Raw genomic sequence first — 51575 nt, forward strand, 5'->3', positions numbered from 1 at the left:
TCTGCGCGGTGATCATCTCCTTCTACGGAGGCGGATTCGCCACGGTGCCGGCGTACCTCCGCGATCTGTTCGGCACGTACCAGGTGGGCGCGATCCACGGTCGGCTACTGACGGCGTGGTCGACGGCGGGCGTACTCGGCCCGCTCATCGTCAACCGGGTACTGGACTCGAAGAAGGACCGCGTCGACGAAGCGGGGAAAGCAGTCCCGCTCGAGGCGGCGGATTACCATCTCGCCCTGTACATCATGGTCGCCGTGCTCGTCGTGGGCTTCCTCGCCAACCTGGCCATCCGTCCCGTCTCGGATCGGTGGCACGAGAAGGGCACCGTCGTCGACGCCGTCGACGCGGCGCACGGACCGAAGGGAGCATCGTGACCGAGGCCGAATCCGATGGACGGCACCCCGTCCAGCTCGTGGTCACCTGGACCCTCGTGACCGTCCCGCTGCTGTACGGGCTCTACCACGCCGTCGACGCGGCGCTCCAGCTCTTCCAGGGCTGACTCTGCGCCCTCAGCGGGTCCTGCGGAAGAAGGCCCGTCGGGGGTTCCGAGGTTCCGGCGGGATGAGCACCTCGCGGAAACGATCGGAGAAACCCGCGATCGCCCGCCGCTCGTCGTCGAGGAGGCGTCGGTTCCCACTGGTCACCTCGACCGCGATCGGCGTCCCCGGGCCCACGCCGAGATCCGCCCAGCAGAGCGGGAGGTTCTGAGCGAGCAAACGTCGGCCACCCACGACGAGGTAGATCCGGGAGACGTACCGCGCAGTCTCCCAGCTCAGCCTCGCGGCACGGTCCCCGTCCAGGTAGCCGTGCGCGACGAATCGCTCCAGGTACACGGCTTCGACGGTACGCCGGTCAGGCGCGCTCCGGGCCCGTGTCGGCGGCCTTGACGGGCGGTGTGAGCGAGAAGATCGTGAGGTAGGCGAGCCCGAAGAACGCCGCGACTGCGACCGCGACACCCGTGGATTGGACGTAGGAGAACGGCGAGGTCACCCAATCGAGTGTCGCGACGACCACCGCATCGGGCCGGGTCACCAGATCCCACGAGTTCCACCGCTGGAAGCGGCCGATCACGACGCCGATCGCGCACAGCGCGATCGACAGTACGACGGCGAGCCACCCCCACCGCGCCCCGAACTCGCGCTGCAACCGTCGGTGCACCAACAGCATCGAGACGACGCCCAACAGAATCCCCGTCCACGCGGCAAACCCGTACTGCAGGACGTGACGCCACATGTTCTCACCGTCGCCGAGATGGACCAGATCGGTGACGAGGTACGGGGAGTTGGGCAGGAACGCCAGCCAGCCGGCGCCGAGCGGGACCAGCGCCCAGCGGCGGCGGACCGTCGCGAAGCCGACAGCGAACAGCATCGGGATCCACGCCAGGAAGAGGTTCCAGATGAGGAACCGGCTCGGATAAGTCAGTGGCGCCGCAGGATCCGTAGTCCCGAGCACCACGGTGAGCGCAGTCGTGGCGAGCAGGGAGGCCAACAGCATCGCGCCGCGCGTTCTGGTCATCAGATCAGTTTGCCAGCCTGCACGAGTTCGTTAGGTTCGGTCAGGTCCGCCGGGGTGGCACCGCTCACTGCGCCACTCTGCGGCGTCGACGGTGTGTGCCAGCAGCATTGCGATCGTCATCGGCCCGACACCGCCCGGCACCGGCGACACGGCACTCGCCACCTCGGAGACCTCGGGAGCCACGTCGCCCGGGGTGAATCCCGCGTCCACGACGGCAGCCCCCGAGCGGACCATCTCGCCCGTGATGAGGCCTGGCCGCCCCGCCGCAGCGACGAGCACGTCGGCGCGCCGCGTGTGAGCGGCGAGGTCGGTGGTCCGGCTGTGACACAACGTCACCGTGGCATCGCGTTCAGTGAGCATCGCGGCCAAGGGCTTTCCGAGGATCGCCGATCGTCCCACGACGACGACATCAGCTCCTGCGAGGGGCACGCCGTAATGGTCGAGCAACGCGATGATGCCTGCGGGCGTACAGCTGCGGTGGCCGGGGCGCCCGAGCGCCGCTGCGGCGAAAGCGGCTGAACTCGTGCCGTCCACGTCCTTCGTCAGTGGAATCGCGTCGAATGCGGCGCGCCCATCGATGTGGGCCGGAAGTGGGTGCTGGAGGAGGATGCCGTGCACCGACGTGTCGTCCGCCAGCTCGGAGAGCACGGCGAGCAAAGCCGAGGTCGACGTATCCGACAGCAGATGGACGTGCACCGTGCCGAGCCCCCACCGGGCGCTTCTGCGTCGCTTCATCTCGACGTACTTCACAGATCCGGGATCGTCTCCGACCAGCACCGTCGCGAGGGTCGGCACGACCGATAGGTCGGCGGCCCGTGAGGCCGTTTCAGCATTCATCCGGTTCGCGATCTCGATACCGGAAAGGACATTGGACGTGGGCATGCGCTTCTCCTGGGTCGATTGCCCAGGCGCGCGGCACCACTAGCGGTTGGGCCGCTCCCCACTGGTGACCCAGCTGATGCGCCAGTCACGGCCGTCTCCCACGATAGCGCCGGCGAGCGCCGAAATCGATCGCCACCGTCGAACATCCTGTGTAGCGTCTGCGTCGACTCCGCCCAAGTCGCCTCTACCCGGTACGGACGCGACCTGCCCGCGATGGTGAGGGTGGCCGCCCGTTCGAGCCGGGCCGGAGCCGGAGGGCTCACAGCGACGCGGGCGCAGTCGGGGTCCTCACGACAGGTACTCTCTACCTGGTCGCGGAGGCGATCACGGGATGTGGCGCAGCTTGGTAGCGCATTCGCTTTGGGAGCGAAGGGTCGCAGGTTCGAATCCTGTCATCCCGACAGAATTTGCAGGTCAGCAGCATTGAAGCACCGGCGCGACACTCCCCTGATCGCTAGATCCCAACGGAAACCCAACGGAAACGGCTCCGGCGGGACGAGGTCAGACATCTCGTCGTGGCGCACGCGCGCGGCGGATCGCATCAACGATCCGGGCGTCCTGCTCAGGCGCCGGCGGCGCGCCGCTCCCCCGCCCGGCCATCACGAGGGCGTACCAGCCGCGTAGTCGGGCGAGGCCGTATCGGACGAGGTTCACAGGGCTCATACCCATTGGACGCACCAGCGGGGCGATCGGTTCCCGATCAGGTCCGGTCGGTGAACACCGCCTCGACGGGCAGCTCGGGCACGCGCTCGGCGAGGAGGTTCGCGACCATGCGGCGCGCGCCGGCCTCGGTGACGTGTGGCGCGGACCAGCTGCGCTCGCGTCCGAGACGGTCCCGCCTCGTCCAGTCGACGACCCACAAGGGCATCCCTGGGAGAGCGACGTGATCGTCTGAGCCCGCGGTCCGTGTCGTCAGTTCGATCCGCACGATGTCCAGCACCAGTCCCATGGCCGGGACGGTACGCGCGGGGTGCGACAGAGGACTGGACCAAGAAAAGGGTATTGCCTTTCCATCGAAAGGGTATTACACTTAAGGCATGCGGATCACCACGAAGCCCAGCGCCTACCGGCACGGCGTCACCGACGCCGAGATCCGCACCGTGATCTCCTACCCCGGCCTCCGCGTCGCGATCGCGCCCCGCATCCCCGGCAGCGTGCCCGTGCTCCACGTCGGCCCGGGCGCAGAGAACGAGCCCGACCTCGAAATCATCGCGGACCTCGTCGACCCCGCCGTCGCCGTCGTCTTCCACGCGATGCGCCTGCGGCCCGCGCTGGTCGCGGCACTGGGCCTCACGGACTACATTGAGCCGAACTACGGCCCGCAGCGGCGCTGAAAGGAGAACGAGATGACGAAGCGACCCGCACTCACCGACGCCGACTACGAGGCCCTCGCCGACAGCTACGAGGCGACGCCCCCCACCGCGGACGAGATCCTCGGTCCGGTGGAGGTCGCCCCCGGGCGACTGCGCACCGGCCGGCCGACGAAGGGGAACGAACGCGGCGGCAAGACCCCCGCGACCACGGTCCGCCTCCCGGACAACCTGAGGTCCGAACTCAACGAGCGCGCCAAGGCCGGCACCCCGGCGAGCGAGACCATCCGGCTCGCGCTGGTGGAGTACTTCGAGAACCACCCGAAGGCGGGGTAGCCCGCAGACGACGAAAGCGGCCCCTCACCCAGAATGGGTGAGGGGCCGTTCTCGAGGTCTGATCAGTCGAGATCCTCTGGTGGGTCCGGCAGCACGATGTGCGGCGCGTGCAGCCGCAGCAACCCCCGTAGGACCCGGACGTGGTCGAGAGCTGCCCACAGCCGACGCTGCGCCGCATCCAGGGCCCGCTCGAGCGCGTCGACCCGGCCGCGCAGTGCCGGCACGTCGCGGTCGTAGTCCTCACGAAGCGCGTGCAGCTCCGCGCTGAGGCGCGCCAGCTCATCCTGCGAGACCATCGCCACCTTCCGCGCCTGCCACCATCTGCCCGTCACGCCGAGCACACCGGGCAGCTTCGCCGCGATCTTCGACCCGAGCGCTGGCGGCCCGAAGATGAGCATGATCACCAGCCACACCAGCCAGGGCACCCCCGCGGGTGCCTCCCAGCTCACTCGGGCTCCTGACGGGCGTAGCCGAGCGCGATACCCGCCATCGCCGCGCCGAAGATCGTGACGATCGCCGGCCCTCGGACGCCGTCGAACCACGGATGGCCGACAACTTCCCACCACTGCCCCACCGCGAGGGTGAGGTAGGTGGCGGCGCCGAGCCACATCCCGGCGGCGCACACTCTGCGCCAGCGTCCCCAGAACCCGGTCAGCGCAACAATCCCGGCGAGGAGGCAGAGCGCGCCCCAGAACGTCATCGGCGCGGCCGCCTCAACCAGTGTCAGCTGCGGCGCAGTCTCGCCGCCCGGGAGGATGTAGTCGATGCCGCGGACGATCGGCTCGATCGGCACGAGCCCGACCACGACGTTGCGGGCGTGCGGCGGGAGGAGCGGCACCCATGTGCCGCGCCGGATCACCGGTCAGTCCTTCGGGACGTGCGCGATGGCGACGAGGCCGCTGCCACCGACCAGCGCGGCGCCGAGGAGGTCAACCCAGAGGTCGGCCTCCTCGCGGGAGACGAAGCCGCGAAGCACGAGGATCGGGGCGAGTAGGACGAGCACGCCGTACAGCCAGCGGCGGCGGGCCGGGGTGAGCCAGGCGAGCGGCTGCGGGGTCTCGGGCGCGCGGTGCTCGGCCATCACTTCACCGCCTTGAAGCCGTCGATGCCGAGCTTCTCGCCGATCGCCGCCAGGGCGTTGACGACGGTTCGGCCGCCGAGCTGTGGCCAGCCGGGGAAGTTCTCGCCGCGCGCGGTGCCGGGGCCAGCGAGCTGGTCGAGCGTGAGGCCGGCGGCGGTCTGGGTGTCGAGGGGCTGGTTGGGCATGGGGGTACCTCCTGTGTTGGTGGTGAAGCGCTTCACGCGCGCGATGAAGTCGTCCCAGTCGAAGCCGGGACCGGGGTCGGTGTGGCCGCCGCCACGCTGGCCGAAGTCGGCGTGCGCGGCCAGTCCGCGGGTGCCGTTCCAGCCGGAGCCGTTGATGATCTTCGCGACGGGGATGCCGTACTGCTGGCACGCTGCGGCGGCGGCCTTCGCGGCGCGGTCGAGGGCAGCGCCGCGCGCGAGCCACTCGGCGCGGGTCCACGCCGCGCGCGACCCGGCGAAGCAGATGTGCACGCCGATGTCGTTCGCCTCCCCCGCGGCCCACGGGCCCTCGCCCACCGGGACAACCTCGACGGTGTCGGTGCCGTCGACGGTGAGGTTGTAGGACACCGGGTTTGAGCCGGTCGCGCTGTTGTTCAGGTAGTTCGCGAGCGAGACCGCGGTGCCGTCGCCCTCCTGCGTGTGGATGACGACGAAGTCGGTGCGGCGGCGCGGGCCGTTGCTGTTGCCGGTGCAGTCGGGGCCGGTGTTCGGGTTGTAGCCGTGCATGACCTTGGTGATGCCGTAGTCGGGCATGGTGGGACCTCCTGTCGGGAGTAGCGCCGCGCCGAGCTGCTTGACGCGCGCGAGGCGGGCGCACCGGTCGGCGTACCCGTTCGGTTCACGGCCTTCGACCCAGCCGTTGATGCACCGCGACACCGCAAGCGCGTCGTCCGCGTCGGCGAACGCGTTGATCTGGCCGGGGCGGGGCCCGCCGACGAGCCAGTACCAGGCCGCCGCGAGGAATCCCCACCGCGGATGCTCGACGAGCTCGGGCTGGTTCACGAACAGCTCCGGGTCGGTGATGTAGCCGCGGGCGGCGCACCACTGGCCGAACTTGCGGTAGTTGCTCTGCCACGTGAGCTGGATCGGGCCCCGGCCGCGGTAGCGGGTGCGGTCCCAGGACCACGATGGGTTCGATGTCTCGATCTCGGCCATCCAGCGCAGGCCGCCGGATTCGTGTCCGATCTGTGCGCACCAGTGCGCGGCGCGCAGCGGCGTGGTCACGTCGGCGGCGACCATGGCCGCGTTCATGCCGTCGACGAACCGCGCGTACGCGTCGGGGCCGCCGAGGCTGCCGCCCATCGCGGCGGCGAGGGTCTGCGCGTCCATCAGGCCACCGCCTTCTCGCGGCCGATGCGCCAGTTGCACTGCCGCGCGAGGAGGTCGATCCCCGACACTGGACGGCCGTCGGAGCCGCGCCACATCGGCAGGGCGTAGTCGGTGGTGTGCGTGTGCTTCATGAACGCATCGAGGTCACCCGCCCACGTCCACCAACGGGCGTTCGCCCAGTTCGCGACGTTCGCAAGGCTCGCAACGATCTGCTCGATGCCGCCGCCTCGGAGCTGCGCGAACAGCGCACCCGGGTTCGACAGGTCGGCGGCCATGACGGGGCCTGCGAACGCGTTGAGCGGGGACACCTTCGGGCAGGAGGTCATCACGTCGTTCGGGTTCGCGATCTCCACCAGCGGCACCACCGACCCGAGATCGTGCGGGACGGTGCCTGTGCCCTGCGTCGAGTAGATCCCCGCGCGCGGGTCGAGGCTGTGCCGCACCGGGTCACTGTCGAGTCCGTTCGGCAGGCCGTAGCTGGTGCCGCCGCGACGGGACGGGTTCGCGATCATCCCGACCATCAGGCACCGCGCACCACCGAGGCGGTACTGCTTGAGCCAGCGCGTCACGCCGACCGCGCCCAGGCTGTAGCCGAGGACGATGAACACGTCGTCCGGGCCGAGCCGAGCGATGCGCGCGTTGAGCCACGCGACGATCTGGTTCGCGCAGTTGTCGCCCGACGGTGCGAGCGGGTCCCGGGTTGCGTTGTCGACCGAGATCGAGGCGGAATGCACCACGTCCTCGATGACCACGTCGGGATACGCGCGTTGGATGTGGTCGGTGACGTGGCCGAGCATCGACGCTCGACCATACGGTTCAGTGGTCCCGCGGGCGCGGAACACGTAGACGGTCATGCTGCCTCCAGGTGGGCTGGTGGTCGGTGCGCCATTCGCGGACACGGGCGTACGGGCGGAGGACCGCGACGACAGGGATGGCGAGGAGTCGGTAGGCGAATGCGCGCATCGGGTCTCCAGCGGGTACGACGGAGCCCCACGCCGTGGTGCTCGACGCGGGGCTCAGGGATAGGGCTGGGGAGGGTTAGCCCTTGAAACGAAGGCGGGGCGGGAACGTCACCGGCAGCGGCTGCGCGTTCGATGTGAGCGTCGCGTCGAGCGGGTACCCACGCAGGTAAGTGGTGCCGTTGTAGATCCCGTAGTGCGTGGCCGTCGTCGACGCAGGCAGGGTGAAGTCGGTGTTCGATCCGGCGCACACCGCGTACCCGGCGTCGCCGCCGGAACCCATCGCGGACGCGCCCCACGTGGTGGTGGCTGAGACTGGGGTGGTGGCGATCGGGCTCGCGCCCGTGGTGCCCGGGTCTGCGGAGTGCAGGCGGATCGTGTTGCCGCGGCCCTTCATGTAGTCGAGGCCCGCGATGTTGTCGGCGTCGGTTGCGGTCATGGTGTTGTCTCCGTTCAGGATTGACGTGCATAGAAGGATGCTCGGCCGGAGCCGCCCGGGCCGCCGCGGGTGCGGGAGCCGAAGAACCCGCCGTTGCCGCCCGCACCCGCGCCGCCTGGTGCGCTGCCCGCGCCTGCGTTGCCGGTGCCGCCCGCGCCCGCGGGGTAGTTCTGGCCGGCCACCGCCGTAGCGGTCGAGCTGGCGCCGTTCTGCCCGGACGAGACGGTGCCCGACCCGCCAGGCGAGGTGATGCTGCCGCTCCCCCAGTTCGCGGTGGTCGCACCACCAGCATTCGGCGCGGCGTTGTCGGAGTCGGCGGCCTGCGCGCCTCCCGCGCCGACGGTGCCTGTGATCGTCGACTGCGACCATGGGATGTCGACGCCACGCTCGAGGGTGCGCACCACGTACGCGGCTGCGTTGCCGCCCTTGCCCGCGGCGCCGATCGCGCCGCTGCCGGTCTGACCGGATGCGCCGCCACCGATGATCACCTGGTCGATGTACCGGGACCAGCTCGGAATGTCGTAGCTGTACGCGCCGGCGGCGGTGATGTCGGTTCGCTCCGCGGCGTGCGGGGAGAACGCGGGGAGCCCGCCGCCGGACAGGACCAGCGTCCCGGCGCCCGCCAGCCGCACGGTCGGGCTGCCGCCGCCGGAGAGGAGCAGCGGCCCGGTGCCAGAGAGCTGCCCGACCGGCATTCCTCCGCCACCGAGGAGGAGCGAGCCGGTTCCCGTGGCGCGCAGCGCCAGGCGGCCAGCACCCGAGAGCGAGAGTCCGCCGGTTCCGGACAGACGCACAAGCGGCAGAGCGCTGCCGGTGAGGAGCAGTTCCCCGGTGGCGGCCAGGCGCGCGAGGATCGCCCCGTCGCCAGTGAGGACCAGGGTGCCCGCGCCGGACGCACGTGCGCCGATGCGGCCGCCGCCGTCGAGGAGCAGGCTGCCGGTGCCAGCGAGGACGTGCACGACCTGCCAGCCGCCACCGCCAGGGACTGGCGGAGTGACCCGCTCGAGCGGCCACCCAGCTCCGCCTCCGCGTCCCGGTACAGCGCGTTCTGCCGTCCAGGGCATCAGGGCACCAGCCAGGGCATGACCTCGCGCACCAGCGCGGCCGGACTGCGCCACCAGCGGTCGCTGCGGTAAACGCACAGGTCGTAGCCGTTCTCGTGCACGGCGTACATGTCCGGGTGCGAGGCGGGCAGTGGATCGAAGGCACCGACGTAGTAGTACGCGTTGGGATCTCCGGGGACGTCGATGCTCACGCCTCGCTCAACCATTCGGTGAGCCGTGCGACCGCGGTCTCGTGGTCCATCTGATCGTCCCAGCGGACCAGTGCGGTGAGGCCGTTGGTCGGGTCGCCGTCGGCGTCGATCGCGATGCCGTTCTCGTCGGCGAGGAAGACCTCGGTGCCGCTGGCGGTCCAGAAGTCGAGGCAGGTGATCGCGTAGTGCTGGCCGTCGCGGGCTCGGTAGAGCTTGGTGACGGGGCACCACCAGTCAAGATCAGCAACGTGTTCCATGCTCATGCCACCTTCGTGAAGATCCAGGCGACACCCTGCGCGCCCGTTCCGCCTGTGCCGTTGGACCCAGAGCCGTACCCGCCCCATCCGCCGCCACCACCGGCACCGCCACCACCGCCTGGGTAGCCGCCGTTACCGCCGTTGCCGCCGTTGCGTCCCGTGTTGCCGATGCCGGGGCTGCTGCTGTCACCAGCCGAGTTCGAGCCGCCTGCGCCGCCTCCGCCGCCTCCGCCGCCCGACTTCGTGGGCGTGCCGGCGCTGACGGCGCCACCTGCTCCACCGGCGCCGCCCGCGCTGCCAGAGCTGTACCCGCCGGCAGTGCCGCCCGCTCCGAGCGCCGAGGCGCCGCCCACCGTTCCCGCGGATCCGGGGGCCGGCGTGCTGGTGCCCTGGTTGTAGAAGTAGCCACGTCCGCCGTTGCCGCCGTTGCCGGGAAGCGAGCTGGTTGCTGCGTAGCCGAACTCGTTGGCGATGCCGCCATTGCCGGGGGTCGTCGAGACGAGCGATCCGAAGGAGGTCACGGCTCCGTTGGTGCCGACGGTGATCGTCAGAGACGAGGGGATCGAGTTGATGTCGAGGGACTGCGCGATGAATCCGCCGCCGAGGCCGCCGATGGCGATGTCGTTGTAGCTGTTGCCGTTCGCACCGTTCTTCCCTGAACCGACGAGGACCGCGACGCAGTCCGTCAGGCCCGCAGGCCGTGTCCAGGTCGCGGTACTTGTGACTGTCTGCACGGTCCAGCCGTTCAGGACGGCGGTCTTGATCGCCTCGATGGTCTGCTGGGCCTGTGCTGTCGAGCCGGTGCCGCCGGAGCCGAACCAGCCGTTAAAGATGCCCGTGATCACGTCGCCGAGGTCGGACTTTGCGGAGTCTGCGGCGGTCTGGGCAGTGACGGCCTTGGTGCGTACGCCGAGGAACGCGTTGATCATCCCGTCGAGCGCGGGGATACCCGTCGACGGTGCAGTCCCTCCCCCGGCGGCCGTGAACCCGGACAGCAGCTTCGTCCAGTCCGCCTTCGGGAGCAGCGCGGCGAGCGCGCCACCGAGGCCGTCGATGTTTCCCTGCGGGATCGCGCTGTCCGTCCCGAAGACCTTCGCCACCTCGGTCTCGAAGTGCCCCAACGAGAACAGGCTGCCGAGGATGCCTCGGCCGTTCATGAACTTGTCGATGACGCTCTGCACGAAGTTCCAGGCGTCGGTGACGCCCTGCCCGAGGTTCGACAGCGCGCCGGTGAGGCCCTCGACCCACTGCTGCGGCAGCGTCTGGGCGGGCATCCGCAGCCACAGGTCGTCGAAGTGCGCGGTGCCCGCGGTGCCGGCGGCGTAGCCCTCCATTCGGACGTACACGTAGGCGGTGTTCGCGGGCGTGGTCCACTGCGCTGTCATCGCGGTCTCGAAGTTCGACGACGTCGGCCCTGACGGGGTGACGGTGCCGATCACCTGCGACCCGATGAGCTGGTCCCCCGCGTTGTACGCGAGCACGCGCAGACCGACGGCCGCCGCGCCGGTCCCGGTGTAGCCGTCGAACCGGACGTACCCACCGAGGTCCAGCTTCTGGCCGGGCGCGACCTCGATCGGATCGGACGTGCGCACGTGCTCGGCGCCGTCGAACGTGAGCTTCGCAGACCCAAGGCGCGTCCGGCCGACGGTGGCGTCGTGCTCGAACCCGTCGCCGGTCGGCACCGACTCGGGCTTGTCGAACGACTCGAGCCAGTTCTTCTCCTGCCCAGGCTCCGGGCGCTTGAGCTGCCCGAGCTCGATGAGCCCGCCGGTGAACTTCGACACCAGCGCCGAGATGAGGGCGAGCATGTGCTGCGGGAGCTCACCGAACAGCTTCCCGGCGTCGATTTTCCCGTCCGGGCGTAGGAACTGGAACAGCGCCTTGATCTCGATGAGGACCGGGTCGTTACCGGTGTAGGTGCCGAAGATCGCGTCGAGGAGGTCGACGAACTGCCCGACGAGCGGTAGCCCTTCGAAGAAGTCGTGGATCAGGTCGTCGAGGTCCGCGGGGTGGCTGATGTCGTGCGACGTCGAGTTCGACACGACCTTCATGAACTCGCTGAGGATGCCGGTGATGATGCCGACGGGGCTGATCGCGGACAGCGGCGACCCGGCGGGCGTGGCTCCGACGATGCTCGGGAACCGTCCGCCGACGGTGCCGCGGTACTTGCCGGCCGTGTAGTCCTGCAGGACGTGGGCGAGGCTGCCGGGCGTGAACGCGCCCTGCGGGATGTTGCTGCTGCCGATCGGCAGGTTGGGCGAGGTCACTCAGCCACCACCGACGTCGCGCGCGCGGCCTTCGGGATCTTCTTCGGGATCGGCGGAGCCTCCGCCACCCGGGCCTGCAATTCCTCCGTCTCCACCTCGTGGTGGTTCACTTGCTCGGGCACCTCGACGGCGCGGGCCTGCGCCCCCTCACGGAGCCACGACGGTGCGTGCACCGCGTCCGGGTCGACCCGGTCGGTCTGCCGGACCCCGTACGCGAGGAGCTGATCCGCGATGGGCTGCAGCATCGGCGCGAGGGTCATCGTGGGGATCTCGCTCGAGGTGATCAGCGCAGACGACAGCGCGCCGACGAGCGCGGCGCGCTGCCCTTCGGCGTCGTCGAGGTCCGGGATCTTCTGCGCCGACACAGGCGTGGGTTCGGTCATCCGAGTACTCCAATCGTCTGCAGCCCGGACATGGCCTGGCCCACGATCTTCGTGAGCTTGTCCAGGGCGTCCTGCTTGGTGCGGACCTGCCCGAAGTGCCCCTGCCACGACGCGTCCCGCCCGTCTCCCCATGCGAGGTCGAGCTGCCGGCAGCGGGACATGTACACGTTCGCGCCGAGGTGCTTGAGCGTGGCTCCGACGCGGTCGCCGAGCCACCAGTGGCCCTGGCCGCGGTCGCCGATCAGCCATGGGGAGCAGTCCTCGACGGTGAGGGTGAACGCGACGTCGGGGTCGGTCTCGCGTTTGCGTCCGCGGAGCGCCATCACCGCGGACGGCGTGAACGCCTGCATCGACCCGTTCGCGGTGGTCTCGAGGTAGTGGCCCCAGCCCTGGTCCTTCGCGCGGAGCAGCAGCGGTACCTGCATGTACGCGAGGATCGAGTCCTTGTAGATGGGGTTCGCGACCGAGTCGATCAGGCCGCCAAGGGAACCGATGCCGTAGCCCTGCCAGTTGATGTTGTCGCCGAGGACGTCGCCGCTGTAATTAATTGCGGCACTTATGATTTCGTTGACGCCGGGCATCGAGCGGCCGCCGACGGTGATCTGGCAGGCCCCGCCTTGGGTGCGGGTGAAGTCGATGGTCTGCAGGCCGGTGATGATCCCGTCGCGGTAGATCACGTACGGGCGGCTCTTGTGCGTGCCGAGCCATCCGGCGATGTCGTAGCCGGTCGACTCGGTCACCTCACCGGTGAACAAGTCGTAGGAATCCTCAACGTAATTCGACGTGTAGTTCGCGATGCCGCGCACGAGGCCCTTGACGAGGTTCCCACCGAAGCTGGTGCCGGTGAGATACCCGGACTTGTCGACGATGTCGACGAACAGGGTGCCGTTGCGCCAGCCGGTGCCGGCGCCGGGCCACGGCTCAGGGTCGCCCTTGAACCAGCGCCACGTGATGATCTGCTGCTCGGCATCCTCGAGGATCGGCTGCGCGACGGTGAGGAAGTCGGTGAAGGCGCCCATGATCAGCGTCGGCGGGGAGACGTCGGTGAGGAACGCCGACGGCACGACGACGATCTGGCACTCCTGCCACAGCTCGAGGAGCTGCGCGGCGTTCCAGTTCGCGGGATCGAGGAGGTCGAGCCACGCGCCGAGATCGATGTTGGTGAGCTGCAACCGGAGCAGGTTGCACATCAGGGTCAGCTTGAGCCCGTGGATGCTCTTGTCGAAGAGGAACCACACCTTGGGCTGCTGGATCAGCATCGCCGGGAGGAACGGGTTCGGCTGGATCTCGACGTTCTTGAGTTCGTTGATGTCGTCGAAGAACTCGGCGACGACGACGTCGCCCTTCTCGGACCGCTTGCACGTGGCCTTCTGCATTCGGCCGGCGATCCGGCCGCCGTTCTTGTCGATGCTGATGTGCACGTTCCGGGTGCCGCGGGACTCCTCGTCGAGGATCCAGTGCGCGAGGTACGTACGTCGGGGGTTGTCGAAGTCGATCGGCAGCGTGATCACGTGCGCGGCGACGTCGTTGAGCTTGATCGACGCGGTCCCGCCGATCTCGCCGACCGACCGGCCGCGGTACTTCCAGTCGCCGTCGTGGAACCGCACGAGGGGTCGCTCGGCGCGCTCGACGATGCGGGTCTGGCGGACGGTGCGGGACCAGTCCTTGAACTCGGCGAGGGTGCCGCCGGGGAACGGTGCGCGGGTGTCGACCCACGCCTCCTGCAGGAGCGGTGGCATGGTCTACTCCATCCCCGACTCGGCCGACCAGAGGCGACGCAGGGTGAGCATCGCCTTGGCCCCGGCGGGGCCGTTGCAGACGACTGGGACGATCGTCGGCGGTGTGTACGGGGGGACGCCGTACATCGGCATGACGCCGTCGAAATCACCAGCCGCGGTGGACAGGTCCTCGTTGAGGTACGGATCCATCATCGGATCGCTCATCACGCTCAGCCGCTGGGTCATCGGCTTGGTGACGATCATCCGGGCGGCGTCGGCACCGGCCGGCCGCTTCCACATCCGTTCCTGCCCGAAGCTGAAGTCGGGGAACTGCCACTGTGCCGGGTCGAGGTCCCACTCGGGGTATCCGATCTGGTCGGTGGGGTTCTCGATGGTGAAGTAGCCGATGCTCGCGCCCTCGGCCTTCACCGAACCGCGAGTCATCCCAGCACCGTTCGCGGTGAGTGTGCCCGTGACGCCGGTGAACACGAACGTCCACGGGCCGCCCGCCGACCCGGTGACAGTGAGCTGCCCGGCACCGACCGACGAGAGTCCCTCGACGGCGGTCTTGACCGTCGCCGCGGTGGCGGTCACGGCGATGTTGCCTGTGGTCTGCCCGCCGTAGGACAGGGTGAAGTTGCCCTGCGGGCCGCCGAGGAGCCCGTTCTTGAGGGTGACGATGAACCGGTCGTTCGGGTTCGACCAGGTCTGCACATTCTCCTGGCTCTCGTACATCGGCTGCTCGGCGAGGACAGTCACCACGGCGCGCGCGAACCCGTCGATGTTCCAGTCCCGCTGGGGGCTGAACTTGATCTCCGAGGCGAGCTGCACGATCAGCCACCGCGGGCCGGACAACTCGGAGGTGTAGGTCCACTTCACCTTCCGGCGGTCGAGCGGCGACCCGAACAGCTTCCGCAGGTTCGAGATCGTCTTCTCGATGCTCTGACCGGGCATCTCGTAGCAGTTGATCGGGAGGACCATCTGCCGGATCGGCACCGTCTGGCCGGTGACGCGGCCGCCGACCTCGAAGTTCCCCGAGACGGTGCGCGTCGTGAACTCCGTGGAGAACATGCCCGTCGGGGACTGGTCGAGCTCGAGCCCTTCATCGCCGAACTCACCGTTGCGGTCGGAGATCTTCGCGTAGCCGCGCGAGGACTCGATCTCGATCTTCGCCTCGTTCATCTACAGGCTCGCCAACTGCGCGGCGCGCTGCTGATTCGACTTGGTCTGGGCCTGCATGAACGCGTCCTCCACTGTCGCGGTGCGGATGTTGAAGATGGTGTCGCCGCCCTGCCCGCGGCCACCGGAGTCGTTGCCCTGCAGCGCGTACAGCGTCGACGGCGCCGGTGCCGGGGGCAGCGGGGTGGTGACGCGCTGGCCGGCGTTGATCGCCTCGAGGGCGGGCATGTGCAGCGCGGCCTGGGCGGCGTTGACGACGTACTCGCCGTGGCTGAGCAGGGCGGGGATCATGTCGGAGCGACCGCCTCCGGGACCGGAGACGAGCCCTCCGTTGGCGTACCAGTGCGGGGAGCGCGACTGCCAGAGCTCCCAGGCCTTCGACGGGGTGCCGTAGTCGGGCCGGTCACCGATGTACTTGATCATCGCCTTGACCTGCACGTACGGGTCAGAGCTGCTGTCGGGGAGGTACTTCGCCTTCGTCCCGCCGAGCATCTGGCCCAGCCCGAACGCGTCACCGTTCGTCGCGTGGGGATCCCACGAGGCCTCCTCGTTGATGAGGTTGACGAGCGGTGTCCACTCCTCAGCGGCCAGCCCGGACTCGCGGAACGCCTTGTAGGCGGCGTCGTACGTAGCCTGCTTGCCGCCCTTGTAGTTCGCGGGCGGCGCGGACAGGGTGCTGGTGAGGGTCTCCGCCGGGGTCTTCGTCGTCGGGGTGCCCTTCTGCCCGGTGAGCGGCAGCGTCGCCCCGGGGCCCGCGGTGCCCGCGACGTTCGCGGCCGGCGCGACGGTGCTCGACGACAGGCCGGGGAGGTTCGCCAGGCCGGGGATGAACTTGCCGAGCAGGTCGCCGGTCGGGTTCGTCTGCGACCCGCCCGCAGCCGGCGTGGTGAGGTTCCCGAGACCGGGTGCCTTCCAGCTCGCGTCGCGCTTAACGATGTGGCCGGGCAGGTCGAGCGCCGCCGACAGGATCGGAGGCATCTTGTCGGGGATGCCGAACACGCTGAGCAGGGACGACACCTGTCCCTTGACGAGGGCCTGCGCGCCGAGCCCCAGGACGTCGGACCACGACGACGGCGCCGAACCACTCGTGGTGGTGGGAGCAGGGGCCTGGTATTTCTGCGGGTCGTTGCGACCGTCCTGCTGCTCCTGCTTCGCGGGGTCCCACGCGCCGTCGACGTTCTGGCCGTCCACGGTCGTCGGCTTCGCGTCGGAGACGCCTGCGAGAGTCCCCGTCGGAGCAGGGATGGCGGCAGCGCTCGCCCCTCGCCCCTTGCCGAGGATCACGTGCAGATGATCCATGTGGTTCTGGGTGTCCGAACCTCGGTCCGACATCGCCTTCGGCGAGGTGAGCGAGCCCCCGTACCCGTAGGTCGCCTGCTGGTAGATGATGCCGTCGAGCTGCAGAGTTGCCGCGTTCTCCTGCAGGAACGCCAGCACCTGCGCGCCGAGTGCCTTCCCGTCGGCCGAACCGAAATTCGGGATCATCACATCGATCGCGTTGCCCGAACTGTGCTCGCCGTAACCGTCCTCGGCGCGGCGGCCCCCGATCGTGGTGATCGCCGGGAACTTCTGCATGATCGCCGTGCGGAGGTAGTCCGCACCCGCGTTCAGCCCCTCCGCTGTGGGCTTGATCGTCCCGACGGCACCGCCATCAGCGAAGCGCTGCGCGTTGAGCCGGTCGAACATCCCGACGCCGTACTTCGCCACGGCCGCCGCGTTGATCACGTACTCGCCGTTGGAGAGCATCGACGGGATGAGGTCAGCGCGCGGCCCGCCGGGGCCGAAGACCGGCCCGCCATCAGCACGGAGCAGCGCGGCCTTGGGGATCATGGTGATCGTCTCGCCGCGCTTCGGCAGGCCCGGAATGTCGGGCACCTTCCACGTGAGGGTGTCGGCGAGGCTGTTCCACCTGGTCAGGATCCAGTTGATAACCGTTACCAGGTTGCCCTTGAGGCCCTCCCACATGCCCTTCGCGCTGTTGGCGATCCGATCGGGCAGGCCGCCGATGAAGTCGACAAGGTCGTTCCACCGCTTCTTCGCGCCGTCGACGAAGCTGCGGATCTCCTCCCCCATCCGCGTGTACTTCTCGGTCAGGATGTCGAAGTACTTGAGCACCAGCGGCACAATCACATTCGTCACGAGCCACGTGAACAGCTCGATCAACTTCGTGATGATCGGCAGCAGCACCTTCATCAGCTCGACCATCACCGGCAGCTGCGAGACGATCATCTGCTCCCACGCCGGCAGTAGCGGCAGGCACGCCTCGAGGAGCTTGAGGAACGCGTTGACCAGCGGCATCATGAACGGAGTCAGCTGCTTGATCGCGTCCGCGAGCGCCTGCCCGAGCGTCTTCCCGACCTCAGCGAGGATCGGGGCGATCTTCTCGATGACCGGCTTGAACGCGTCGGCGAGCTGCTTGATCAGCGGCGCCATGGCCGAGACGACCGAGCTGATGATGGTGATCAGCGGCTGCAGGATCGCATTCGCCAGCTGCAGCAGCGGCGGCAGCAGCGGCGCAACCGCGTTGAGGAGGTCCGCGACGAGCTTGATCAACGGGCCGAGCGCCTCGGCGAGGATCGGCAGGACCGGACGGAGACCGTTCGCGAGCGCGGCGATCAGCTGACCGAGGGGCTCGGCCAGCGGCACCAGAGCCCGCCCGAAGGTGGCGATGAGCTGCCCCAGCGGGTCGAGCGCGGGGCCGAGTCCGGTCGAGATGGCCGACACCAGCTGTCCGATCACCGGAAGCACGGGCGTCAGCGCGGTCAGCAGCTGCGCGCCGAGCTGCCCGAGCGCGGGACCCATCTGCCCGAGCGTCGTGCCGAGCGTGGTGAAGAACGTCCCGAGGGACGGTCCCATCGCGGCGGTCGCCGTGGTGACCATCTGCACGAGCCCGCTGATCATCGGTGCGACACCCTGCAGCGCAGCGCCGATCGACTGGACGAACTGGGTCATCGTGCCGTTCGCGGACAGCTGCGCGAACGTGCCCGAGAGCCCCGTCAGGGTGTCCTTGAACGTCGTGTTCATGTAGCCGGCGATGCCGGTCAGCGTGGTCTGCAGGCCGGTGAGGTTCTGCCGCGCGAACTGCGTGACCGACGCTCCGAGACCGTCGAACATCTTGTCCTGCACCGCGGTCTTGAGGCTTTTCCACTCCGGGCCGAGGGCCTTGATGGCCTGCACGAACTCGCGGGCGTTCGGCGAGAGCTTCGCGAGGGCCTCGGCGTACTTGTCCGCTCCCGGGGTGGCGCCCTTCTGCGCGTCGGCGAGGTCGCGGGTGGCCTTGGCGAGGTCGACCTGCGCGTTCACCAGCGACTTGTCGGCGGCCTCCTTGGCGTCCTTGGCCTTGGTGACGATGTCGGAGCCGCCGATGCCCTTCGCGTTCGCCTCAGCGGTGTCCTTCGTCTTGTCGGCGGTGTCGGACTTCGCCTCCTTGACGCGCTGCGCGGCGGTCTTGACGCGGTTGTCTGCCTCCGCACGATCGAGCGCTGTCGATTTGCGGTCGGAGTAGACCTTGTTTCGAGCCTCCTCCGCGCGGGCGAGGGAGATCTCCGCCGACTCCTGCGAGAGCTGCGCGTCGGTGAGCTGATCGTTCATGTCGCGCAGCGCGCGAGAGGCCTTCTCGTAGCTGGCATTCAGGTCGTCCTGGGCGTCCTTCGCCTTCTTCTGCGCATCGACGACCGACTCCTGAGCGCGGCGTACGCCGTCCTGGGCGTCGGCGATCCGGTTCGCGGCGGCCTCCATGTCGGCACCGGTCGCGTTGCCCATGTCCTTCATCGCGGAGAAGGCGTCCTTGATACCGGAGATCCCGACGAGGCCGGTCGCTCCGATGCCTCCGAGGACACCAGCGAGGGCGGAGGCAGCGCCGACGGCGCCGAGGAGGGCGGGGACGAGTGCGGTGATGCCGGCGGCGAGGGCGCCGAACTTGATCGCCCCCATGGCGTTGAGGGACCGTCCTGCGCGGTCGGCGCCGGACGACACGCGGCCGAGGCTGCCGCCGTCGTTGACGTCGATGCGCGCAGTCCGGTTGCGGGCCAGTGCGTCCAGGCGTGCCTCGGTGTCGCCGGGGTCGAGATCGACGCGGAGCTGCGCGGTCCGCGTGCGTGCGAGCTGGTCGAGCTGCTCGCGCGCACGGGCGATGTCGGCGTCGACGTCGACGGTGTAGACGACGTGGATCCGCTCGAGGCCTGCGCGGAGCTTCTCCGCGAAGTCGTCGAGGGTCGGCTCAACCTTGATGGTTGCTTTACCGGCCGAATAGTCCGCCACCGTTCACCTCCGGATGGGTACGCCAAATAGCCCAGTGACCTGGGTGAATGGTTGGGGTGTGCTTTACGATCCGGCGATGAAGAAGACACTCATCGCAGGGCTTGCGCTCGCGGCCGTCGCGGGCTGCGGTTCGACGCCAAGCACCGAACCGCCGCAGGCCCAGCCGTCCAGCGGCACCACGCAGCACGTGAGCACGACGACCAGCGCACGCGAGGCGAACACGTCCGGCTACCTCAGTGCGACCCGCCAGAACACCACTGATCAGGTGCCAGATGCCAAGCTGATCGAGATCGGGCGGACCCTCTGCGCGGAACTCCGCCGAGGGGAATGGAAGAACACCGTGCTCGACGATTCGCCGATGGTCGCGGGGATCTCGGTTCAGATGCGCATCAACGCAGGCTTCGCCGCAGTGCACTACCTGTGCCCGGACCAGGAGGCGGACTACCTCCGACGGTCCTCGGGCAACTGAGGGCGATGCTCTAAGCGGGCCGGCCGGTGGCGATCGCCACCGACGTGCGGAGCCGCTGCAACCCCTGCGCCCGCCACATCCGCTCCACCGCCGGCACCGGCACCACGGCCTGGATCCCCGAGGCGTCGGCCTGCCCAGTTACCGCGATCAGCTGCTCAAGCAGCGCGTGGGTCTTCGCGTTGTCGTACCGGTACTCGGTGAACCCACGGAACGTCGGCGGCTCCCCAGAGGGGAGAGGGGGCCGGTAGTCGCCGAGCATGGCCTCGGCCAGCTCCGGGTCCTCCTGCAGCGCCGCAAGGTACATGCTGCCGGGTCGGAGCTGGTCGATCAGTTCGAACAGGTCCCTCCAGTCCCGTTCGCCGCGCAGCCAGTCGTTGAGGTCCAGATGGAAGCGCTCGTGAAGGTCTGCGCGGATCTGCGCCCCGTAGCCACCGATGGTGTCTACGAGGCGGGCGTAGGGACCTCCGCGGCACCGGGGCCGTTGAGGTGGTTCACGACGTCGTAGCAGAGCGCCGCGAACAGGCGGCCCGCGTCCTCGCCGCTCTCCTCCTCGAGGCGCTCGAACGCGCCGACCAGACGGTCGAGGGCGATCTGGCCGCCCATGATGCTGATGATCGCGACGAAGTCCTTGCCGCGGACAGCCTGGTCCAGCGCGAGCTGATCGGACAGCTTCGCCGGGGCGATGAGCACGACGTCGGCGTCGAGATTGTCGTCGAGCTCCGACGCGGAAACGACGTACGGTTCGACGGTCCGCGCGACGCCGATCTTGAGGTTCGCGGCGCGCTCACGGTAGGAGTTGAACCGCGAGATCGCGGGCTCCTTCTGCGCGGCGGGCGCGGCCTTCTTCGCGGGCGTGGTCTTCTTGGTCGGTCCGGCCATGATGTGTGTTGCCTCCCTCGGCTGATTCCCCCGGTCGTGATGGTGTTGGAAGCCGGCCCGCGCCGCGCCGGGGGAGGAATCTACGGCGCGGACCGACGATCAGGGGCTAGGCGACGGTGACGCTGCCGCCGGTGAGGCCCGACCCGTCCGCGGTGAGCGTGCCCGTGACACCCGAGAAGGTGACGGCGTACGGGCCGCCTGCCGAGCCGGACACGAGGACCTTGCTCGAGCCGACATTCGACAGGGCTGCGAGCGCGGACTTCACCGCAGCGGCGGTCGCACCCGGCGCGATACCCGCGGTGGTCTGACCGCCGATCGACAGGGTGTAGGTGCCGGTCGGGGTGCCCGACACGGTGACGGTGAACGTGCCGCCGGTGACGCCGAACCCGAGGGACGCCGCGATCGGGGCGAAGCCGGGGCCGTCGATGCCGGACTCGTACAGGTAGTCGCCGTCCTGCAGCAGGGTGAGCGTGGCGGGCGCCTCCGAGGCGCTGTCCATCTGCAGGGACTGCGCGCCCGGCTTGTCCAGGCTCATCTTGCCGAGGTGCCACCACTGCCAGATCGGATCGAGCGTCTCGTCGTTGACGTCCTCCGCGAGGAGGAACAGGGACCAGTAGCGCGGCGGGGAGCCTGCGGTCTTGGTCCACTTCACACCGCCGGTCGAGGTCATCTCGAACGCGTCGGCCTTGATGTTGAGGAGGATCTCCTTCGTGATCTGGCGGACCTCCTGCGGGGTGAAGTCAAGAGACAGGCCCTCGGACTGCAGGAACTTGCGGCGCGGCGCGCGGGCGCCGTAGCCCATGAGGTCGTTGTACTTCACGTCCGGGGTGATCTTGGCGCCGGCCTTCTGCTCGATCTCGCCGAGCGACTTGAAAGTCGACAGGGCGCCGGTCACGATGCCGTTGGCGTCGAACAGCGGATCGGGGGCCTTGGCGCCCTTGGCCCACGGCTTCGCGAGGATCGCGAGGTCCTGTGCGGCGAGCGCACCGACGTCGATGGCCTGCTTGTAGAGCTGGGTCTGGGTCTGGCTCATGGCGAGCCTCCTTCTGAGGGTGGGTACGACACAGCCCCCGGGGTTGGCCGGGGGCTGCTTGGGGCGGGGGTGGTTAGGCAGTGCGCCGCAGCGTCAACGTGACGACGTTGGAGACGACGCGCCAATCGGGGTCGAGCTCGGGCAGCTGCTGATCAGCGGCCTCGACTTCGCAGTGGTGAACCGCCGTGCGGGTGCCGTCGGAGCGGGAGACGACCCCGCCCTTCCAGTACTGGCGGTGCAGTTCATCGGTGAGGTACGCGAGGACGTCCCACGACTCCGCCCGGGAGCCGGTGCGCACCGACAGGAGGAGGTTGGCCTGCACCAGGCGGCCGTCCATCTCGGTGGTGCCGGGGACCTTCCGCGCTCGGACGAGAGGGATGCCCTCGGCGATCAGGTCCGGTGTGTCGTCCGGCCACCAGGTGACCGCGCGACCCACCGGTGTGCCGGCGTCGAGGAGCGGCTGCACCATGTCGAGCAGCAGGGCCTCCGCGTCGGGGATGCGGCGCCTGTAGCCCGCCGGGGGCTGCCAGGTCACCGGAGCATCCCGAGAACGGTGAGGAGGTCGTGGTGCGCGGCCTGGATGTTGCTGTCGCCGTCGTCGAAGCCGAATTCGTGCGCGAGCCCGTAGACCGCGTCGTCGCCGCCGACCGCCAGGGTCGCGACGGGCCGGCCGTTCGATCCCTTGCTCATGACCACCCGTGCGGACGCGGCGAGCTGGCCGGTGCGGTGCGCCACGATCGACTGGTAGAAGCCAAGCGCGCGCAGACCGGTCATCCGGGTGAGCACCTCCACCTTGGTGGAACGCAGGACCTCACCCATGCCGCGGTAGCTGTACTTGAAGTTCTCCATCTAGGTGACCTCCCGTACTCGCTGGGTGAACATGCCGGAATCCCACCCGGTCTGCGGCTGCACGCTGTGGTCCCATTCGGTCCGGCCGACGAGGTGCCACTTCGATCCGTCGGCGACGCGGATGATCGTGTCGCCCTTGCGGATGTCGGTGCCCTTCGGCAGGAACAGGGTCGCCTGGGCGAGTCCGCGGTCTTCGGCCTCCTGGGGCCATGACGCGGACGTGGAGTCGAACGCGAACCCGACGCCGTCGACGCGGGTTCCGGTGGGGCCTCCTGGGCGGTCACCGAACCGGTCGCGGGGAGCATCCGGCCGGACGATGGTGATCGCCTCGCCGTAGCGGAAGCTCACCAGGCGCCCTTCATCCGCATCGACATGAACCCCGACGCGCGACCCTGGATCATCTGCGCCTCCGAGTCGAGGATGTACAGATTCCCCGACGGGTTGGAGAACGCGCGAGTGTGGCTGAACGGGCCGTACGTCTCCGTCTCGGACGACGTGCCGTCATCGTTGAGGGAGATCATGGCCCGCTTGACCATCGCGCAGACGAGGATCTTCACGCCGGTCGACTCTGCTTGGCCTGCGTCGATTCGGCGGGTCTCGACGGGGAACCACTGGCGGACCCAGTACGACGCGTCGGCGAGGAGCGTGTTCGCCCTCACCTTCTCGTCGTCGCTGAGGGTCCGCCAGCGGGCCTCGAGATCGTCCGCTGTGGCGTACGCCTGGTTAGGCGTCGTCACCCTCGGCTGCCTTCGCACGACCGCGGGGTGCAGCCTTGGCATCCGGCTTGTCGGATGCGTCTGCGATTGCGCCCTTCGCGTCGTCCGTCGACGACGGGGCGTCGTCGGCTTCCTTGCCATCGTCCTCGACGAGCTCCGGCTGGAACGCGTCGTGGCTCTGGAGGAAGTGCTCGACGTCGTCGGGGTGTACGTGCACGATCTCTCCTGCACGCGACTCGCGCCGCTTCCCGTCGACATCGATGTACTGCGCGGTGATGCGTGCCTTGAACGTGGCCATGACTCAGCCCTTCCAGTTCGGATCGAGCGGGCCAATGCCGGTGAGCTTGACCACGCTATACGGGTTGGTGACCGCGAAGACCGGGCGGACGTCGGTCTGCACCCACGTCACCTGCTCCTCCGCCTCGCGCCACGTCTCCGTGGAGATGGGCTTCTCGACGCCCATCACACCGACCTGACCGGAGGCCAGGAGGTACGCGGTTCCAGGGGCGACGCGGTTCGTTGCGAACATCGTCAAGCCGTAGGCAGCGAGCACCGCTGCCGAGGACTGCGACGAGGCGCCGTAGATGATGTCGAAGTTCGCCTTCTCCTGCGGGTTCACCAGCAGGAGGTTGAAGTCGACACCGAGCTCCGTACGGTCTGCGACGAGCTGCGCCTTGGCCAGGTCCGCGGCGGGCCACTGCTGAGCGGTGGCCTGCGACGTGCCGCTGGTGACCACCGACGCCCAGTTGTTGCCGCCCACGGTCGTGTCCGAGGTGATCGCCGCATTGAGGGTCGCCACGGCGCGCTGGTGCAGCTTCCGGTTGATGGTGTTCGCGAGCTTCATCGACTCCATCTGGATCGCCGACGGGTCGTTGCGGTCGCGGGCCTCGTCGGTGACGGCGAACTTGCCACCGAACTTCTCGACCTGCGCCACCTGCGGGGTGGGCCGGTCGGCCGACACGATCGGGAACTCGGCCCCGGGAGCCACGTTCGCGACGTCGCGGGTCGAGTACAGATCGTTGTACGTCAGCTGCGTGTAGAGGATCGCGCCGCCGGAGACGCCGCCGATGGGCGAGAACACCTGGTCGGCGAAGAACCGCTGCAGCGACAGGTCGCTGATGTAGCGGGTGATCCGCGTCGGCTCCCGCAGCATCGTATCGACGGTGAGCGTCGAACCCGACACCTGGGGCGGGCCGAGCGGGTACTGAACGGGCAGTGTGGGGTTAGCCATGATCTGCGGCCCTTCCTAGTAGAGGCTCACGAAGCACTCGGCTCCGCTCGCGGTCGCGGCGGTGTAGGCGCGGCCGACAGCCACACCCGACGCCAGGGGGATGACGGCGCCGGTGGCGTCGACCTGGACCTCGGCGCCCGCGGTGACCGCGGCGCCGGCGACCACCGGCACGACGACCCCGCGGCCGCGGATGGCGTTGAACAGGTTCCCGGCCGGCGCGTCATACGCGGCGACGCCGACGGTCTTGCCGCCCGCGGTGGGGAGTGCCGCGACGAACGTCCCGGATGTGGCGTCCTGGCCGGTGTTGGCGATGTCGACGAAGCGCTTCCCCGAGACCGCGACGGACGCCTTGAACGTGATGTTGTCGCCGTCGTCGTAGAGGGGGATGCACTCGTTGTTGTAGATGCCCATGAGGCGTCTCCTTCGGAGTGGTTACGAGCGCTGTGCGCTCTTGGGGAGCCAGTGCGACGGGTAGGAGTCGTCCGGCTGGACCGGCACATCAGGTGATGCGCCAGGCCGCAGGTTCACCTGCGGGCGGTTCGACGGCGGCCCACCGGGGGAAGTCGTCTTGGAGGCGTTGACGCGGGCGGCGAATTTCTCCGCGCGCGCTGACCGCTCCTCGAAGGTGCCGCCGCCGATGAACTCCAGGTCCTCGTCGGTCAGCTGGAACACGGCCTTCAGCACGTCGGTGTCTCGGGCCTCGAGCTGCTGCTGCATCGCTGCGAGATCCGCTTTCGTGCGGTCGAGTTCGGTCATCTTGGCGCGTTCCGCTTCCTGGGCGGCCGCGACGAGCGGTTCCTGCTGCTTCAGGCGGTCGCGGAGGTTCTTGGCCTCGTTGCGTGCCTTCTTCAGCTGGTCTCGCGCCCAGGCGGGAAGCTCGTCCTCGGGTGCGGCCTCCGGGGTCTCCTGCTGCGGGGCCGCCGGGGCCTCGGGTGCGGCAGGCGCCGTCGGAGGAGTAGCCGCCGTGGGGGCGGCGGGCGTCGGAGCGGCAGGCGGAACGGGTGCGCTCGGCGCCGCGGGTGCGGCGGGAGCGACGACGGTCGCGGCGGGCTGCTCGATCGGGGCGGGAGCGGTCATGGGGGTTGCCTCCTGGGCGTTTTCTTGGGCCCCGGCCACCTGGGCGGGGAGTTCGTGGTCGCGCTCGCGCGCGACGGCGAGTATCCTGAGGGCTGCGGGGCGCCCCTCCATTTCATGGAGGCATGCGCCCCGCTTCACGTTTCAGCGAGAGCGATCTGCGTGATCTCGCCGCGGGACATCACCCACAGGCCGGACAGCCGGTACTTCTGCCGGCCGACGTTGAACCGCTCCATGTCGGAGCGCAGCTCGCGGGTCAGCTCCTGGTCGCCGAGATCGATGACGAAGTTGTCCTTCACCACGCCGTGGCGGGCGGCCCGCGAGGCGGCTTTGACGATCGTGCCGTGGATCGACTCGTACCTGGCCTTCGTCGACTTCAGCTCCGTCGGGATGCCACCGTTGCTGGTCCACACGAAGTCGTTCGTGGATCGACGGTTCTTGTCGCGCGGGATCCACTCGAACCGCTCACCGGCGGCGAGGAACCGCTCGACGAACTGGATCTCGTGCGGCTCCAGCCGATCGCCGTGGAAGTCGATGGGCAGGGCGTCTTGCCGTGCCCGCCAATCCTCCGTCGGTTCGTCGTCGGCCTCGGCCCGGTTGAGGCCGTCGATGTGGCGGCGCCACGCGTCGAACTTCCCCTTGCCGGACTCTCCTCGTGTGACCTCAGCCCACAGGTCCTCGAGCCGCTCGTAGTCGTCCTGCCCGTGCCACCGCTTCCCGTGGAAGACGAGGGTGCACGAGCAGTCGCAGTGCGTGTGCGCGCGGAACCCTGCCGACCGCTGCGAGCGGTACACCGGGCCGCGAGACACCAGCATCATGCAGAACGCGCAGTTCTCAGCACCGGTGAGTACCCGCGCCCAGCCGACCTCCTCGCCCTGCTGCTCCGCGGTCGCGACGATCGCGTCCCGGCCGGCGGCTAGGGCGTGGCGCGCGAGGTTCGCTGCGATCTGCCGGCGCGGGTCGGGCCGCTTCGCCGCAGCGCGGGTCACCTGGTCCATCGCGGTCGGGTCGGGCACGTTCGCCTGCTCGATCGCGGACTCGATCGCCCACATCCCGTACCGCCGGATCTCCGCGGGTTCGGGCATCACCTGCCCGGCGTGGAGTGCGGTGTACCGCATGTGCGCGACCGCCGCGGTATACGACTGCTCGCGCGCACGCATCATCTCCGGCAGCACGCGCTGCGCGAACTGTGCCCGCTCCCCCGCCGTGGCGGGGACACCGAACTTGTTGAGCGCCCGCAGCATCGCGTCGACGATGGCCTTCGTGATCGCAGCCTGGGCTCGTTGTAGCCCGACGGCGTCGAGGACCGCGGCGCTAGCTGCCGGCGGTACCGGTTCGGTCATCGGCCGCTACCGTCGCCTCGGTCTCGATGCCGCGGGATACGGCGGGCGCGGCCTGCGCGGCGTCGAGGTACAGCGCGCTCAGCGGGTCCGCGTTCTGCCGCATCGCCTTCGCCCGCTCGACCTTCTCCCGAGTCCAGTTCGGGATGTCCTCCCAGAGGATCTCGTCGGGCACGCCCAGCATCTGACCGAGCTTCCCGAGGCCGTCGACGGTCTGCGCGAAGCTGCGGGACGTGACGTCGCGCCACTTCACCTCGGAGCCGAAGTCCCGCGCACCGTCGGAGTCGCCGTTGATGTACGCGGACAGCCGGAACGCCTGCTCCCAGCTCTCACCGAGGCTGGTGGTGATCTCGTCGGACTTGCGGGCCATGCCGGTCTCCAACGCGGACAGGGTCTCCGCGCTGATGTTGCTGATCCCGTCGGAGCCGAAGTTCTGCAGCGGCTGTTGCGAGATCGCCGACAGGTCCTGGATCGCCGCCGCCTTCGACTTGATGTAGTACTCCGGCGAGGACTCCTCGAACTGACCGACCTTCACGCCGGCGTCCTTGAACAGCCACGTGTCGCCGGCGAACGCCCGCGCCTCGTCAGCCTCCGAGTCCGGATACCAGCCCATCACGTACCGCTGCCGGAACGCCGAGAAGTACTGCGTCACAAGTAGACCGAAGTTCGTCTCGTTGATCCGCTGCTGGATCGTCATGAGCGGCTCGACGATGCCGAACTGCTCCTCGCCCTCGAGGAGCATCTTGTCCTGGAACCGCACCACGGGGCAGCGGCCGACGCCATGCTCACGCGCCTCGATGTACGTCAGGCCGTGCGCGAGGGTGTTCCAGTTCGGGTAGCCCCAGGAGTCCGTGGGAACGTTCTCGGCGCCCAGGAAGTAAACGTTGGTCTCGTCGTACAGCTTCACCAGCTGCCGGTCGATCTCCAGGGCCATCATCGGCCATTCGTCGGCCGTGGGGTCGTCGTACACGGCGGTCATGTTGCGGGGACTCACGCCGCGCCACACCGGCCCACTGTCGTCGGGGATGCCGCTGTCGCCAGGGAGGACCGTCACGTACGAGACGCCGTACTGCAGCGCGGCGCGGTGCACACCGGTCTGCCGGGCATCGAACCGGTTCCGCTGCCAGTCGTTCCACGCCGACGGGGTGGTGAGCCCATCCGAGGCGAGGTAGTTGTCGACCTTCATCACCTGCGAGAACGTGTCCACCACGAGGGGGAGGAAGTTCGTGCGGGACTTCCCCGCGAGGCGGTGCATCGCGGCCGGCGCGTCACGCGGGACCTGCACGTCGAGGGGGTTCGGGCCCAGCTGGTTCGACCAGGTGTTCAGCCACAGGTCCGTCTCGTACCGGCCCTGCCCGTCCTTCGGCGGTTCGAGGTCGCGGGCCGGTTGCATCGCGCGGAAGATCCGCTCCAACCGCACCGATTCCCACGCGCGGGCACCGTTCATGATGTTGAGGGCCGCGGCCACTGCGTCGTTGGGGCGCATCACCACCGTCCTCTCGTGATCGACGTCGCCTTGTTGGTCCAGATGGGTCCGTCATCCTGCTGCGCGGCGTGGATCCGCCACATCATCCGGGCGCCGACCGCGCACACGGCGAGGTCGACCTTCCGGCGGGACTCGCGGTGCTCCTTGCCGAGCGAGATGCCGTACTTCGACGGCCGGCGGCGCGCGTTCTTCACGTGCTGCGCCAGCTTCTTGTGGCCGTCGTGGGGGAAGTTGCCTTCCATGATGTCCGTCATCGCGCGCTCGGCGTGCTCAACGAACAGCTTCTGGTGCGCCGGTGAGCGCATGTCCCAGATGATCGGGTGCGCACCGTCGCCGGTCTTCACCGCGTGCATCGTGAACTGGCGGCCCCAGCGGCGCGCCCAGCGGTCCAGGAGGTCCTCCCAGAACCGCTCACCGGTCTCGTCGTCGCGGGCGTCCGATGGGTCCGCCCACAGGCCGATCACGTTCAGCCGCTCCACGGTCTCGGTGACGCGGACGTCGACGGCCTCGCGGTCGACCTGCCACGCCTCCCGGTTCGGTGGGCGTTCCCACACCCCGGCCGTGAACACGAATCCGTCGGACAGTCGGCAGCCGACGAGGCCCGTCGAGTCGTCCGACTTCGACCCGTCGAAGAACAGCACCACCGGTTCGTCATCGGCGACGATCTGCGGCACCGCCTGCGCGTCGAAGGCCTGCGGCGTGATCCACGCGTCCGCGGTGGCGGTGATCTGGTTGTACCACTTCCGCCGGGACTCGCTGGGACTGTTCGTGGTCCGCGCGATCGACTTCAGGATCTCGCCGTCCGAGGCGGTGTCCAGCCAGTACGCGTCGCCGCGGACCGCCTCGAGCACGGCGGGAGCTTCCTCCACCGTCAGCGGAGCGTCCGGCGGTGCTTCGAGGGAGTCGTACAGCAGGCCGATGTCGATCCCGGCCGCGCACGCGTTCTCCCACGCCTCCCGGGTCCGCTCCCCCACCGAGTCCGTGCCCGGCCGGTACGCGTTGCAGATGTCGAGGATCCGGGCCGTGCCTCGCGGCGACTTCGCCACGTTGCCGTCGACCGCGCCCGCGAGATCGTGGCCCTGGTTCGAGCTGTTCCAGTTCTGTGTCTCGTTGCGGATCACCTGCGTGGGTCGACCGCCCTCCACGGCCAGCGGAGACGAGGTGATCGCCTCGATCTGGACCGTGTCGCCGAGGCCCCACACGTTCAGCCGGCCGATCTGGATCCCGTACCGCCGGATCGTGTCCGGCGGGAGGATCGTCGGGAACAGCTTCATCGTGTTCTTCGTCTGCTCCTGCGACACCGCGACGACCTGCACCCACGCCGCGGGGTTCTGCGTCCCGTGGACGGTGCCGTCGTCGTCGATCCGGGCGACCATCGACGGCCCGAACGCCGAGTACGCGGCGATCGCCGCGCCCAGCGGGTCCTTGCCCCACCCCTTCAGTCGCTGCAGCACGGCATTCGACGTCAGCCAGCGGCCGTTCTCGTCGACGGCGTAGTACCAGAGCAGGAACCGGGCCTGCTCGAGCGTGAACACCTGCTCCGCGCCGTCGGGGCCGCGGAGCCGCATCCCGCACCAGCCGAGCATGTGCCAGCCGAGGGTCCGTTGCGGGAGCAGCCAGCCGCCGTTGCCGACCGTCTGCCACGTCGGGCCGATCTTCACCGGCTCCCAGCGGCGCTCCCGAGCGATCCGCCCGAACGAGCTCTCCAGTTCGTGCCGGTACCAGTCGGCCGGAGCGCGGAGCGCCGCGAAGGAGTCGTCGTCCTTCGTCGCGACACCCGCGCTGAGGGTCGTCGCCACCGGCTACCCGGTGCGCTTCTGCCAGCGGGCGTTCGCGGCCGCGCGCGCCTGCGTCGACCGGGCCTCCGCCGTGTCCGCCGGATCCGGCAGCCGCAGCTGCTTCAGCAGGTTCGACAACGTCGCCCGGTGCTGCCGCAGCTCCGAGATCATCGGGTTGATGACCTTCTGCCCCTGCGAGCCCTTCACCAGCGTCGGCTGATCCTTCAGCTCCTCGCGGAGACTGTCGATCAGGTCCGCCTCGAAGCACGCATCCTCGAGGATTCGGAGCTCGTCCGCGCGCAGCTTGTACTGCGACGTGATGTCGACGAACAGCTTCCGGCCGGCAACATCCAGCCCATCAGGTTCAACAGCGCCCACGGCGACCTCCAGGGTCTAAGGGATTCAGCGCAGGCCACCAGGGCCGCGTTCGAACAAGCAGTGCCGAAACACTAGGAAAGGCGCACGCAGGATCTGGGGTGCTATACGTTCCGGCGCTGGCCTGAAAGCGGACTGGGGTCCTCCCCCACCCCTCCGTGGTGTTCGGTAGGGAGTGGGGTGTTTCGAACGGTGTTCGATCAGTGGTGGCCGGGGCCGTGGCCGAACACGCGGACGTAGTACTCGGTGGTGAGCCCTCGGGCTTTGGTGTCGCTCATGTACTTCCGGAGTTCGGTGTACAGGGTGGTCCAGGGGTGGGGGCTGTCGGCCCATTTGGCGAGGCCGGGGCCGGTGGTCCAGTAGGCGTTGAGCTGGGTGCTGGCGCCTACTCCTGGTGAGGTGTCGAGTCCCATCAGCGTAGTCCTGGGTGGGGTTCGGTGGGGAGGCGTCGGCGGGCTGCCCGTGCCTTGTGGGCGGCGGCGCTCTCCGCCTTGGTCTTCGCTCGGTGGCATGGGATGCAGAGCCATTGGGCGTTGGTCAGGGTGTTGGTGCCGCCGGCTGCTGCGTTGGTGATGTGGTCGAGCTCGAGCGGCGCGTCCTCGTCTCCGCATTGTGCGCAGCGCATCGGGAGTGTGCGTCGTGCTTCGGCCTTCACCTTCGTGGGGAAGCCACCGTGGTAGCGGCCGCCGTCGTTCCAGCGGCTCATGTGAGCTTCGATCGAACGATGTGGTCGCGCATGAACCCCTGCGAGTCGATCTCGGCGCGGTGGAGCTGAGCGCGGATCGCCTTGCACGGGATGAGGATCGTGTCGTGGATGGCTTCGATGGGCCAGCCGTTCCTGCTCATGCGCACTGCACAGGTCGGTTCGTGGAACTCGCCGTCGTGCTTGGTGCTCATGCCGCTGCGTTGAGCCGTGCGAGTAGGCCATTGGCGTAGCGTCGGGCCACCCGTGCCGGGATGATGTACTCGCCCGCGGTGACCCAGCGGATGCTGACGCCGGGGATGTAGGTCTCGCGGATCGCGCCGCAGTCGCCGAGGTTGGTGAGCTGGTCCCAGTCGTCCATGAGCGACCTGCGCTTTCCCGAGTGCCACCTGGTGTTTCCTGAGCCTGGTGTGATCCCCCGGCGGGTGCAGCACCTCGAGCCCCGGATGCCACCCGGCCCGGAGTAGGGCGGTCGGGGTGCTGTGACTGCGAAGGGGGCCGTGGTGGGGTGCTTGACCGTGATGAGCGGTACGACACCCGGCCGGGGAATCGTGCTGCACCGTGCGCTGGCTGGCGGCTATCGGGGCAGCGTCCGCCGAGGGTGACGATGCCCGGGGCGGAAGACACGAATGCGGCCAGGTTTTGAAGACACCTGTGCCGCGCCTCTGACTGTACCTGATCTTTCGCTTGCGTGTGGCGATAAGCCCACGTGTGTTGGATTCCAATTCCTGTTTCCGCACAGTTCACCCGATTCGCAAGGCAAACTACGGCGATTCGGTTCAGACTCCATTACGGGCGGATTGCCCGGATCAACGGAGTGAAGGAGTCACACTGTGAAGAAGAAGCTCACGCCAGCAGTACTCGCCGTAGCGCTCGCGACCACGATCCTGCTGCCGGCAGCGCCCGCAGCGAACGCGGCGTCATCTTGCACGGTCAGCTACCCGTCCGCGAACGTGTACTCGAGTCCGTCCGAGTCGAGTACGAGCACCCAGTGGCTCAACAGCGGCGACAAGTGGGATGAGACATGGTGGACCGTCGCGGAGGGTTCCGCCTGGAGTCAGGGGAGCTCGCCGGACAAGCCTTGGGTCAGCGGCTGGGTGAAGCGCGCCTTCCTCTCCTGCTGAGACGTCGCTACTCGAGGACGCCGGTCGGCAACGCGCACCCGATGGTGCGTGCCAGGTGCGTGAAGTAGTCCGGCGTCCACGTGTAGCGGCAGCACAGGCAGGTGCAGCCGTCCGAGCTGACCTGCAGCGCGGCCGAGCGGACGGTCTCCCCGGCGCTGTCCCGGCGGTACGCGATGGACTCGCCGCACGCAGGGCAGGGTGCGGCGAGGTCGATGCGCGGCGGTGGGTCGAGGAGGTCGTCGACCTGCTTCGCCCACCGCTCGAGCGCGCGGGCCGCGACGGTGAGGTCGGTCGTGTTCGCCGGCGCCCACGGTCTGGCCTCGAGGAGGCGGAGGCGGCGAACGGTCTCCGGGGTCGGCGCGTGGGTGAGGTCGCCGTCGAACGGGCCCGGGTCGGGCTGCCAGGCGGTGACGGTGGCGTCGATGTCGCGGAGAACGTCCACCGCGTCGGCCCACAGGGCGGGCATGGAGCGGTGGGCGTGGGAGTTGCCGGTGCCCTGCTGCCCGGCGAGGTGCGCGCGGAGCTGCTGATAGCGGCAGTCGGCCTCGTGGATGCTGTTGCTGCCGTCGTCGAGCTGGAAGTTCTGGAAGCGGGCGCCGATGAGATCGTGGATGGCGTCGCGGAACTGGTGCAGGCGCTGCCGGAACTCCTGCTCGGGGATCTCGTGGGGTGCGGTCACGGGTGGGTCTCCTCGGGCTCGGTGTACACGGCGGGCAGACGGTGATGCTCGGAGGTGACGTCGAGCTCGAAGCGAGCACCGTCGTCGGTGAGGGAGACGTCCGCGACGGTGCCGGCGATGCGTTCCCGTGCGCCGGCGGGGCCTTCGACGATGATGCGTGCGCCGGGCCCGCGGTCGCGGACAGCGGCGCGAAGGCCGCGGGGTGGGAGGTCGAGCTTGATCGTGAACCCGGTGTCGGTGGGTTGGAGGTTGCTGCCCTTGGCGTCGCGGAGCGGGATCGGGCGGCCGGTGCCGTCGATGAGGCGGACCGTGACCGGGGTGCTGTTCAAGACGGTCGCGGCGTGCTGGATGGCACCCCATGCGCTCGCTGCGGACTCCATCAACGGGGCAAGTGCATCCTGCGAAGTCTGAATGACGCCCGATAGGCGGACCCACGGATTCGGCTGAACGACCACCCACGGGGCGGCACAGTCTGTGGTGAGGGCGAAGTCCTGGCCGAGGCCCTGCGGGATCTCGATCCGGCCGCCGCGCGCGTACGTGGTGACGGCGCCTAGGGCGTTGCCCCAGGAGGCATGCAACTGCTCGTGGTCGTGCGCGCGACGGAACCCAACCGGGCCGGGGACGTAGCTGCCCGGGCAGAGGAGCGGTGAGGTGTCCTCGTCGTAGCGATAGTCCTTGTCGTAGAAGCCCTGCCAGCGCATCGACTCGATGCGTTCGGTGATCGCGAGGCCGTGCTCCTCCCGTCCGCAGTGGCCGCAGCGCGCGGGCTGGTTCACGTGGTGGTCGTAGCCGGAGCGCTCGTCGTAACGGGAGAGCTGCCAGTCGACGAGGTCCGTGATGTCCTCGCTGGACAGGGCTTCGTCGATCGCTGCGACGGTGTGGTCCACCTGATCGGTGATCATCGTTGGTTCTCCTCGGCGTGTTCGCGGGCGTGGTGGACGGTGGCGCGTGGGGCGCCGTCGAGGGTCGTGCACGGCCGGCCAGGGCGGGCCTGGCACATCGGGCACGTGACGGGGCTGACGGGGTTCACAGGGCCACCGCCCGGCCGGTGAGGTCACGCCACAGCTTGCGGCGTTCCGAGTGCGTTCGCGCTGCCGTGACGAGGTTCCAGTCGGCGTCGAACAGGCGGAGTGTGGGGCCGTCGTCGATCACCGTCGGCAGGCCGTTCACGAGGCCGGACCACCAGGGGCTGCTGTAGCCGGCGCGCTTCGCGGCGCGGTGCTTCATCCGCGGGAAGTTCTCGGGGGTGCGGGGCAGGCTCATCGGTCAGTCCTCCTTGGCGGCGCCGTCGCCGTCGCAGTTCGAATGGTCGGTGCGGTCGATGTAGTCGTGGTGGCAGTGCTCGCAGATCGGGATCACCGCTCCCCCTCGATGACGACGCCGGCCAACGCCGCCAACCCCCACGCCCCAGTCACGACGACACGTCAGGTAGCCAGGCGGTGACGGTGCGGGAACGGACTTCCCAGCCGCGAGCCTCATCGATGCACGCAAGTCCGACCGCCTGGTTGTAGGCGTCTTCGCGGGACTGGTGCGGCGGGGAGCCGTGTGGTGTCCAGGTGCCGCCGATGGGGCAGCCCACGGTCCACTCGACGGTCTCCTCCCGCTCGCGGAGGGAGGCGATGGTGGCGTTCGCCTCAGCCAGGGCGACCACCATCGCGTCGAACTGCCGCTGGCAGTGACGGCACCCGCACCCGGTGTGCTTCTCGGCGAGCGCATCCCGCAGGCGGCGCACCAGATCATCCAGCGCGTCGCTCTCCGCTCGACAGGACGACAGTAGGCGGGCCTCGATGCCGTTGCCGTCGAGGGCTGCGGTGGCTTCGCGGATGAGGTCGGTCGGTTCACTCGCCATCGCGGTTCACCTCCTCGGTCGTGAACGTCCCGCTGGCCGGCAAGTCGTCGCGATCGAGACCGAAGGTCTCGCACGGGCAGCCGTCGCCGTCCCACATCGGGCAGTCTTCGGCGTCGCATCGGTCAGCCACGGTCGCTCACCGCCTCCGCAGCCTTCACAGCGGCCAGGATTCCGGCGCACCCCGCGGTCGCGTCGCTCGGGCTGAGCCAGTACTCGTGGTCCACGATGACCTCCCCGCCGACTGAGGTCGTGACCTCGAACGGGCCAGCCTGCCAGTAGTCACCATCCGGCTCCGGCAGTTCGATGACGGCGAGGTCGTCGGCGGAGGCGATCACGGCAGCGACGTGGGCGGGGTGCTCGGACTCCGGGATCAGCTTCCCGCACTTGCAGATCGCCTCATCGGAGACGTTCACGTACTCGACAGCGTGCTCCGCCACAATGACGGTGAGCCGGTCCTGGGCGCTCACGATGCGCTCCCCTCGGCACGGCCAGCACGTTCGTCAGCGGCACGGATGCCCGTGAGAACCATGTCGACGATCGTGTTCTGGTCGGACTCGGGCAGCGTCTCCCACTCGGCGGGGTTCTTCGCTCGCGCCTTCTCGGTCGCCAGCTTCCGGTCCTCGGCCTCCTGCACCTTCTCGGCAGCCTCACGCTCGATGCGGTCGGCCAGTGCGCGTACCCCGCGAAGTACCCCGTCAAGCAGGGTCATCGTCACGCCGAGCGACCTCGGGGTGAGCCGACCAAGCACGTCGGCAACCTGCCGCAGGTGTTCGGGGTTGCCCGGGTCCAGCGGGGCGGGAGCGGTGTCGATACCCGGCGTGAATCGTTCCCCCGCGCCCGTCTCCACGGAGTCGATCGGGTGGCCTTTACGGGAGCACACATGGGTCACGCGGGCGTTCTGGTCGCACTGACCGTTCGGCCCTTCCTTGTCGCAGCGCACGAACGAGCCTTCGGCAGCACGACCGTCTGCGGCCACCAGCGGCACCAGGCCCGCGGCCTCGGCCTCCTCCTGCGAGCGGTAGTGGGCTCTGCCATTACTCACCAGGACTTCGATCCACGGGAGCGAGTCCTTTCGCGGCGTCAGCACCCACGTTCCGCCGTCGGGGTCGGTGCCACGCCAACCCGGCTGAGCGGAAGATGCCGGCGACGGGGCGGTCATGACGCCCTCCGATCCGCAACCGACGATCCGGGGGCCTCATGCTCACACAGGAAGCACGGTTCCGACGGCCCAGCAGCCCGCTGACGGCACTTTCGGCCGCACTCCGGGCACTCACCCCAAACCGTCTCCTGCTCCGCGTCACGGAGCGCCTGCACCGCCGCACGATGCCGATCCGCCCGCACCGACTCCTCCGCGAAAGTCAACCCGTTCGGGGCGTAAAACCTTGAGCTTCTTCGCATTCCGACCACCTCCGGTCTACTCATTCTATCGACGCGACCGCCGCTAACTGTTGTCCCAGAACACATTTCGATCACGATTCCTGCGCCGGTCTCAGATGCGCACACCGGCGCACCGGCTCCACACCCAGCACGTAGCCCTGGTCGTCGCACAGCCCGCACCCGTCGATCGCCTCGCGTCTCGACCGGCGCGCCGACAGGTCATCCGCTGCCGCCCGCTCCGGCGCCGACTCACACCACTCCCGGACCCGCTTGCACCCGACACAGTTCGGGCCGGCGTCCGAAGCCGAGACGCCGACATGCTTCGGGCACCGCGGGTTCGACGGATCGAGATTCCCGGGGGGCGGGGTCTCGCGCGCGTTACCGGACGTAACGCCCCCTCCCCCCGTAACCACCTCAGAGGTCGGGTCGGGTCGGGTCGGGTCGGGTCGGGTCGGGGGTAGCGAACTCACACCGTCTGTCACGTCATCGGTCACGCGCGACACACTCTGTGACTCACCCCGTGACGGACCCTGTGTGTCACTGCGCTTTTCTTCGCGACGTGCACGCGAACGCCGCTGCCGCTCACGCGACTCGTCACGCCGCCGCTTCACAACAGCACTGGTCTCCTGATACTCCGACCAGTCGTGGAACACCCACCCGTCCGGCGTCGCATCCCACAGGCCAGCGGCCACCAACTCATCCGCCGCGTCGACGGTGCCGAGCATCCGCAGCAGAGTCCGCGCCACCACCCCGTCGGTCAGGTGCTGGCAGCTGTACGAGCCGGCGCGAGCCCACAACGCCACCGCGCCGTCCGAGAGCATCGCGACCTTCGGATGCGACCAGAACCCGTCGTCGATCTTGAACCACGTGATCTGACTCACCCTCTCCCTGCTGATTGGCGAGCCCGGCTCGCGGACTGGCTCTTGCGCCACATGGCGCGCTTCGCTTCGACCTCCGCTGATCCACGCGGGTACGCGCGACGGATGTTCGCTCCGTTGGTCAGCTCCCGCAGGTGGTCCGGATTCACGCAGGCCTTGTTCTCGCAGATGTGGTCGACGACGAAGCCTGCGGTGGGCCACGCGCGGTGCTTCATGAACCACGCGACCCGATGTGCGAGCCGGACCTTCCCGTCGAACCACACGACGCCGTACCCACGCGTCTGCTTCGCCCGCTGCCATACATGACAGCCGCGGTGGTCCACCACGTACTTCTCTTCCCAGGTCATCCCGGCCTCCCCTCGATCCGGCGCTTCGCGCCGCCGTCCGACAGCTGCACCCAGCCCGCGGCCGTCCACACCGGCACCTCATCCGGCGCGTCCGGCGACAGCCGAGAGATCAGCCAGCCCTTCCGCTCCGACTCCGCACGAGACCCGCGCACCCGGCCGAGCTGCGGATGCTCCACGGACCGGCCCTCGACGACGTCGTGGCAGCACGAGCACAGCGCGAGACCGTTGGCCGCCCGGTTCGTACCCGGGTCGCTGCTGCCGCCCATGCCCCGCGGCCGCCGATGATGGATCTGCGCCACCGGCAGCACGCCGCAGAGCTCGCACACCCCACCCGCCCGGGCCACGATGAGGTCGCGCACCGGGCGCGGGAAGCCCTCCGGCCGGCCCGGGGACCGAGCGCTCGACGGCTTCGCCAGGCGGTCCGGTCTCGGCTTGATCTGGCTCATGCCGCACCCACCAGCGACTCGTCACGCCATGCGAGCATCGTGCGGAGGGCGTGCTCGGCCTGCCGGTCGACGACACCGTTGCCGATGATCTTGAGCTGCGCGCTGCGTGCGGTGGCGGGCATGAACCCGGCGCGGATCTTCTCGATGACCTCGCGGTCGTCGGTCCAGATCGCGGGTTCGGTGACCCACCCTTCGGGCCAGCCCATCATCCATTGGGCGAACGCTGCTGCGAGGCGTGGCCGGCCCTTGCTGTTCGGCTCGGTGGGGGACGGTGAGCGGCGCCCGAGGACGTACTCCCACCGTCGGACGGCCGGCTCGTACTTGCCCCAGCTGGTGCCGCGTTCGTTCTCGGCGCGCGCGGCGATGGTGATGAGGTCGTCGCCGCCTGAGCCCTGGAGGTTGGCGCGGGTGTAGTCGGGGCCGCTGTTGGCGAGCTTCGCCTCAGGCGTGGGGAGCAGCGCGTCGATCGCGCGGAGTTGGGGTGTGTTCCGGTCGCCGTCGGCTGGGCCGGGGTTCGCAGCGTCGGAGAAGATCGGCGTCGGAAAGTGTGCGGACACGGCGGAGAGCGGCGGGGAGTGCCGAGCCGCCTGGGCCGGGTTGTTGCGGGCCTTGTCGGCGTCCGACGCGGTCGGCGTGGGGAGGGTCTGCACGGCGATGCCGAGGGGCATCCCGGCGCCGTTGTTGCCGTGGCGCACGGCGAGCGTGGCGCGCCGTGCCTCCCAGGTGGCGGAGTCCTCGCTGTCGTTCGGGTTGCTCGCAGTCGGCGTCGGCAGGAGAGCACCGGTGGCCGCCGCGACCGCGACGCCGGGGAGCAGCATCTCGTCGCCGCGTGCGCCACCGCGCCGCTCGTTGGTCCCGGTCGCGTTCCCCACCGTCGGAGTCGGCAGCACATCGACGTCGGCGGGTGCCGCGCGCTCGGTGTCCACCTCGTAGGCGACGCCGTCGACGATGCATCCCGCCGCCGGCCAGCGGTCCTCGAACGGGATCGTGCCGAACAGGCCCGCGTCGGGCTCCACCCATGGGTTGCGGCCGTGCGCAACGCGCTCGTAGTGCGCGATCTCGCGGGCACCGTCGGGCACCGGCTGCGGCTCACGCGAGACCAGGATGAACACGCGCTTGCGGTGGTGCGGCGCACCGATATCGGATGCCTTGCACACGAACCAGCGGACGTACCAGCCGTGTTCGGCGAGGTCCGCGAGCACCACGTCGAAGCCGAGGGTGAGGTGGCCGGCGACGTTCTCGAACACGGCCCACCGCGGGCGCAACGTGTTCAGGGCGATGAGGATGAACGGCCAGAGGTGTCGCTCGTCGTCGGTGCCCTTCCGCTTCCCGGCGGCGCTGAACGGCTGGCACGGGTATCCGGCGGTGAACACGTCGATCGCCGGGACGTTGGACCAGTCGACGGCGGTGAGGTCGCGGTAGTTCGGGATGCCGGGCCAGTGGTGGGCGAGCACCTTCGACGGGGCGTCCTCCCACTCGCAGAACCAGCGCGGGGCGGCGCCGAAGACGCGTTCCACCGCGAGGTCCAGGGCACCCGCGCCGGAGCAGGCGGAACCGATCGTGAGAGCGGTCGTCATGCCGCCACCTCCCCACCGAGCTGCAGCGCCGAGTCCGGCACCAACGCCCGCACCTCGTGCACGCCGGCCGCCGACTCGATCGACGACATCACGCACTCCACCTGCCCGGCAGGGGCCTCCACGTCGAGATCCGCGTGCACCGTCAGGCCGGCGACGAACATCCCGTGTCTGGTGCGCACCGGTCTGGTGAGCACGCACTCCATGAGCCTCGCCATGATCAGAACGGGATGTTCGAGTCGGAGCTGCCGAAGTCGCCCGCGGGCGCCGAGCCCCACGGATCGTCCTGCTGGGACGGCCGCTGGTACTGCCCGCCGCTCCCCTGCTGCTCCCGCGGCTTGAACCGGTCCAGCGGCAACGCGACCTGCGAGACGTTCTTGATCTCGTACGCGGTGCGCTTCTCCCCGTTGTGCTCGTACTCCCGCTGCCGCAGCGCGCCGGTCACGGTGACCTTCGTGCCCTTCCCGATCTTCTCGGCACACGCCTCCGCGAGGTAGTCCCACACCTCGACGCGGAGGAACGTCACGCCGTCCTTGATCCACTCGTTGGTCTGCCGGTCGCGGTGGCCGTAGTCGTCGGCGACGGTGAACGTGGCGACGGCCTTTCCGGTACTGGCCACGAAGCGCAGCTCAGCCGGCGCGGTCGCGCGGCCCTCGATCGTGATGGTGTTGCTCATGTCCTTCTCCTAGGTCAGGTGGTCAGGGCTGGACGCCCAAGGTCTTCAGTTCCGAGCGGAGGTTCACGCCGTGCGTGCGGCCCACGTCGATCCGCGCGTACAGGGCCTTCGACTCGCGGATCAGGCCGCGTACGACGGCCTCCTTCACGGCGACGGCAGCCCGCAGCTCCGCGGTCTGCGTGACCGCGATCGCCTTCCGCGCATCAACGGACCCCTCGGCGCCGAGGAAGGCGCGCGCGTCCGCGAGCTTCAGCTCCTCCGACATCCGCGCGAGCTCCACGTCCTCGTTGTTCAGGGCCGACGTCAGCCGGTCGAGCTCGCGGGCCAGGGCCAGGAGGTGCATCGACACCTCGTTCGCGGTCAGCTGCGGCGCCGGCCCGGTCATAGCGCCCTCTCAGTCCACGTCGCCGACCGCGTCAGGAAAGCCTCCCCGCAGACGGGACACACCCACTCGCCGGGCCGCGACGACCACTCGCGCATGTTCTTGATGCACTGGTCACAGACGTTGTGGTGGTACTCGACGTGGCGCTTGCTGATGCACTTGACGCTGTCGATGCGCCATGTCGCAGGTCCGTGCTCGTCGCCTCCCCGCACGAGACGGGAGCATGGGAGGTCGGCGTCGAACAGCGCGTCGAGCTCGTTGGACGGGACGGTCGCTGCCGCGTTCACGACTCGACTCCCAGCGCTACCCGGGCCACATCGATCCACTCCCCCTGCGCCTCAACGTCCAGGTCATCCCACGCCGGCGCCTCGACGGTGAGATCCGGCTCCGGTGAGCCCGGCAGGTGGAGGTCGTAGGCCTGCTGCAGCCGCTTCGCGGCCCGGAGGACCGTCGGGTTCGGCGGCGCGACCTCTCGCCGCATCCGGCCGTGCGCCAGCAGATCCTGCGGGGCCGTCACGACTCCTCCAACCGGTCCGCGAGGACCAGCAGATGCGCGGCCAGCTCACGCAGTCCGTCCGGCGACGACATGCCGGAGAGCGACTTCCCAGCCACCCACCCCGGGTCGACACCGATGGTGACCGTGTCGGCGACCCCCTGGCCCATCGGTGCGTGCTCACCCCATGAATCCAGGTGCAGTGAAGCGCCGACGACCGCGCCGGGCTCGAGTTCGTTGTAGAGCTTCATGCCGGCACCTCGGTTCCGCCGAGCTCGCCCTGCACCGCGGCCTTCGCCTCATCCGGCGTCGGATCCGCGAACCCACCGTCCTGCACACGCTTCGCCAACGCGTCGAACACCTTCGGATCCGTGCACACGTTCAGCGCGACACCGCCGTTCGGCCCCGATGGGGTGATCGCCCAGTCGATGACCGTCTGCGGCGCCACGCCCGCGGTGCGGCACGCAGCCGCGAGCCGGTCCTTCGCCATCTGCAGCGGATCCGGTGCGGACTGCGGTGCGTCCTGTCTGGCCGCGCGCTCGTGCACGTTCTGGTCCGGGTCCGGCTCGTCCGTCGGCACCGTCAGCGCCTGCAGCAGGAACGTCCGGTACGCGACGGACTGGGCCTTGCTCACGGCCTTGTCCCCCGCGTCAGCCGCCTCACCGAACGACACCCCGGAGAACGAATCCCCGGCCGGGCCGAACACGGTGTACCGCATCGTGACCGTGACGTTCTTCATCTGCCCGCCGGTCTTCGTGCCGTACCGCTCCACGTCGATGTGCTCAGCGGTCGGGACGATCAGCACGCCGTGCTCGCGGAGAGCGGGCCCGACGGCGTTGACGACGCTGTCCACGCCGCGGAAGTTGAATCGGGCCGGGCCGGACTCGACGCGCTCTCCCTTGCGGATGCCCTGCACCGCGGCCATGACAGCAGCGAACGCCTCGTGGACGGTGGCCTGCTTCGTAGCGGTCATGCCGCGCCTCCGCCCAGCTCGGGCATCGGCTGGCCGGCGATCAACGCCCGCGCCTGCACCAGCGCATCCGCCGACGGCCGCACCGTCAGCCACGGCGCCCGCGACGAGACCTCCACGCCCGGCACAGGAGCGCCACCCTTCGACACCTCGTCGAGCACACGTGACTCGAACGCGGAGTTCACGCCAGCGACGTGCTCGACGAACTCGGTAGCCACCTCCGGCGCGACCTCGACCAGCAGCGCCGCCAAAGCCTCCGCCGTCACGCCCAGTCGGGGACGCCAGTACGTCTCGACCTCCGTCGGATGGTTGTTCGCCACCCACAGCTCGAACTGGTCCCGGACCGTCACATTGGCCTGCTTCGTGGGCTCCGTCAGGGTGACGCTCCCGAGCTTCACGTCCCCGTGGGTGACGGTGCGCCGGTCCCCCGGCTGCATCCCCGCCAAGCACGCCGCCTTCGACGCGTCCACGACGGCCTTGATCTCCTTCGCCACCGCGGCCTGCAACAGCAACTTCCCGTGCTCGCCCAACGGGGCGATCTCCGTCTCGCTCATCTCTCGTCCTCTCTCGTCTCGTGGTTCTTCGGCGGCAGCACATCCAGCCCCGTCCTCGTGGGACCGCTCGGCGTCGAAGCGGTCAGCCAGCCCAGGACCAGCGCGAACAACACCCAGCCCGCGAATAGCAGATTCCCCATCACGCCCTCCGCTTCCGGGCGATGCTGCAAACAGCCCGCTTCACCTGCGGCTCATCAACACCCACCACCGTCGACAGGGCAGTCGCAGCGCCAGGCGGGCACAGGGCGATCCGAGGCGGCCACCCATTCGCGTCGAGAATCAACTCGATCCGCTCCTGCGGCGACAGTGCCCGCCGCACGTCCTTCCGCAGCGCCTTCAGATGCCACTTCAGCTGGGTCTCGGTGATCGTCAGCTCCCGCATGATCCGCGGCGCCACACCGTGCGGGAGGCGGACAGCGGGCCCGCCGTACTCGTCGAGAACCGCAGCGATCCGGGCTCGGATCCGCGCATTCCCCTCGGACAGGACACCGTTGCCGCGAGGTTCCACCTCCGACCACTCCGGCCGGTAGCCGATCATCTGCCGCAGCGAAGCGACCTCCTGGTCGGTGAGCTTCGGCCGCTCAACCGTTGCCGCGGTCACCACGTCGCGCTCCGCAAGCAGTCAGCGACGTACCCGGGGCGCGCGCTGGCCGCGAACACCACGTCACCGGTCGACACATCCACCACCCGGCACGACACCCCACCCGACGCCGACACCACCGCAGCACCGAACCGGTCCCCCGGTGTGATCGGCCCCTGCCACACCTGGTCGGTGCTGCACGTGCTGGACGTGTAGCCCTTCGGCCACGTCACCGTCGCGCAGCCGCCGTACACCGCGACCGTCACCCGCACGGTCCCGCCGTACGTGTACGCGCCGGGCGTCGCGTGTGCCGGCGCCGCGCAGCTCGCCGCCACCAGGACCGCCGCGGCCGTGATCATGATCTTCTTCTTGCTCATCGTCGTTCTCCGTCAGTCGTTGTGCGCCCCTCGGCGCTGAAAATCAGGTCCTCCCGCGTCAGCACGGCGCGGCCGTCGAACATCCGCACCGACCAGCGGCGCGGTCCGCCCGTGCTGAACGGGCCCTTCATCACGTGGCCGAACACGCCGGCCACCGTCACCAGCTCGTGCGCCTGGAACCCGGTCATCTCGCGTGCGTCTCCTCCGCGAGTTCCGCCATGTCCCGGCCGAACCGCGCCTCGACCGCCGCGTCATCCGCCGCGTTCGCGCGGTCCGCGTGCCGCTGCAACACCGCCGACAAGGTCGCGAGGACCGCCACGACGACGGCTCCGACACCCGCCACCCACAGGGCCAACTGCGCCTCCGCGCTCACCCGACGCCCCCGTCCTCGTCGGGCAGGCGCCAGACGCTCTCGATCTCCGCAACGCCCGCGACCAGCGGCCGCGGCACGGTGTCGTCGGCCCAGTTGATCGCGGTGATCCGGCCCTCGTACTTGTTCGTCTCGATGCCCGAAGTGGTCACGACCATCGAATGACCGGAGCGGTAGTTGATCTGCACCCGATGAGTCATGGCCGCACCGCCTTCAACGCCTCGACCTGCTTCTGCAGCAGATCGACCACCGTCTCCACCTGCTCCACCAGACCGAAGTCCGACAGGTCATCCGCGGTCCACAACGTCAGGAACTCCTCGAGGTCCCCGGCCAGGTTGTGCACCCGCCCCGCGATCCGGAGACGCTCCGCCCGCTCATCGAGCAGCTCCTGCGCCAGCGCGGTCGCCGCGCCCGCGTTCAGCTCGCTCCGATCCCACGGGCCGCCGAGCGGCGCCGGCACCAGCTCCATCCGGGCACGCGCCCGGTCCACCAAGTCCTGCGCCGTCAGGGCCCACACTCGGGCCTGGGCCGCGACGACGAGGTCCACCTGCTGATCCGCCGGCGTCATCTGCCCGCCTCCCGCTCGTGCTGGCTGTAGATCAGCAGCCAGGTGGGGACCAGCGCCGCGAGGCCGAGGAACGTCAGCCCGTTCACGCCGCCACCCCCAGCCCGAGCGCGGCACGCAACGGCGCCGTCGGCACCGAGTACCGGCTGCCGATTTTCATGACTGGCACACCCGCCGCCAGAACCCCGCGGCCCTCCGCGTTGTTGCAGGCCTTCCGGGCCGCCGCGTACATGTGCGTGCGGCCCACTCCCAGCGCGTCCGCGGTGACCATCAACGTCGTCGCCGCGTACGTCGTCAGCTCGTGCTCGATCTGCGCGGCCGTCATCCGCTCCTGCTCGCTCACACGATCACCTCGATCCGGTCCGCGGGCAGCGCCATCTCGTACGGCTCCGCGAAGTCCTTGTGGTTCAGCACGACCGCGCCCATCAGCGCGCCGTCAGCCCCGACGAACCAGCCGGCGAGATCCACCACGTTCATCGGCAGGTCCAGCTGGTCGTCCGGGCCGCCGTCCTCACGCGGGAGCGCGCGGACCAGCGCCGCGGTCACCGCGCACCACCCTGGGCAGTGCGAGCCCCGACCATCGCCGCGTCGAACAGCACGTCCTGTATCCACGGCCCGAGGCCGTCCCAGCCCGGCATCACGAAGGGCTTGACGCCCTCCACGAACGAGGGCAGATCGCGCGGCGACTCGAATCGGACCGCGACCGCATCGCGGACCGCGGTCTCGAACTCCGTCGCCCACTGCTGCGCGGAGCTCAGCTCGGCGGCGTCGAAGTCCTGCGGGTGGTCGAGGATCCACCGGGCGTGCTCGTACTCCTCGAACGACGGGATCGTGGCGGTCATGCGGCACCGCCGATCTGCCGCGGCAGCGCGAGGGTGCCGTTCGCGTCGATGTAGCGGACGCAGCGGTCCCAGGCGTACTCCTGCCCGGTCGGCGTCAGCGTCGACCGGACGTAGTTGTGCCCGTTCGGCGCCGTGTCCTCGTCGTTGTGGGCGTAGCCCTTCTCGATCGCCCACGCCGTTGCCTGCCCGGAATCCAGGCGATCACCTCGAGTGAACATGCCGAGCTTGCGGGTGGACAGGAACTCCATCACTTCGGCCTGCTTCACGACCACGCCGTGCGCGTCCTGCGCCCACTGCTTCAGCTCGCGGAAGAACTGCTGCCGGGTCTTGGCGCCGACGCCGGCGGCGTGGGTCTTGGCGCGCTCGACGGGCGGCCGCTCACGTTCGATCTGCTCGGTGGCCGCGACGAGCTGCCGTGCGGTTGCCGCGAACATGTCGGCCATCACGAGGACGCCGCCCGGGGTGGAGATGTCCGGGAGGGCCGCGGGGCGCTCGGAGTCGAGCAGGTAGGTGCGGACCTCACGGGCGGTCTCGCTGTCGCGCAGCAGCATCCCCACACGGAGGACGGCGCGACGGGGGAACAGCGCCAGCGACGGCGCCGTGGCGGGCATCCCCAGGTCACCGGGAGTGACTGACAGAATGTCAGCGACTTCCCCGCGCCGGATTACGCGGTACCCGTCGGCGTCGAGCTCGTCGCGGTTGCGCTTCACGAGCTGGTAGATCGTGTCCACGTCGACGCCGTAGAACTCGGCGGTCATCACGGTGGTCACATGCGTCCGATCGGGCAGTGTGCGGAGCACGCCCACCCGGTCGAGCACGTCGGTCCGCGCGGCGAGCTGATCACGCGCGCCCCTCGCGTCCGGTAAGGTCAGGTCCTGCATAGAGACTCCTAGTTCTCGATGTTTCGGAAGGCCCGCCCGGCATGGCGGGCCTTTCTCATGCCGCCGATATCCGCTTGGTTCGACTATTTCGTCCGCTGTCTGCGGATCCGTAGACCACGAAAATGAGATCCACGGGAACGTCAAGCGCCTCCGCGATACGAACTGCCAGTTGCGGCGTGCATGTGGTCTTCCGCCCTGAACAGAGGTGCCCGATGAATGACTTCGAGCACCCCGCGTAGCGAGCCAGTCGCTGCATCGAGAATCCCCGCTGACGCATCAGCGCCCGGAGCGTCTCGATCGACGTCAACTTCATCCAGCTCCCCTTCGGCCATCGCTGCTGTGCAGCCACTACATCCTCCCTCGGTAAACGGTGTGGTGTCAACTGTCTGCGGATGATTTAACCGCAGACGGTAGACGTCGGTCAAGTAATCACACGGCTGTAGTTCCGCACGCTGCGGATATGGGGCACGATTGGGACGGACTATTGGTAGACGTAAGCGGCCCAATCGGACCGGTTTGGCGGTAGACGACACGGTGGGCAGGCAGATTGCACTGCGACGGGAGGACGAGAAGCGTGGCTGAGGTGTCAGAACTGTGGTCGCTCATCCAGAGCCACCTCGACCAGTACGGAGTCACCGATGCCGAATTCGCTCGCCGCATGGGAGTCAGTCCTCAAACACTCAACTCATGGAAGAAGCGCGGAGTCCGCAAGCTGCCCGATCGCGACAAGCTCGAATCCGTCTCCGAGCTCACGCGAAACACGTATGCCCACGTACTCGATGCGGCGCTGGTCGATTCCGGGTACAAGGACGAGCTCCGCGACGAGCTCGTCGAGATCGGGCAACGGATACGCGATCTGGACGACCCGGGCAGCTGGGACGCTCTCCGGGACCTCGTTGCAGAGCTCCTGGACGCCTACTACCTGGAGGCGGCGGAACGGCGACCGAAGCTCAGCGAACTCATTGGCAGCGGCCCCCGACGCAAGGCCGCTGCGCCGGCCACGACCGAGGGCGCCCAGGACCAGGCGAGTCCGGGCGAGAAGACCCGCCGGCTGACCACGTCCGGTTCCGGACTGCGGATCCAGCACCGTCAGCTGGCGCGCGCCCGCGAGCTCGTCGCCGCCATAACGGGGCCTCACCCCGCAGCCGCAACACCAGCGCCGCGGCCGGTTCCGGCCGAGCCGAACCCCGCCGACCTCGACCCCGCGAGCGCCCGGGCCGCGCTCAAGCTGATCGATCAGCTCAAGATCCACCACTCCACAGTCGCCGCCGCGAGCGACGGAGCCCGGCAGGCAGCAGACGACATCATCGACGCCGCCCGCAGCGGCGCCGACGACGAGACACTCCTCGAAGCCGTCCACCGGTTCCAGCGCGAGTTCAGCACCGTGATCGCGGGACAAGGCAGCGCGATCGACACGCTCGACGAACTCCTGGCGCTGCTCCCACTCCGATTCGCCGAGCAGATCGAGCCGACGCCGGTGGACGCGATCGAGACCTTCGGCAAGTTCATCCGCGAAGTCCTCCTCAGCGGAAACGAGAACACCGAAGCCGCCGGGCCGCTCATCGTCCTCGCGGACAGCAGCGACAGGCTCGCCCGGCGCGCGGAGCAGTGGAATGCGACCGTCAGCGACCGGATCGACGAGCTCAGGAATCCTCGGCCGGCCGCGGCCCGCGAGGTGGGTCAGCGCCTGCGCACCACCCGCACCCGGGACACGACTGCCTCGGAAGCTGCATCCAGCAAGCGCGACACGCAATCTCGACACGAGCGCATCGACATCACAGTCCCGAGCGAGGTGGTCTACGCCCCGGCTCACTGGCCCGACGGTGTCGAGGTCGCCACCACCGAGAAGGCCCAGTGGGCGGCGTGGCTCGACGCTGGGGAGCCCGAGGACTTCGAGACCTACCGGCAGGGTGACTACGAACTCGCGGCGCGCGATCTCGGTGACGAGCCGGTCGGCCGGAAGATCCGACGCCGGCAGGACGAGGCCGGCGAGCTACCCGATCCTGAGGGGCCGGAGGGCGGAGCGTGAACCCGTGGTGGGTGACCGTCGTCGCGGCGGTCACGCCTGCACTCATCAGTGGCGGGTTCGCACTAAGAGCAGCTGGACGTACCGCTCGGAATGCAGCGCAACGGGAAGTTGTCCGCAGCGACCTGGAACTCGCTGCGCAACTCCTCCCAGGCGACCCGCAACGAGCCTGGCTGGAGGACTACGCACGAGTCCGAATCCGGGCTCTCGGTCTGTACGAGACTGCATCACGCAAGTCGGCAGGCGAGAAGTTCGAGATCAGTTACTGGCTATTTTTGGTCGCGGTAGCCGTCGTCACGGCGATCCTGGGAGGGGTCAACTGGCAGGCGCTGAATACCGGTGACCGAACTCTCGTCAGCCTTATGGCCTTGTACGTGGCACCATTCGCGATATACCTTGCTGTTCGCGCAATTCGCACCGCCAATCACCGACTACGAGGTACAAAGCTCGGAGGCGTCGACGCTAACACCCAAGAGGAGATCTCGGCAGAGGTGCGGCAGCTACACGAGCGACTGGTCGCCCAGCCGACGAAGGAGGAGGCCGGCGAGCTGCCGGACCCGGAAAGGCCGGAGGGCGGCGCGTGACCACCATCGCAGGACCGCTCATCGCAGCGACCATCGGCCTCGCCGGCGTCTATTGGTCAAGCCGCCGCACCCTGTCCCGTCACGGCCAGATGACCGCGGTGAAAACCGACCTCGATGTGGCCGCCGCGCTGCTCGCGATCGACCCCGACGACGCGTTCGCGAAGACCATGGCTGACAACGCCCGACTTCGCGCGCAAGCGATCCTGTACACCGAGATGCGGCCGTCGCTCTACTGGCTCGATAGGGTCGGAAACTGGGTCTCCTTTTTCATGGCCGCGTTCGTCGCCGTCTTGAGCACATCCCTTGTCGTCGGCCCGTTCCTACGCGACGACGTATCGACCGAGTGGCCGGGGTTCATCGTCGCCGGTCTTGCGTACGGATTCGTGGCGGCGGTGATCGCGCGGGTGGTCCGGGACTCTCGGCAGAAGAAGCCGGTCCTCCGCGGCATTGACCTGAGCACAGCGATGGCGTTCCGGGAGCCTTCGACCGCGATGTTCGGACGGCTGATTCGGACGATGCCGCCGAGTATGTCGCTGCCGCCACAAGAGTGGGCGGAGCGCGCTGGCCTAGCGGCGAGCATCTCGAGCGACGTGGCACCGGATGTCGGACGACCGGAGGGCGGCGCGTGAGCGACGCGAGAAGCGCAAGTCGATGAGCAGGACAAGACACATAGGGTGGAGAGAGATGAGCGAGAACAACTACATTCACGACGGCGGCGAGCGAGTTGAAGTGGAGATCGCTTGGCCGGTCGACGCCTACGTTGGCGCGAAGACGGTGAACCAGTTCACCTACTCCATCGTCGAGGGCGAAGTGTTCATCGCATTCGGACACGTCCCTCCCCTGCCGGGTACGCCGATTCCGGTGCCAACGCAGTACCCAATACCAGTCGTGGGCGCGTACGCTTTCGAGCTCTCGATGCTGCTCAACCTGCGTGAGTCTCTGAACAAGTTCGTTGAGGCGAACCCTGGCCTCGTTGGCTCCCCGGAGTAGCAGTGACCCAGCCTCAACTGGTACAGCCTCCCGGGGGCGGCACAGGAGCCCGCACCTGGTCGAGGTCACCTCAGATCAACTATTCCTCCGACACGCCGATCAGACTCGTTGACAACGGAGGGACTAGTAGCGTATCGGCCCACCTGGTAGCGTTCGAGGAATGGAGGGCACCGGTGGCTAAGATCGCTGCGATCCTCCGTGCCCGCGAGGGCTGGGACACCCCAGCATCGCTGCCCGCCGACCGCGACGCTGTCGCGAACTTCACGGCGTGGTTCAGCACAGTACGAGCGGACCGCCAATCTGATGCTGAGCCGATGCTGACCGATGAGGGAAACATCCGGCTCGAGTGGGACCTCGGTCAGCACGAGTGCACTGCGGAGATCGGCGCCGACACGATGTGGCTGTGCCTGCTCGCCCCGGATCCAATAGATGACGCAGACCGTGAGGTCGCATTCGACGCGATCACGCTGACGAGGTTCTTCTACTCGGGGATCTTGCCCAGTGCCAAATGACCCACGCATCGTTGGCCCTCGAATCGAGGAGTCTGACGAGGAGCTCCGACGAGTCATCAACTCTTTGAAGGCGAAGGACGGCCAACCAGGTCGGGGAGCGTTCGTGCCGTCGAAGAGCGGCTTCATGCCCAGTAGCGATGGCGGACTCTCGACGAAGCGGGAGGCGCAGCCTCCCGCGGAGGTGTTCGATGAGTACACGGCGCTCGGGAAGTCGGCCGCAGGAGTGTGGGGCGTGCGCGTAGGAGCCTTCGCGAATGTGGGCGGGCAGCTCGGGTACGAGTTACCCGCGCACGCCGACGGAGGACTGGTTCCGGCCGCGGGTGGGGAGCCGTATCCGCAACACCACGCCTCGGTCTGGTACCCCAGCGACGACTCCTGGACGAGCAGCGCACGACGCAAACGACACGAGCGGATCGCCAGCATGATCGTCGACTCCACTCGACAGCTCCACCCTGAAATCACACCCGTGTAGTTCCTGGTCAGAGCGTTTTCTGTCGGTCCGTACGTGTACAACATCGGGCATGACGATCGAACGAGGAACCTGGCACCCGTGGAGGGAGGCCCGCGCCCGGAACTGGCTGGAGATCCGCTTCGGCGACATCGGGCACACCACGCTCGCCGGGTGCATCAACGGCCGCCGGATCCAGCTCGCCGACGACCTCACCCAGGCCGAGCGGCGCTGCACCATCGCGCACGAACTCGTCCACGACGAGCGCCGCGTCTACCCGCGCGACCCGGTCCTGCAGGCCCGCGAGGAGACCGCGGTCCACGAGATCGCAGCGCGCCGGCTCATCGAGCTCGAGGACCTCGTCGACGTCCTCCGCTGGGCCCGCCACGCCACCGAGGTCGCCGACGAGCTGTGGGTCGACGTGCCGACGCTCCTCGCCCGCGTCCGCGCACTCACCGACGACGAACGAGCCTGGGTCGACGCCCAGGTGGAGGACCGGCCATGCTGACCAACCACGAGATCGCGAACGCCCAGCCAGACGGCCCGTTCCGCTGGCCCGACACCGCGATCGTCTTCAGCGACACCTGGACGCAGTGGTGGGCGTGGCAGCGCGCCGGCGCGCCGGCCGATCGGTGGGAGCAGTTCCGGGCCGCGCCACCACAGGCCGGGCCCGCGAGCCTGTGCCGCCGTGGCATCGACTTCAAGGGCTCGGACGTGCGCGGGCTCGACGACGGCGACGAGGGCGGCGGAGGCACCAGCGAACGCCTACCGTGGCCGGTCGGCGACGAACCGGACCCCGACGGCCCGGAGTTCGGCGCATGACCGACCTGACCGACCGCGAGCGGGCGATCCTCGACTTCGAGGCCGCGTGGTGGCAGCAGCGCGGCGCCAAGGAGGACGCCATCCGCGCCCAGTTCGACCTGTCGCCGATCCGGTACACGCA

The 51575-nt window shown here is 69.0% G+C and carries 82 protein-coding genes, 1 tRNA gene and 1 riboswitch (2 of these 84 only partly in view); of the genes, 16 read left to right on the plus strand and 67 right to left on the minus strand.

Features of this window, described 5'->3' with window-relative positions; all coding sequences use genetic code 11:
- On the plus strand, window positions 1–374 hold the end of the coding sequence (locus tag FK268_RS09045) for an L-lactate MFS transporter (protein ID WP_146433228.1). The gene continues 1042 nt to the left of window position 1, outside the view; 374 of the gene's 1416 nt are visible here — the last part of the coding sequence; its start codon lies beyond the left edge, outside the window; the stop codon is at window positions 372–374.
- On the plus strand, window positions 371–499 hold the full coding sequence (locus FK268_RS25200) for an MFS transporter small subunit (RefSeq protein WP_269434216.1): 129 nt from the start codon (window positions 371–373) through the stop codon (window positions 497–499). Before FK268_RS09045 ends, FK268_RS25200 begins: the two co-directional genes overlap by 4 nt.
- 10 nt (window positions 500–509) lie before the next feature.
- Here FK268_RS25200 and FK268_RS09050 read toward each other — a convergent pair whose 3' ends face one another.
- The 3 genes from FK268_RS09050 to FK268_RS09060 are packed head-to-tail and all read right to left on the minus strand — an operon-like array spanning window position 510 to window position 2397.
- Window positions 510–833 carry a hypothetical protein gene (locus tag FK268_RS09050; RefSeq protein ID WP_146433230.1) on the minus strand — a complete coding sequence of 108 codons (324 nt, stop codon included), beginning with the start codon at window positions 831–833 and terminating at the stop codon, window positions 510–512.
- 19 nt (window positions 834–852) lie between these two features.
- Window positions 853–1515 carry a DUF1361 domain-containing protein gene (locus tag FK268_RS09055; protein WP_146433232.1) on the minus strand — a complete coding sequence of 221 codons (663 nt, stop codon included), beginning with the start codon at window positions 1513–1515 and terminating at the stop codon, window positions 853–855.
- A 30-nt stretch (window positions 1516–1545) separates the two neighbouring features.
- Window positions 1546–2397, minus strand: coding sequence for a bifunctional 5,10-methylenetetrahydrofolate dehydrogenase/5,10-methenyltetrahydrofolate cyclohydrolase (locus FK268_RS09060; RefSeq protein WP_146433234.1), 852 nt, complete (start codon window positions 2395–2397; stop codon window positions 1546–1548).
- 13 nt (window positions 2398–2410) lie between these two features.
- Window positions 2411–2496, minus strand: a riboswitch (ZMP/ZTP riboswitch).
- Between the two features lie 228 nt (window positions 2497–2724).
- On the opposite strand from FK268_RS09060, the gene FK268_RS09065 reads away from it, so the two are divergent.
- A tRNA-Pro gene (locus tag FK268_RS09065) sits at window positions 2725–2798 on the plus strand.
- Between the two features lie 299 nt (window positions 2799–3097).
- Here FK268_RS09065 and FK268_RS09070 read toward each other — a convergent pair.
- Complete coding sequence (locus FK268_RS09070) at window positions 3098–3346, minus strand: hypothetical protein (protein ID WP_146433235.1); 249 nt, start codon at window positions 3344–3346, stop codon at window positions 3098–3100.
- 88 nt (window positions 3347–3434) lie between these two features.
- Here FK268_RS09070 and FK268_RS09075 point away from each other — a divergent pair, with 88 nt between their 5' ends.
- Together FK268_RS09075 and FK268_RS09080 are read left to right on the plus strand one after the other, a co-directional pair.
- Window positions 3435–3731, plus strand: coding sequence for a hypothetical protein (locus FK268_RS09075; protein WP_146433237.1), 297 nt, complete (start codon window positions 3435–3437; stop codon window positions 3729–3731).
- A gap of 12 nt (window positions 3732–3743) precedes the next feature.
- Window positions 3744–4043 (plus strand): ribbon-helix-helix domain-containing protein, encoded by a 300-nt coding sequence (locus tag FK268_RS09080; protein ID WP_205124462.1) that lies wholly within the window; start codon window positions 3744–3746, stop codon window positions 4041–4043.
- 62 nt (window positions 4044–4105) lie between these two features.
- On the opposite strand, the gene FK268_RS09085 is transcribed toward FK268_RS09080, so the two are convergent.
- The 14 genes from FK268_RS09085 to FK268_RS09150 all read right to left on the minus strand — a co-directional run bounded on the left by FK268_RS09085 (window position 4106) and on the right by FK268_RS09150 (window position 19175).
- A complete protein-coding gene (locus FK268_RS09085) occupies window positions 4106–4492 on the minus strand; it encodes a hypothetical protein (RefSeq protein WP_146433239.1) in 387 nt (128 codons plus the stop codon).
- Entirely contained in the window at window positions 4489–4902 is a 414-nt protein-coding gene (locus FK268_RS09090) for a hypothetical protein (RefSeq protein WP_146433241.1), read from the minus strand. Before FK268_RS09090 ends, FK268_RS09085 begins: the two co-directional genes overlap by 4 nt.
- 3 nt (window positions 4903–4905) lie before the next feature.
- Window positions 4906–5124 carry a hypothetical protein gene (locus FK268_RS09095; protein WP_146433243.1) on the minus strand — a complete coding sequence of 73 codons (219 nt, stop codon included), beginning with the start codon at window positions 5122–5124 and terminating at the stop codon, window positions 4906–4908.
- Window positions 5124–6458 (minus strand): N-acetylmuramoyl-L-alanine amidase, encoded by a 1335-nt coding sequence (locus FK268_RS09100; RefSeq protein ID WP_146433245.1) that lies wholly within the window; start codon window positions 6456–6458, stop codon window positions 5124–5126. Before FK268_RS09100 ends, FK268_RS09095 begins: the two co-directional genes overlap by 1 nt.
- Window positions 6458–7312: a hypothetical protein gene (locus FK268_RS09105; protein ID WP_146433247.1), complete on the minus strand. Its 855-nt coding sequence runs from the start codon at window positions 7310–7312 to the stop codon at window positions 6458–6460. Before FK268_RS09105 ends, FK268_RS09100 begins: the two co-directional genes overlap by 1 nt.
- Before the next feature lie 184 nt (window positions 7313–7496).
- Window positions 7497–7856 (minus strand): hypothetical protein, encoded by a 360-nt coding sequence (locus FK268_RS09110; protein WP_146433249.1) that lies wholly within the window; start codon window positions 7854–7856, stop codon window positions 7497–7499.
- Window positions 7857–7870: 14 nt separating this feature from the next.
- Complete coding sequence (locus tag FK268_RS09115) at window positions 7871–8815, minus strand: glycine-rich domain-containing protein (RefSeq protein WP_146433251.1); 945 nt, start codon at window positions 8813–8815, stop codon at window positions 7871–7873.
- Window positions 8816–8919: 104 nt separating this feature from the next.
- Window positions 8920–9111 (minus strand): hypothetical protein, encoded by a 192-nt coding sequence (locus tag FK268_RS09120; protein WP_146433253.1) that lies wholly within the window; start codon window positions 9109–9111, stop codon window positions 8920–8922.
- Window positions 9108–9368: a DUF7572 family protein gene (locus tag FK268_RS09125; RefSeq protein ID WP_146433255.1), complete on the minus strand. Its 261-nt coding sequence runs from the start codon at window positions 9366–9368 to the stop codon at window positions 9108–9110. Before FK268_RS09125 ends, FK268_RS09120 begins: the two co-directional genes overlap by 4 nt.
- A gap of 2 nt (window positions 9369–9370) precedes the next feature.
- The gene (locus FK268_RS24160) at window positions 9371–11635 is read right to left on the minus strand and encodes a hypothetical protein (RefSeq protein ID WP_158636077.1); all 2265 of its coding nucleotides are present in this window, start codon (window positions 11633–11635) and stop codon (window positions 9371–9373) included.
- Window positions 11632–12018, minus strand: coding sequence for a hypothetical protein (locus tag FK268_RS09135; RefSeq protein WP_146433256.1), 387 nt, complete (start codon window positions 12016–12018; stop codon window positions 11632–11634). Before FK268_RS09135 ends, FK268_RS24160 begins: the two co-directional genes overlap by 4 nt.
- Window positions 12015–13757, minus strand: coding sequence for a Gp37-like protein (locus tag FK268_RS09140; RefSeq protein ID WP_231706991.1), 1743 nt, complete (start codon window positions 13755–13757; stop codon window positions 12015–12017). The genes FK268_RS09135 and FK268_RS09140 overlap by 4 nt, the downstream gene beginning before the upstream one ends.
- Before the next feature lie 3 nt (window positions 13758–13760).
- Complete coding sequence (locus FK268_RS09145) at window positions 13761–14918, minus strand: hypothetical protein (protein ID WP_146433258.1); 1158 nt, start codon at window positions 14916–14918, stop codon at window positions 13761–13763.
- A complete protein-coding gene (locus tag FK268_RS09150) occupies window positions 14919–19175 on the minus strand; it encodes an aggregation-promoting factor C-terminal-like domain-containing protein (RefSeq protein WP_146433260.1) in 4257 nt (1418 codons plus the stop codon).
- 76 nt (window positions 19176–19251) lie between these two features.
- On the opposite strand from FK268_RS09150, the gene FK268_RS09155 reads away from it, so the two are divergent.
- A complete protein-coding gene (locus FK268_RS09155; RefSeq protein ID WP_146433262.1) occupies window positions 19252–19644 on the plus strand; it encodes a DUF732 domain-containing protein in 393 nt (130 codons plus the stop codon).
- A gap of 10 nt (window positions 19645–19654) precedes the next feature.
- Here FK268_RS09155 and FK268_RS09160 read toward each other — a convergent pair whose 3' ends face one another.
- From FK268_RS09160 to FK268_RS24175, 19 genes are all read right to left on the minus strand, one after another.
- Window positions 19655–19948 (minus strand): hypothetical protein, encoded by a 294-nt coding sequence (locus FK268_RS09160; RefSeq protein WP_146433264.1) that lies wholly within the window; start codon window positions 19946–19948, stop codon window positions 19655–19657.
- Between the two features lie 137 nt (window positions 19949–20085).
- Window positions 20086–20523 carry a hypothetical protein gene (locus FK268_RS09165; protein ID WP_146433265.1) on the minus strand — a complete coding sequence of 146 codons (438 nt, stop codon included), beginning with the start codon at window positions 20521–20523 and terminating at the stop codon, window positions 20086–20088.
- A gap of 106 nt (window positions 20524–20629) precedes the next feature.
- Entirely contained in the window at window positions 20630–21556 is a 927-nt protein-coding gene (locus tag FK268_RS09170) for a hypothetical protein (RefSeq protein ID WP_146433267.1), read from the minus strand.
- 73 nt (window positions 21557–21629) lie between these two features.
- Window positions 21630–22091, minus strand: a complete 462-nt coding sequence (locus FK268_RS09175; protein WP_146433269.1) for a phage tail termination protein — start codon at window positions 22089–22091, stop codon at window positions 21630–21632.
- Window positions 22088–22405: a hypothetical protein gene (locus FK268_RS09180; protein WP_146433271.1), complete on the minus strand. Its 318-nt coding sequence runs from the start codon at window positions 22403–22405 to the stop codon at window positions 22088–22090. Before FK268_RS09180 ends, FK268_RS09175 begins: the two co-directional genes overlap by 4 nt.
- Window positions 22406–22753 (minus strand): hypothetical protein, encoded by a 348-nt coding sequence (locus tag FK268_RS09185; protein WP_146433273.1) that lies wholly within the window; start codon window positions 22751–22753, stop codon window positions 22406–22408.
- Window positions 22750–23142, minus strand: a complete 393-nt coding sequence (locus FK268_RS24165) for a Gp19/Gp15/Gp42 family protein (protein ID WP_158636078.1) — start codon at window positions 23140–23142, stop codon at window positions 22750–22752. The genes FK268_RS09185 and FK268_RS24165 overlap by 4 nt, the downstream gene beginning before the upstream one ends.
- Window positions 23129–23419, minus strand: a complete 291-nt coding sequence (locus FK268_RS24170) for a hypothetical protein (protein ID WP_158636079.1) — start codon at window positions 23417–23419, stop codon at window positions 23129–23131. The genes FK268_RS24165 and FK268_RS24170 overlap by 14 nt, the downstream gene beginning before the upstream one ends.
- Before the next feature lie 3 nt (window positions 23420–23422).
- Entirely contained in the window at window positions 23423–24352 is a 930-nt protein-coding gene (locus tag FK268_RS09195) for a major capsid protein (RefSeq protein WP_146433276.1), read from the minus strand.
- Window positions 24353–24367: 15 nt separating this feature from the next.
- The gene (locus tag FK268_RS09200; protein ID WP_146433278.1) at window positions 24368–24763 is read right to left on the minus strand and encodes a capsid cement protein; all 396 of its coding nucleotides are present in this window, start codon (window positions 24761–24763) and stop codon (window positions 24368–24370) included.
- Between the two features lie 21 nt (window positions 24764–24784).
- Window positions 24785–25429: a hypothetical protein gene (locus FK268_RS24745; protein WP_193560261.1), complete on the minus strand. Its 645-nt coding sequence runs from the start codon at window positions 25427–25429 to the stop codon at window positions 24785–24787.
- Window positions 25430–25563: 134 nt separating this feature from the next.
- Window positions 25564–26769: a VG15 protein gene (locus FK268_RS09210; protein ID WP_146433280.1), complete on the minus strand. Its 1206-nt coding sequence runs from the start codon at window positions 26767–26769 to the stop codon at window positions 25564–25566.
- Window positions 26741–28252 carry a phage portal protein gene (locus FK268_RS09215; RefSeq protein WP_146433281.1) on the minus strand — a complete coding sequence of 504 codons (1512 nt, stop codon included), beginning with the start codon at window positions 28250–28252 and terminating at the stop codon, window positions 26741–26743. The genes FK268_RS09210 and FK268_RS09215 overlap by 29 nt, the downstream gene beginning before the upstream one ends.
- Window positions 28252–30051: a terminase large subunit domain-containing protein gene (locus FK268_RS09220; protein WP_205124463.1), complete on the minus strand. Its 1800-nt coding sequence runs from the start codon at window positions 30049–30051 to the stop codon at window positions 28252–28254. The genes FK268_RS09215 and FK268_RS09220 overlap by 1 nt, the downstream gene beginning before the upstream one ends.
- Window positions 30052–30054: 3 nt before the next feature.
- On the minus strand, window positions 30055–30408 hold the full coding sequence (locus FK268_RS09225) for a hypothetical protein (RefSeq protein WP_146433283.1): 354 nt from the start codon (window positions 30406–30408) through the stop codon (window positions 30055–30057).
- Window positions 30409–30605: 197 nt separating this feature from the next.
- Window positions 30606–30818, minus strand: coding sequence for a hypothetical protein (locus FK268_RS09230; protein WP_146433285.1), 213 nt, complete (start codon window positions 30816–30818; stop codon window positions 30606–30608).
- Window positions 30818–31111: an HNH endonuclease gene (locus FK268_RS09235; RefSeq protein WP_146433287.1), complete on the minus strand. Its 294-nt coding sequence runs from the start codon at window positions 31109–31111 to the stop codon at window positions 30818–30820. Before FK268_RS09235 ends, FK268_RS09230 begins: the two co-directional genes overlap by 1 nt.
- Window positions 31108–31302, minus strand: a complete 195-nt coding sequence (locus FK268_RS09240; protein ID WP_146433289.1) for a hypothetical protein — start codon at window positions 31300–31302, stop codon at window positions 31108–31110. The genes FK268_RS09235 and FK268_RS09240 overlap by 4 nt, the downstream gene beginning before the upstream one ends.
- Entirely contained in the window at window positions 31299–31469 is a 171-nt protein-coding gene (locus tag FK268_RS24175) for a hypothetical protein (RefSeq protein WP_158636080.1), read from the minus strand. Before FK268_RS24175 ends, FK268_RS09240 begins: the two co-directional genes overlap by 4 nt.
- Before the next feature lie 472 nt (window positions 31470–31941).
- Here FK268_RS24175 and FK268_RS09245 point away from each other — a divergent pair, with 472 nt between their 5' ends.
- Window positions 31942–32232, plus strand: coding sequence for a hypothetical protein (locus FK268_RS09245; protein WP_146433291.1), 291 nt, complete (start codon window positions 31942–31944; stop codon window positions 32230–32232).
- 7 nt (window positions 32233–32239) lie between these two features.
- On the opposite strand, the gene FK268_RS09250 is transcribed toward FK268_RS09245, so the two are convergent.
- The 30 genes from FK268_RS09250 to FK268_RS09390 form a co-directional block, all read right to left on the minus strand.
- On the minus strand, window positions 32240–32911 hold the full coding sequence (locus FK268_RS09250; protein ID WP_146433294.1) for a DUF7341 domain-containing protein: 672 nt from the start codon (window positions 32909–32911) through the stop codon (window positions 32240–32242).
- On the minus strand, window positions 32908–33813 hold the full coding sequence (locus FK268_RS09255; protein WP_146433296.1) for a hypothetical protein: 906 nt from the start codon (window positions 33811–33813) through the stop codon (window positions 32908–32910). Before FK268_RS09255 ends, FK268_RS09250 begins: the two co-directional genes overlap by 4 nt.
- Window positions 33810–33911, minus strand: coding sequence for a zinc finger domain-containing protein (locus FK268_RS25755; RefSeq protein ID WP_438695980.1), 102 nt, complete (start codon window positions 33909–33911; stop codon window positions 33810–33812). Before FK268_RS25755 ends, FK268_RS09255 begins: the two co-directional genes overlap by 4 nt.
- 26 nt (window positions 33912–33937) lie before the next feature.
- On the minus strand, window positions 33938–34174 hold the full coding sequence (locus FK268_RS09260; protein WP_146433298.1) for a hypothetical protein: 237 nt from the start codon (window positions 34172–34174) through the stop codon (window positions 33938–33940).
- Window positions 34175–34322: 148 nt separating this feature from the next.
- The gene (locus FK268_RS09265; protein WP_146433300.1) at window positions 34323–34760 is read right to left on the minus strand and encodes a hypothetical protein; all 438 of its coding nucleotides are present in this window, start codon (window positions 34758–34760) and stop codon (window positions 34323–34325) included.
- Window positions 34761–34882: 122 nt separating this feature from the next.
- Entirely contained in the window at window positions 34883–35227 is a 345-nt protein-coding gene (locus tag FK268_RS09270; protein WP_146433302.1) for a hypothetical protein, read from the minus strand.
- Window positions 35224–35919, minus strand: coding sequence for a hypothetical protein (locus FK268_RS09275; RefSeq protein ID WP_146433304.1), 696 nt, complete (start codon window positions 35917–35919; stop codon window positions 35224–35226). Before FK268_RS09275 ends, FK268_RS09270 begins: the two co-directional genes overlap by 4 nt.
- 310 nt (window positions 35920–36229) lie before the next feature.
- Complete coding sequence (locus FK268_RS09280) at window positions 36230–37018, minus strand: hypothetical protein (protein WP_146433305.1); 789 nt, start codon at window positions 37016–37018, stop codon at window positions 36230–36232.
- The gene (locus tag FK268_RS09285) at window positions 37015–37362 is read right to left on the minus strand and encodes an HNH endonuclease signature motif containing protein (protein ID WP_146433307.1); all 348 of its coding nucleotides are present in this window, start codon (window positions 37360–37362) and stop codon (window positions 37015–37017) included. Before FK268_RS09285 ends, FK268_RS09280 begins: the two co-directional genes overlap by 4 nt.
- Complete coding sequence (locus tag FK268_RS09290) at window positions 37359–37808, minus strand: HNH endonuclease (RefSeq protein ID WP_146433309.1); 450 nt, start codon at window positions 37806–37808, stop codon at window positions 37359–37361. The genes FK268_RS09285 and FK268_RS09290 overlap by 4 nt, the downstream gene beginning before the upstream one ends.
- A complete protein-coding gene (locus tag FK268_RS09295) occupies window positions 37805–39385 on the minus strand; it encodes a DNA cytosine methyltransferase (protein ID WP_146433311.1) in 1581 nt (526 codons plus the stop codon). Before FK268_RS09295 ends, FK268_RS09290 begins: the two co-directional genes overlap by 4 nt.
- Window positions 39382–39600 (minus strand): hypothetical protein, encoded by a 219-nt coding sequence (locus tag FK268_RS09300; RefSeq protein ID WP_146433313.1) that lies wholly within the window; start codon window positions 39598–39600, stop codon window positions 39382–39384. The genes FK268_RS09295 and FK268_RS09300 overlap by 4 nt, the downstream gene beginning before the upstream one ends.
- Before the next feature lie 2 nt (window positions 39601–39602).
- Window positions 39603–40058: a single-stranded DNA-binding protein gene (ssb, locus tag FK268_RS09305; protein ID WP_146433315.1), complete on the minus strand. Its 456-nt coding sequence runs from the start codon at window positions 40056–40058 to the stop codon at window positions 39603–39605.
- A gap of 22 nt (window positions 40059–40080) precedes the next feature.
- Window positions 40081–40443 carry a hypothetical protein gene (locus tag FK268_RS09310; protein WP_146433317.1) on the minus strand — a complete coding sequence of 121 codons (363 nt, stop codon included), beginning with the start codon at window positions 40441–40443 and terminating at the stop codon, window positions 40081–40083.
- Window positions 40440–40727 carry a hypothetical protein gene (locus tag FK268_RS09315; RefSeq protein ID WP_146433319.1) on the minus strand — a complete coding sequence of 96 codons (288 nt, stop codon included), beginning with the start codon at window positions 40725–40727 and terminating at the stop codon, window positions 40440–40442. Before FK268_RS09315 ends, FK268_RS09310 begins: the two co-directional genes overlap by 4 nt.
- On the minus strand, window positions 40724–40957 hold the full coding sequence (locus FK268_RS09320; protein WP_146433321.1) for a hypothetical protein: 234 nt from the start codon (window positions 40955–40957) through the stop codon (window positions 40724–40726). Before FK268_RS09320 ends, FK268_RS09315 begins: the two co-directional genes overlap by 4 nt.
- Entirely contained in the window at window positions 40954–41184 is a 231-nt protein-coding gene (locus FK268_RS09325; protein WP_146433323.1) for a hypothetical protein, read from the minus strand. Before FK268_RS09325 ends, FK268_RS09320 begins: the two co-directional genes overlap by 4 nt.
- On the minus strand, window positions 41181–41906 hold the full coding sequence (locus tag FK268_RS09330; protein ID WP_146433325.1) for an ERF family protein: 726 nt from the start codon (window positions 41904–41906) through the stop codon (window positions 41181–41183). Before FK268_RS09330 ends, FK268_RS09325 begins: the two co-directional genes overlap by 4 nt.
- Window positions 41903–42457: a hypothetical protein gene (locus FK268_RS09335; RefSeq protein ID WP_146433327.1), complete on the minus strand. Its 555-nt coding sequence runs from the start codon at window positions 42455–42457 to the stop codon at window positions 41903–41905. Before FK268_RS09335 ends, FK268_RS09330 begins: the two co-directional genes overlap by 4 nt.
- A 139-nt stretch (window positions 42458–42596) precedes the next feature.
- Window positions 42597–43061, minus strand: coding sequence for a hypothetical protein (locus FK268_RS09340; RefSeq protein WP_146433329.1), 465 nt, complete (start codon window positions 43059–43061; stop codon window positions 42597–42599).
- A complete protein-coding gene (locus tag FK268_RS09345; protein WP_146433331.1) occupies window positions 43055–43414 on the minus strand; it encodes a hypothetical protein in 360 nt (119 codons plus the stop codon). Before FK268_RS09345 ends, FK268_RS09340 begins: the two co-directional genes overlap by 7 nt.
- Window positions 43411–43602, minus strand: a complete 192-nt coding sequence (locus FK268_RS09350; protein ID WP_146433333.1) for a hypothetical protein — start codon at window positions 43600–43602, stop codon at window positions 43411–43413. The genes FK268_RS09345 and FK268_RS09350 overlap by 4 nt, the downstream gene beginning before the upstream one ends.
- Window positions 43599–43787: a hypothetical protein gene (locus FK268_RS09355; RefSeq protein WP_146433334.1), complete on the minus strand. Its 189-nt coding sequence runs from the start codon at window positions 43785–43787 to the stop codon at window positions 43599–43601. Before FK268_RS09355 ends, FK268_RS09350 begins: the two co-directional genes overlap by 4 nt.
- On the minus strand, window positions 43784–43984 hold the full coding sequence (locus tag FK268_RS09360; RefSeq protein ID WP_146433336.1) for a hypothetical protein: 201 nt from the start codon (window positions 43982–43984) through the stop codon (window positions 43784–43786). Before FK268_RS09360 ends, FK268_RS09355 begins: the two co-directional genes overlap by 4 nt.
- Window positions 43981–44352, minus strand: coding sequence for a hypothetical protein (locus FK268_RS09365; protein ID WP_146433337.1), 372 nt, complete (start codon window positions 44350–44352; stop codon window positions 43981–43983). The genes FK268_RS09360 and FK268_RS09365 overlap by 4 nt, the downstream gene beginning before the upstream one ends.
- 82 nt (window positions 44353–44434) lie before the next feature.
- Window positions 44435–44692 carry a hypothetical protein gene (locus FK268_RS09370; protein ID WP_231706992.1) on the minus strand — a complete coding sequence of 86 codons (258 nt, stop codon included), beginning with the start codon at window positions 44690–44692 and terminating at the stop codon, window positions 44435–44437.
- Window positions 44689–44895: a hypothetical protein gene (locus FK268_RS09375; RefSeq protein ID WP_146433339.1), complete on the minus strand. Its 207-nt coding sequence runs from the start codon at window positions 44893–44895 to the stop codon at window positions 44689–44691. The genes FK268_RS09370 and FK268_RS09375 overlap by 4 nt, the downstream gene beginning before the upstream one ends.
- A complete protein-coding gene (locus FK268_RS09380; RefSeq protein WP_146433340.1) occupies window positions 44892–45191 on the minus strand; it encodes a hypothetical protein in 300 nt (99 codons plus the stop codon). The genes FK268_RS09375 and FK268_RS09380 overlap by 4 nt, the downstream gene beginning before the upstream one ends.
- Window positions 45188–46072, minus strand: coding sequence for a hypothetical protein (locus tag FK268_RS09385; protein ID WP_146433342.1), 885 nt, complete (start codon window positions 46070–46072; stop codon window positions 45188–45190). Before FK268_RS09385 ends, FK268_RS09380 begins: the two co-directional genes overlap by 4 nt.
- A 55-nt stretch (window positions 46073–46127) precedes the next feature.
- A complete protein-coding gene (locus FK268_RS09390; RefSeq protein ID WP_146433344.1) occupies window positions 46128–46385 on the minus strand; it encodes a helix-turn-helix domain-containing protein in 258 nt (85 codons plus the stop codon).
- A gap of 261 nt (window positions 46386–46646) precedes the next feature.
- On the opposite strand from FK268_RS09390, the gene FK268_RS24750 reads away from it, so the two are divergent.
- From FK268_RS24750 to FK268_RS09435, 9 genes are all read left to right on the plus strand, one after another.
- Entirely contained in the window at window positions 46647–48101 is a 1455-nt protein-coding gene (locus FK268_RS24750) for a hypothetical protein (protein ID WP_193560257.1), read from the plus strand.
- 11 nt (window positions 48102–48112) lie between these two features.
- On the plus strand, window positions 48113–48682 hold the full coding sequence (locus tag FK268_RS09400) for a hypothetical protein (protein ID WP_146433345.1): 570 nt from the start codon (window positions 48113–48115) through the stop codon (window positions 48680–48682).
- Window positions 48679–49311 carry a hypothetical protein gene (locus FK268_RS09405; RefSeq protein ID WP_146433347.1) on the plus strand — a complete coding sequence of 211 codons (633 nt, stop codon included), beginning with the start codon at window positions 48679–48681 and terminating at the stop codon, window positions 49309–49311. Before FK268_RS09400 ends, FK268_RS09405 begins: the two co-directional genes overlap by 4 nt.
- 55 nt (window positions 49312–49366) lie before the next feature.
- Window positions 49367–49672, plus strand: coding sequence for a hypothetical protein (locus tag FK268_RS09410; RefSeq protein ID WP_146433348.1), 306 nt, complete (start codon window positions 49367–49369; stop codon window positions 49670–49672).
- Window positions 49673–49845: 173 nt separating this feature from the next.
- Complete coding sequence (locus tag FK268_RS09415; RefSeq protein WP_146433350.1) at window positions 49846–50184, plus strand: hypothetical protein; 339 nt, start codon at window positions 49846–49848, stop codon at window positions 50182–50184.
- Between the two features lie 124 nt (window positions 50185–50308).
- Complete coding sequence (locus FK268_RS09420; protein ID WP_146433351.1) at window positions 50309–50656, plus strand: hypothetical protein; 348 nt, start codon at window positions 50309–50311, stop codon at window positions 50654–50656.
- A 49-nt stretch (window positions 50657–50705) separates the two neighbouring features.
- Window positions 50706–51140 carry an ImmA/IrrE family metallo-endopeptidase gene (locus FK268_RS09425; protein WP_227967096.1) on the plus strand — a complete coding sequence of 145 codons (435 nt, stop codon included), beginning with the start codon at window positions 50706–50708 and terminating at the stop codon, window positions 51138–51140.
- Window positions 51134–51454: a hypothetical protein gene (locus FK268_RS09430; RefSeq protein ID WP_146433353.1), complete on the plus strand. Its 321-nt coding sequence runs from the start codon at window positions 51134–51136 to the stop codon at window positions 51452–51454. Before FK268_RS09425 ends, FK268_RS09430 begins: the two co-directional genes overlap by 7 nt.
- A protein-coding gene (locus FK268_RS09435) for a DUF3263 domain-containing protein (protein WP_146433355.1) crosses the window boundary here: on the plus strand, window positions 51451–51575 show its 5' portion. It continues 94 nt past the right edge of the window; only the first 125 of its 219 coding nucleotides appear in the window; its start codon is at window positions 51451–51453; the stop codon falls past the right edge of the window. The genes FK268_RS09430 and FK268_RS09435 overlap by 4 nt, the downstream gene beginning before the upstream one ends.

This window comes from Tsukamurella sputi, assembly GCF_007858445.1.
Classification (GTDB): domain Bacteria; phylum Actinomycetota; class Actinomycetes; order Mycobacteriales; family Mycobacteriaceae; genus Tsukamurella; species Tsukamurella sputi.

Coding starts and splice junctions, on each gene's coding strand:
- FK268_RS09055 (WP_146433232.1), bottom strand. CDS start 1,515: ATGACCAGAACGCGCGGCGCGATGCTGTTGGCCTCCCTGCTCGCCACG.
- FK268_RS09060 (WP_146433234.1), bottom strand. CDS start 2,397: ATGCCCACGTCCAATGTCCTTTCCGGTATCGAGATCGCGAACCGGATG.
- FK268_RS09070 (WP_146433235.1), bottom strand. CDS start 3,346: ATGGGACTGGTGCTGGACATCGTGCGGATCGAACTGACGACACGGACC.
- FK268_RS09075 (WP_146433237.1), top strand. CDS start 3,435: ATGCGGATCACCACGAAGCCCAGCGCCTACCGGCACGGCGTCACCGAC.
- FK268_RS09080 (WP_205124462.1), top strand. CDS start 3,744: ATGACGAAGCGACCCGCACTCACCGACGCCGACTACGAGGCCCTCGCC.
- FK268_RS09095 (WP_146433243.1), bottom strand. CDS start 5,124: ATGGCCGAGCACCGCGCGCCCGAGACCCCGCAGCCGCTCGCCTGGCTC.
- FK268_RS09100 (WP_146433245.1), bottom strand. CDS start 6,458: ATGGACGCGCAGACCCTCGCCGCCGCGATGGGCGGCAGCCTCGGCGGC.
- FK268_RS09105 (WP_146433247.1), bottom strand. CDS start 7,312: ATGACCGTCTACGTGTTCCGCGCCCGCGGGACCACTGAACCGTATGGT.
- FK268_RS09110 (WP_146433249.1), bottom strand. CDS start 7,856: ATGACCGCAACCGACGCCGACAACATCGCGGGCCTCGACTACATGAAG.
- FK268_RS09125 (WP_146433255.1), bottom strand. CDS start 9,368: ATGGAACACGTTGCTGATCTTGACTGGTGGTGCCCCGTCACCAAGCTC.
- FK268_RS09135 (WP_146433256.1), bottom strand. CDS start 12,018: ATGACCGAACCCACGCCTGTGTCGGCGCAGAAGATCCCGGACCTCGAC.
- FK268_RS09140 (WP_231706991.1), bottom strand. CDS start 13,757: ATGCCACCGCTCCTGCAGGAGGCGTGGGTCGACACCCGCGCACCGTTC.
- FK268_RS09145 (WP_146433258.1), bottom strand. CDS start 14,918: ATGAACGAGGCGAAGATCGAGATCGAGTCCTCGCGCGGCTACGCGAAG.
- FK268_RS09155 (WP_146433262.1), top strand. CDS start 19,252: ATGAAGAAGACACTCATCGCAGGGCTTGCGCTCGCGGCCGTCGCGGGC.
- FK268_RS09160 (WP_146433264.1), bottom strand. CDS start 19,948: ATGTACCTTGCGGCGCTGCAGGAGGACCCGGAGCTGGCCGAGGCCATG.
- FK268_RS09165 (WP_146433265.1), bottom strand. CDS start 20,523: ATGGCCGGACCGACCAAGAAGACCACGCCCGCGAAGAAGGCCGCGCCC.
- FK268_RS09170 (WP_146433267.1), bottom strand. CDS start 21,556: ATGAGCCAGACCCAGACCCAGCTCTACAAGCAGGCCATCGACGTCGGT.
- FK268_RS09180 (WP_146433271.1), bottom strand. CDS start 22,405: ATGGAGAACTTCAAGTACAGCTACCGCGGCATGGGTGAGGTCCTGCGT.
- FK268_RS24170 (WP_158636079.1), bottom strand. CDS start 23,419: ATGGCCACGTTCAAGGCACGCATCACCGCGCAGTACATCGATGTCGAC.
- FK268_RS09195 (WP_146433276.1), bottom strand. CDS start 24,352: ATGGCTAACCCCACACTGCCCGTTCAGTACCCGCTCGGCCCGCCCCAG.
- FK268_RS09200 (WP_146433278.1), bottom strand. CDS start 24,763: ATGGGCATCTACAACAACGAGTGCATCCCCCTCTACGACGACGGCGAC.
- FK268_RS24745 (WP_193560261.1), bottom strand. CDS start 25,429: ATGACCGCTCCCGCCCCGATCGAGCAGCCCGCCGCGACCGTCGTCGCT.
- FK268_RS09210 (WP_146433280.1), bottom strand. CDS start 26,769: ATGACCGAACCGGTACCGCCGGCAGCTAGCGCCGCGGTCCTCGACGCC.
- FK268_RS09215 (WP_146433281.1), bottom strand. CDS start 28,252: ATGCGCCCCAACGACGCAGTGGCCGCGGCCCTCAACATCATGAACGGT.
- FK268_RS09230 (WP_146433285.1), bottom strand. CDS start 30,818: ATGGGACTCGACACCTCACCAGGAGTAGGCGCCAGCACCCAGCTCAAC.
- FK268_RS09235 (WP_146433287.1), bottom strand. CDS start 31,111: ATGAGCCGCTGGAACGACGGCGGCCGCTACCACGGTGGCTTCCCCACG.
- FK268_RS09240 (WP_146433289.1), bottom strand. CDS start 31,302: ATGAGCACCAAGCACGACGGCGAGTTCCACGAACCGACCTGTGCAGTG.
- FK268_RS24175 (WP_158636080.1), bottom strand. CDS start 31,469: ATGGACGACTGGGACCAGCTCACCAACCTCGGCGACTGCGGCGCGATC.
- FK268_RS09255 (WP_146433296.1), bottom strand. CDS start 33,813: ATGATCACCGATCAGGTGGACCACACCGTCGCAGCGATCGACGAAGCC.
- FK268_RS25755 (WP_438695980.1), bottom strand. CDS start 33,911: ATGTGCCAGGCCCGCCCTGGCCGGCCGTGCACGACCCTCGACGGCGCC.
- FK268_RS09260 (WP_146433298.1), bottom strand. CDS start 34,174: ATGAGCCTGCCCCGCACCCCCGAGAACTTCCCGCGGATGAAGCACCGC.
- FK268_RS09265 (WP_146433300.1), bottom strand. CDS start 34,760: ATGGCGAGTGAACCGACCGACCTCATCCGCGAAGCCACCGCAGCCCTC.
- FK268_RS09275 (WP_146433304.1), bottom strand. CDS start 35,919: ATGACCGCCCCGTCGCCGGCATCTTCCGCTCAGCCGGGTTGGCGTGGC.
- FK268_RS09285 (WP_146433307.1), bottom strand. CDS start 37,362: ATGACCTGGGAAGAGAAGTACGTGGTGGACCACCGCGGCTGTCATGTA.
- FK268_RS09290 (WP_146433309.1), bottom strand. CDS start 37,808: ATGAGCCAGATCAAGCCGAGACCGGACCGCCTGGCGAAGCCGTCGAGC.
- FK268_RS09295 (WP_146433311.1), bottom strand. CDS start 39,385: ATGACGACCGCTCTCACGATCGGTTCCGCCTGCTCCGGCGCGGGTGCC.
- FK268_RS09300 (WP_146433313.1), bottom strand. CDS start 39,600: ATGGCGAGGCTCATGGAGTGCGTGCTCACCAGACCGGTGCGCACCAGA.
- ssb (WP_146433315.1), bottom strand. CDS start 40,058: ATGAGCAACACCATCACGATCGAGGGCCGCGCGACCGCGCCGGCTGAG.
- FK268_RS09310 (WP_146433317.1), bottom strand. CDS start 40,443: ATGACCGGGCCGGCGCCGCAGCTGACCGCGAACGAGGTGTCGATGCAC.
- FK268_RS09325 (WP_146433323.1), bottom strand. CDS start 41,184: ATGAAGCTCTACAACGAACTCGAGCCCGGCGCGGTCGTCGGCGCTTCA.
- FK268_RS09330 (WP_146433325.1), bottom strand. CDS start 41,906: ATGACCGCTACGAAGCAGGCCACCGTCCACGAGGCGTTCGCTGCTGTC.
- FK268_RS09335 (WP_146433327.1), bottom strand. CDS start 42,457: ATGAGCGAGACGGAGATCGCCCCGTTGGGCGAGCACGGGAAGTTGCTG.
- FK268_RS09345 (WP_146433331.1), bottom strand. CDS start 43,414: ATGAGCAAGAAGAAGATCATGATCACGGCCGCGGCGGTCCTGGTGGCG.
- FK268_RS09350 (WP_146433333.1), bottom strand. CDS start 43,602: ATGACCGGGTTCCAGGCGCACGAGCTGGTGACGGTGGCCGGCGTGTTC.
- FK268_RS09360 (WP_146433336.1), bottom strand. CDS start 43,984: ATGACTCATCGGGTGCAGATCAACTACCGCTCCGGTCATTCGATGGTC.
- FK268_RS09365 (WP_146433337.1), bottom strand. CDS start 44,352: ATGACGCCGGCGGATCAGCAGGTGGACCTCGTCGTCGCGGCCCAGGCC.
- FK268_RS09380 (WP_146433340.1), bottom strand. CDS start 45,191: ATGACCGCCACGATCCCGTCGTTCGAGGAGTACGAGCACGCCCGGTGG.
- FK268_RS09385 (WP_146433342.1), bottom strand. CDS start 46,072: ATGCAGGACCTGACCTTACCGGACGCGAGGGGCGCGCGTGATCAGCTC.
- FK268_RS09390 (WP_146433344.1), bottom strand. CDS start 46,385: ATGAAGTTGACGTCGATCGAGACGCTCCGGGCGCTGATGCGTCAGCGG.
- FK268_RS09410 (WP_146433348.1), top strand. CDS start 49,367: ATGAGCGAGAACAACTACATTCACGACGGCGGCGAGCGAGTTGAAGTG.
- FK268_RS09420 (WP_146433351.1), top strand. CDS start 50,309: ATGCCCAGTAGCGATGGCGGACTCTCGACGAAGCGGGAGGCGCAGCCT.
- FK268_RS09425 (WP_227967096.1), top strand. CDS start 50,706: ATGACGATCGAACGAGGAACCTGGCACCCGTGGAGGGAGGCCCGCGCC.
- FK268_RS09430 (WP_146433353.1), top strand. CDS start 51,134: ATGCTGACCAACCACGAGATCGCGAACGCCCAGCCAGACGGCCCGTTC.